The sequence below is a fragment of the Acinetobacter sp. 789_lipA genome, assembly GCF_058242845.1.
Genome location: NZ_JBZAYS010000001.1, coordinates 3,683,952 through 3,725,315, shown reverse-complemented (window position 1 = coordinate 3,725,315; position 41,364 = coordinate 3,683,952). Strand labels below are relative to the sequence as shown.

Below are 41,364 nucleotides of genomic sequence, written 5' to 3'. Positions count from 1 at the left end.
TATTTTTATTGGATTGAAATACAATAGGATTGAATTTGGGCCAGTTGATTCAAATTGTTAAAATTATAGACATCACAAGCAGAAATTCGGGATGTCTGCTGGGTGTCATGAAATTGCGCTTCACCTTGAACAATCACATGATGACCCGTTTCATGAATTGCTTGAATATGGAACTCATGTGCGACGGTCGAAAAATAATGTTCGATAGACTGGCAATGCTTGAGCACTTGATCAAAACCTGACAGCTGTTGTTCACCTACAATTTCCCATGTAATGGTTTGTGAAAAATGCTGTTGGATTCGGCTAAATTGCCCCGTTGAAAAGTAGGTGGCTATGTCCGTGAGGGGCATCTCGTTTTGCCTGTTTTTTAGTCATGTTTAATAATTCTAGTTTAAAAATCATAGTCACATTCATTTCCCGATGAAGTTAAAAGTAATTTTTCATTACACTCCGTGTTTAGCTGGAGGATTGTTGCCCACAAAATACAGGAAACAAGGTAAACTAAAGCTTCCCTTTATTTTCATTGTGGATAAATTGATGCGACGTTTATCGACTCAAGATCAGAACTTTAAACAAGTCTTTGCTGATTTGTTGGCTTTTGAAACCGTGAGTGACCCAGAACTTTTAAAAACCGTAGATCAAATCATCGCTGATGTTCGTCAGCATGGTAATGCTCATGTTCTTAAACTCACTCAACAGTTCGATCGACATCCCGCGCATCAATTCTCAGATTTAGAACTGACCCAAGAACAATTAAAAACCGCTTTTGATGGTTTGAGTACCGAAGTCCGCGAGGCGTTAGAGCTCGCTGCAAACCGTATTCGTGAGTTTCACCAAGCGCAAAAACAAGAAGGCTGGACCTATGTGGATGCCTTGGGGAACACACTTGGGCAAAAAGTAACGCCTTTAGATCGCGTTGGTATTTATGTGCCGGGTGGTTTGGCATCTTATCCGTCGTCTGTACTGATGAATGCTGTGCCTGCGCATGTGGCGGGTGTGCCTGAAATTATTATGGTGGTGCCTGCACCAAATGGTGAGTTGAATCCATTGGTATTAGCATCCGCTTATTTGGCTGGTGTCAGCCGTGTCTTTACCATTGGTGGGGCACAAGCGGTTGCGGCTTTAGCCTATGGTACAGAAACGATTCCAGCGGTGGATAAGATTACGGGGCCGGGCAACCGTTTTGTCGCGGCTGCGAAACGTGCAGTATTCGGACAAGTCGGTATCGACATGATTGCAGGGCCATCTGAAATTTTAGTTTATGCTGAAGGCGTGAATAACGCACAGTGGTTGGCAATGGATTTATTGTCCCAAGCTGAACACGATACTGTGGCGCAAGCAGTGTTTATCACATCGGATGAACAGCTGTTAAATGAAGTAGAACTGGCTATTGAAGCGCATTTGCAAGCGTTACCTAAAGCGGAGATTGCGCGTACTTCAATTGCCAATCGTGGCGCATTAGTGCTTGTGAAAGACCGCGCTGAAGCAGTTGAGCTGATTAATCAAGTGGCGCCTGAGCATTTAGAGCTTTGCCTAGACGAAGCGCAGGAAATGGCTGAACATATTCGCCATGCCGGTGCGATTTTTATGGGGAGATATACCCCTGAAGCGATTGGTGATTATTGTGCAGGCCCGAACCACGTGTTACCTACCTCGGGTACGGCACGCTTTTCTTCGCCGCTGGGTGTATACGATTTCCAAAAGCGTTCAAGTTTGATTATGTGCTCTGAGCAAGGTGTGAAAACTTTGGCGAAAACCGCAGATATATTAGCGCAACAAGAAAACTTAGATGCGCATGCGCGTTCGGCACGTTATCGTTATCAATAATATAAATTTAGATCCCTCATTTGTTCAGTAATGAATGTTCCTCTCCCTATGGGAGAGGTTAGGAGAGGGGAAAATATTTAATTCAGTTTGGGACATCATAAACCTCTCCCAAACCCTCTCCTAGAAGGAGAGGGCTTATATAAAAGTAAGTTGAGTGCATAAATGAGATAGACAATGTTTAACATTACTACAGAACAAATGCGTTTTTGGAGTCCTGAAGTACGTGCATTAGAACCGTATGTGCCAGGCGAACAACCGAAAATTCAAAATTTATTGAAGCTCAATACCAACGAAAACCCATATCCACCCTCACCAAAAGTGGTGGAAGCTGTTCAAGCAGTCTTGGCAAACTCAGCAGATGTACTGCGTTTATATCCAGATCCAGATGCTTCTGCGTTAAAGCAGGCGATTGCGAAACAACAAAATGTTGCTGTTGAAAATGTCTTTGTTGGCAATGGTTCAGATGAGGTCTTAGCGCATATTTTTAAAGCTTTTTTTGTGCAAAAGCTGCCTTTACTTTACCCTGATATTACCTATAGCTTCTATCCTGTTTATAGCCAATTCTTTGGGGTCAAAACCAAAATTTTACCACTCAATGATGACTTTGAAATTGTGGTGGATGACTATAAACAAGCCAATGGCGGCATTATTATCACCAATCCAAATGCACCAACCAGTATTGATATTGGTTTAGCTGCAATAGAAGCAGTGCTTCAGGCCAATCCAAATTCAGTGGTGGTGATTGATGAAGCTTATGTCGACTTTGGTGCTGAATCGGCAGTCAGTTTGGTGGAAAAATATGAGAACTTGGTGGTGTGCCAAACCACGTCTAAGTCTCGCTCACTGGCGGGTTTACGTGTTGGTTTTGCGATTGCTCAACCGCATTTGATTACGGCACTTGAAGCGGTGAAGAATAGTTTTAACTCTTATCCAATGGACCGTTTTGCGATAGCTGCTGCGGTCGCTTCATTTGAAGATCAAGCTTATTTCGAAGCACAAAATCAAAAAGTAATTCAAAGCCGTGAACATTTGGTTGAACAATTGACCGCACTGGGCTTTAACGTTTTGCCATCAAGTGCCAACTTTATCTTTGCATCATTCCCTAGCAAAGATGCAGGTGAATTAGCGGCTGAATTACGTGAACAAGGCATTATTGTGCGTTATTTCAATAAACCGCGTATTAACCAGTTTTTACGTATCACGGTTGGAACTGATGAACAAAATCAACGCTTAGTCGATACATTGAAAAATGATATTTTAAAATAAACTTTCAACAGTTGTGATCTTTGAAAAGTGAACCTTCACTGATGTGAAGGTTCACTTTTTTATTTTGGTGGTTATTCAGCGTCCGTTTGCACAAAAGTATTGAGTAAATTAAGCAGTGCTGAGACCTTGTCAAAGCACTCTTGGTATTCAGCTTCACACTCTGATGCAATGGTAATTCCACCGCCAGCCCAAAGTGAAACCTCATCTTGGAATTTTTGAATGGAACGAATCAGAATGTTCCAAGAACCAGTACCATCGAAATTAAAATAACCCATTGAGCCACAGTACGCTCCACGTGGTGCACCTTCGAGTTCTTCAATAATCTGCATTGCTCGAATTTTAGGTGCACCTGTAATAGACCCGCCAGGTAGAGCAGAGAGCAGCACATGAAAGGGATGAACTTCTGCTTTAAGTGTTGCTTCGACTTCGCTGACCATATGATGGACTTGCTTAAAGCTTTCAATATTAAACAGTTTAGGTGTTTTGACTGAGCCCGTTTCTGCGTAAACGCTCAAGTCATTACGCAGTAGATCGACAATCATCACATTTTCAGCTTGGTCTTTTTCCGAAGCCATTAAGCGTTGTTTAGATTGTTCATCTAAGACTGGATCTGCAAAGCGCGGCATGGTGCCTTTAATCGGCTTGGTAATGATTTTTCGATGAGCTTGAAAATCAATAAACAACTCGGGTGAACAACTTAAGAGTTCAAAATCATCGATACGGAGATACCCCGAGTAAGGTGCATCGGTCAATTGCCAAAATGCTTCGACTGCACTTAGGAGTCGACCATGTGCCTTGGCTGTGAACTCTTGTGTCAGATTGATTTGATAGCAATCCCCAGCTTTGATGTATTCCTGTACTTGCTGAAAGGCTTGTTTGTATTCGGTTTTAGTCCAGCGTGCTTGGCAGATCGATGCGAGTTGGAGTGGATGGCTTAAGGCCGATGGCTGGAATAAATACGATTCAATTTTGCGATAAATGTGTTCAGCTTGTGAATCACTACTGCAAAATAGCCAGCCTGCATCAGTCCATTGTAGATAACTGCTGTATAAACCTAAAAATAGGCTTGGCTGTGGCTTAATTTGAACAGGAACGTGTTGCTGGGCGGCATAATCATAACTGACGAATCCAATGAGTCCGCCACTAAAAGATGCTTCTTTTTGTTCTGAGTTTGGCTGAATATTACTGGAAATGTCTATTTCTTTGTCATCGTGGATGTAACAAAAATCCTGAGTGCGTTGAAAGAAAAAGTGCTGGTTTTTTTGAAAAACTTGATAACGCTCGGGTAAAAAAGCAATGACAGGTGCATCGACATTTTGTAAATAGACTAACTGTGTGAGCTCATTCAATGCCTGTAGTATATGAGATACAGAGAGGCTTGAATCACAAATTATCTTTTTAAATGATTGGCTTAGAGTCATGCTAACGCAAATAGGATTAAAAAATTCAGGCTATTTTACCTCATTGTACGTGTACGCATAGAGGAAATACCGTTTATCGGTAAGCTATGGATTGCGACCAACAGCAGTTGATCAAAAAATCACTCGCATATAACTTAGTTCAGGCAATGAAGTCACTCAAGGATAGATCTTAATACTAATGTGGTTCCGTTAATTAGACCACTCAATTCAGTTTTATAAGTGATAAATCCGCTCTAAATATTTAAATTATGCTGCCATTACTTTTAGTAAATGTTGATCATAAAATTCATTTGGTGTTGCCTTATTCAAACTTGAATGAGGACGTATCATGTTATAAAAATCCAAATATTCAGCAATTGATAGTTTCGCTTGTTTAACCGTATCGTAAGCCTTCAAATAGACTTCCTCATGCTTCACGCTGCGCCATAAACGCTCGATCATTACATTATCCATCCATCGTCCTTTCCCATCCATACTGATACGGATATTTCGCAATTTTAACTCATTCAAAAATGCCTCGCTTGTGAATTGACTGCCTTGGTCTGTATTAAACACCTCTGGACAACCATATTTCACAATTGCTTCTTGCAACGCATCTATGCAAAAGTCTGTTTCCATACTGATCGATACTCGATGAGCCAGTACTTTACGACTATGCCAATCTATAATTGCACACAGATAGACAAAGCCTTTAGCCATAGGAATGTACGTGATATCTGTACACCAGACTTGATTAGAGTGATCGATGACCATGTTTTTCAACAGATATGGGAAAATACGGTGTGCAAGATTAGGCTTACTGGTATTGGGTTTTGGATACAAGGCATGTATTCCCATCAAGCGCATTAAACGTCGGACTTTACGCCGACCTATTTGATGTCCTTGACGCTGTAGCATATCTCGTATCATTCGACTGCCCATAAATGGGTAGTCGAGATGAATTTCATCGATTAGACGCATCCAACTCAAATCAGTTGATGAAATCTCTTTGGGCTTGTAATACAACGTACTGCGATTGATTTGAATCAATTGCGATTGTTGTCGTACCGAAAGTTGATGGGTCTTATCGATCATTTTTTGCCGCTCAGCTGCCCTATTTTTCTGAGCGCACCTTCTAAAAAATCAATTTGCAATGCCTGATGTCCTATCTTGGCATGTAGAGCTTTGAGGTCAATCTCTGGTTCTTGTTGTGCTGTTGGTCGTGAAAAAATATTGACTGATTGCTCAAGCAGTTGATTTTTCCAATCGATGATTTGGTTTTGATGTAAGTCGAATTGAGTAGAAAGTTCAGCGAGTGTGTGGTCGCCTTTAATTGCTGCGAGAGCAACTTTAACTTTAGGTGGTGTATCAAAAAGTATGCTAAAAAAAAGCAGGTTGAATTTTGATAAAATAGAGAAATGCAAATAACTCTAGAAATCAAATGTCCAACCTGCCTCAGTGACAGTATAAAGAAAAATGGCATCAAAGTAGATGGGAAACAAAACTACCAATGCAAAGACTGCAAACGTCAGTTTATTGGTGACCATGCTCTGAGCTATCTAGGATGTAATTCTGGCATTACTCGTAAAATATTACAGTTAATGGTCAGAGGCAGCGGTATACGAGATATCGCTGAAGTTGAGCGCATTAGTATCGGTAAAGTCTTACGGACTTTAACTGAATCGGCCTATCAAATTCAGCCTAAACAAAGTCATTATGAATCTCTCGAAGTAGATGAATTCTGGACTTTTGTTGGAAATAAAAATAATAAACAATGGCTTATTTACGCCTACCATCGAGAAACAGGTGAGATTGTTGCTTATGTTTGGGGTAAGAGAGATTTAGCTACAGTCCAAAGGTTGAAGACAAAGCTTAAACAATTAGGTATTCACTACACCCGAATTGCAAGTGATCATTGGGACAGTTTCATCACTGCTTTTAAAAACTGCAAGCAAAGTATTGGTAAGTTTTTTACTGTAGGAATTGAAGGTAATAATTGCAAAATAAGGCATCGAATAAGGCGTGGTTTTAGAAGAAGTTGCAATTTCTCCAAAAAGCTTGAAAACCATTTTAAAGCCTTCGACTTAACCTTCTTTTACATCAATAATGGCTTCATTTAATGTCAGCATACTTTTTAAAACACCACCTAACTTTAAACTCTGCTGAATGATTACGACGTTTTCTTCGTGTCATGGTTGACTCCAAAAACAAGCATTTCCCATGCTTATTGGGGAGTAGATTATCACTTATAGGCGTGGTCTAAAATCCTATACCCACATCATGCAATTGATGAATCGGGTGATATTCGTACTGATATACAGTCCGCTAGTAATAAAACGACGGCGTGTACACCACTACTAACAACGGGTGCAACCTTAACGACAGATAACAATCAAGTACAGTACCGAATTGGAACATTGGGTGCGACAGATACTTCAAATAAAGCTGTAACCTTCCGTATCCTCTTGGCAAATCCTATCTTTGATAAAATTGATGGCGCAGTTATTGGTGCAAATACCAATATTGTGAGTGATGTGAATAGTGAAGGAAAACAGACCTCTACAGTGATTGGTGGGGCACGCGTTAATCTCGGTAATTTATTGTCTGCCAATGTTAATGAAAGTGCTTATATTTCCCTCAGTGATTTTTCTGGTGCAGGGGTAAAGTGGAGCAATATCTATAAAGCGTATTTGAATAACTATTATGAAAAAAATAGCATCGCCAATCGAGCGGCTGCGGACTTCCGTGAGGGTGAGGTTTCAATTGAAATTGCTGAATGCTATAAGGTGTTAGCAAAATAATATTGTTGTAAACACAAAAAAAGCCCATCATCGATGGGCTTTTTTTGATATTAGGCAACATTAACCTGTATGGTCTAAGCGTGTACCTAGGGTTTCGAGATGAAGATTAAATTGATTACTTTTACGGTCGGCAAAATAGTGACGTAAGGTATGTTCGACACTAGGGAAAGCCAGTTCTGACCAAGGAATTTCATCTTCTTCAAATAAACGACATTCAATGCTTTCTTCGCCAGCACCGAATTTTCCATCTACTAAGTTCGCTTTAAAGAGCACATAAATTTGACCAATACGCGGAATATTGTACATGCAATATAGCTGTTCAATTTCAACTTCCGCTTCAGCTTCTTCACGGGTTTCTCGTGCAGCACCTTGTTCCATGGTTTCAAACAACTCCATGTAACCTGCTGGTAAGGTCCATAGCCCATAACGTGGTTCAATGGCACGGCGGCATAACAATACTTTATTTTCCCAAAGTGCGAGTGCACCACAAATTACTTTAGGGTTCACATAATGAATAGAACTACAAGAGGTGCAAACACGACGCAATTGATGGTCGCCAAGAGGGATTTGTTCTGTTGTTTTTTGTCCGCAATTGCTGCAAAAGTCCATATTCATCATCAATGATAAAGTTCAGACTCAGCATAACTTAAAAATTAAATTTTGGCATCATTTCTCTTTTTTCAGTATCAAATTCAGCTATGATGAAAAAAAGAATGATGGGGACGACGTTCAATGGATGAACATTCATTAACACGCATACTGCAGCAACAGTTACGGTTTTCAAACAAAATTAAATCGGCAGATGCAGCTGTGTTAATCGCGATCACCAATGAAGACAATCCCAAAGTTTTACTGACCCGCCGCTCTGTTTACCTATCTAATCATGCTGGTGAAGTGTCTTTTCCTGGCGGAAAAAGAGATCCGCAAGATACCAGTAATATTGTGGTTGCCTTACGTGAAGCCTATGAAGAAACCGCATTGAATCCTTTTGATGTACAGCTGCTCGGTGATTTGCCGATGCAAAAGGCCCGCAATGGTATGCTGGTCAAACCTGTGGTCGGGCTGATTCCGCCTGAAGTTGAACTGGTTGCCCAGCCGACAGAAATTGATCGTATTTTCTTTGCGTCACTTAAACAGCTGATGGAAGTACCTGCGGTGCCTTATGAAGTTCGTTTTGCCCATCAATCTCTCTATTTTCCCAGTATGCGGGTGGAAAATGAAATTGTTTGGGGGCTGACAGCACGGATGTTGGTTGCATTATTTCAATATGGTTTAGGCTACCATAAAGAGTGGCCATTTTTAGTCAATTCACCGACTTTTCGGTTCCCAAAGTAAGTTGAGTATTTTAAGGAAAAAATATGTTGTACAAATTTAAAGGTCATTCCCCACAAGCAATGCATCAACCATGGAATGGTTGGATTGCGGAAAATGCCACAGTGATCGGTCAAGTCGAATTGGGGCAACAGGTTAGTATTTGGTTTGGGGTGGTCGTACGTGCAGACAATTGCAAAATTCGTTTAGGTGACTTTACCAATATTCAGGAAAATGCGGTTTTACATACAGATGCTGGGATTGAAATGAATATTGGCAATTATGTCACGATTGGGCATCAAGCCATGTTGCATGGTTGCACTGTGGGAGATAATAGTCTGATTGGGATTAATGCCGTAGTTTTAAACAATGCCGTGATTGGTAAAAATTGTATTATTGGCGCGAATGCGCTGATTCCTGAAGGGAAAGTCATTCCAGATAATTCTCTAGTTATGGGCTCACCGGGTAAAGTGGTCAAAACTTTGGATGAAACGGCTGAGGCTCGTTTGAAAATGAGTGCACTGCATTATGCAGAACACTTTAAACAATTTATCGATTTAGAGCCGGCACAGTTATAAGCTTATTTTTCCCATTCAGCCTAGATTTCTCTAGGCTTTTTTAGTTCTGTTCTGAGAACATCTCGCCTAGTGCTTTTGAGTGGAGTATCATAGCCACGTTTTTATAGATTAAATCATTAAGGTTGTGCATGAAAGTGCTGGCATTGGAATCTGCAAATGAGCAGTGTTCCGTCTCTATTGTAGATGAAAATAAAGAACTTTTTTTCCAATTGGATACGCGCGCAAAAGCACAAACGCAAACGATTCTCCCAATGATTGAACAAGGGTTTTTACAGTTGGATATAAAGACAGAAGATTTGTCTTGTATCGCTTTTAGTCGTGGTCCTGGTTCTTTTAGCGGCGTTCGTATTAATGCTGCCGTGGCTCAAGCTTTGGCATGGTCGCATGATTTGCCTGTGGTTCCTGTCTCAACCTTACAAGCGCTCGCACAAGCCGCATATCGCGTGCATGGTCTAACCACAGTCACCGCAGTTTTAGATGCTCGTATGAGTGAAGTCTATATTGCGAGTTTTCAATTAGATACGGACGGCATCATGCAAGCCGTCGATGAAGAACAGCTTTTAAGCTATGCAGCAGCTACTGAATGTGCACCGTTTACTTTAGTTGGTTCAGGTGCAACCTTAATTGATCCATCACAAATACAATACAAAGATTTAAGTGCAACTGCGCAAGATATTGCCACAATTGCGCGCAAGAATGCACAGCAACAACACTGGGTGAGTGCTGAACTTGCACTTCCAGTCTATTTACGTGATAACGCTTGGAAAAAAATCCCGGAACAGGGCAAAGCATAATTAGGGTTTTTTATGGATCTTTTACTGCTGCTCAAAGCGGCAATTATGGGTATTGTTGAAGGTATTACTGAATTCTTACCCATTTCGAGTACTGGACATTTAATTTTAGCTTCAGAACTCATGAATTTCTGGACCAAAGAAAAAAGTGATGTCTTTGTGATCGCCATTCAAATGGGGGCAATTGCAGCCGTCATTTATGAATATTGGGCACGTTTGTGGGGAGCAGCAACGGGGATTTTTAGTGGTGAACCCCAAGGTCGGCGTCTTGGGATTGGGCTAATTTTAGCGTCGATTCCTATTGTGCTGATTGGTCTGACATTTGGTCAAACGGTGAAAGAGCTTTTATTTAATGATATTGCCATTGCCATTGGTTTGATTGTAGGTGGCTTGATTATTATTTGGATTGAAAAGCATCCACCACAAGAGCGCGTCCATGAAGTTGAAGACCTGAGTATCAAAGATGCGATTTGGATTGGTCTGATTCAAGTACTGTCTTTAATTCCAGGGACATCACGTTCAGGGGCAACCATTATTGGTGCGATGTTTTTAGGTGTATCGCGCAAAGCAGCCACTGAGTTTTCATTCTTCTTGGGTATTCCAGTAATTATTGGTGCGGGTCTTTTAGATTTATACCAAAGCGCACATGTGTTTGACGGACAACAAGATTGGATCGTATTGGCAACAGGCATTATTGTTTCTTTTATCTCGGCTTTACTGTTGATTCGTGCTTTAGTCGCTTATGTGGCGAAGCGTGATTTCATGATTTTTGCATGGTATCGCATCGCTTCAGGCTTAGTGATTCTACTGTTTGCCTTTACGGGTTGGAAGTTATGGTAGGCCCAATGCGCTTATATGTGGAACAAGAGCATTTAGAAAAAGCACAGCACTATGTTGCTGTGCTTTTTTCTCGCGGTGTCGAGGTCAGCATCGAAGTCGCCGAAAAGTTAAATGCACGTTTCTTCCGTTTTCATCCTGAACTGGGTCTGTGTGCCGATGCCGATGGGCTTTGGCTTTGTGCCAATGGCATGAAAATGCAGCCGGATTGGAAAGCTGAAGTTCCACGTTTAAAGCGTGCGTCGTTAAAGTCTGAAATGATTGCTCGTGCTTGCTACTTGACTGAAAAACCTAAGCTCATTGATGCAACGGCAGGGCTTGGGCATGATTCACTGCTCATGGCATATTTGGGCGCCAATGTCACTTTGGTAGAACGCCATCCCATTTTATTCACCTTGTTAGAGTCAAGTAAGGAACAGGCTTTGCAGGATGCATTTTTAAACCCTGTGGTGACTCGAATTCACTTGGTTTTTTCAGATTCCGCACAGTATCTGCAGCAACAAGCAGAGCAGGGCAATACGGTCGATGTGGTTTATCTAGATCCGATGTTTCCGCAACGGGATCAAAATCAGCAAGCGGTGAAAAAACAGGCACAAGTGAAAAAGCAAATGCAACTTTTACATATGTTATTGCCTGAAGATGGTGAGATGGATTTGGGCGATAATCTGCTTGGCTTAGCGCAAAAAGTGGCAAAACGGGTGGTGGTCAAACGTCCTCGCTTGGCCGTATTTTTGGCAAATCAAGAAACTACTCATCAGTGGCTGGGGGATGCATGCCGTTTTGATGCCTATTTTCAGCATGAACGCTTAGACTGAAGTGGAAGACTGCTTCAAAAGTATGCAAAGATTTGTTATATAGTTAAAAACATCATTGATAAAATGCTGATCAAGCATAAACTTAGTGTGTCCCTACGCAAGTCACAATTTAATTAGAATCTTATGATCGACTTCAAACCCTCCATCAACTTTTGGCATGATTTTAAAAGCAACCAAACTGCGGGGATGTGGTTGTTTCTAGGTTCACGACGCTCTTTGCAAATTGTCCATCCTTCGATTATGCAGCTCATTTTTTGGGGGATTTTAGGTGGCTCAGCCAATACTTTATTTAGCTGGTTGAGCGCAGGAGAGATCGGTGACTTTAACCCACAAGGTTTGGTTAGTTACGCACTTTGGCCTTTCATTGCCCTGATTGTCGGGATTTTTCTGTCTCAACGGGTGAATAATCCGCGTTTGATGTTGGTACCAGCACTGCTCTGGTTGGTGTTGGATACGCATATCGCGTTATTACAAAGTTTTATCCAATATTTAGGCATGGTTGATGTCCTGCCGTATTTCTTCTACGACTACCTGCCGAATGTATTCATGGTATTGTTTGTCTGGCAGAGTTTGGCTGTGGTGTGGGTGTTTTCGCGTGAGCTGAAATGGCCTTGGTGGGAGCGTGCCCTGATTGTCTTGGCCACGCTGTTTACCCTTGTGGTTTGGCAAATGTCAGTGACCAGTCAGCCGATTTGGAAAGTAGAAGAAACGCCACCAACCTTTGCAGAAGATGCCTTCTATGCACAAAGTCGCTTACTCAATAAAGCACTAGAGTCCGTGCAATATGGCGAATTTGCCCAGTCACATTGGTATTTCCTTGGGGTGGCGGGAGCGAGTTATCAAGATGTATTCCGTTCGGAAGTCGAGCGAATAAAAGAACAGTTCGATACGCGTTTTGGTACGTTGGGCCGTTCGATGATGTTGGTGAATAACCCTGCTACACGAACAGAAATTCCGATTGCCTCTAAACACAGTATTGAAATGGCGCTGCGTCGTATGGGACAGCAGATGAACCGTGAAAGCGATGTGTTATTTTTATATATGACTTCGCATGGTTTACCGAACCAATTCGAAATGGAAAATGCACCTTTAGACTTAACTCAGGTCGACCCGAAATGGTTACGCGAAACCTTAGATGCATCGGGTATTCGCTGGCGTGTGATTGTTATTTCATCGTGCTTCTCTGGAAGCTTTGTACCAGCACTGCAAAATGACAATACTTTGATCATTACCGCTTCGGCAGCAGACCGTCAGTCTTTTGGTTGTACCAATGAAGCAGATTATACTTATTTTGGTCGGGCGTTTTTTGATCAAGCAATGCGTGAACAAAACAGTATAGAAACGGCGTTTAGCCAAGCACAAAAGACTGTGAGCCAATGGGAAACAGCACAAGGTTTTGAACCGTCTGAACCACAGTGGTCGATGGGTAAAAATATGGAGCTGATGCTTCCTCAACTTGAACAGCGCTTGTTTCCACCTAAAGCTGTTGCAAACCCTTAATTTGGATCTAAAAAGGAACCCTGATGGAATTAGTACAATCTAACCGTAGTTTTGATGGTGAACAGCGTATTTACCGATTTAATTCCATCAGCCTTCAAGGCGAGAGTAAGTTCGGCATTTATTTGCCGGCTCAAGCGCTAGCAGGGCAAGCGTGCCCAACATTATTTTATTTGGCAGGTTTAACCTGTACCGAAGAAACCTTTGCTATTAAAGCGCATGCGCAGCGTTTAGCAGCACAGCTAGGTCTGATTTTGGTAACGCCTGATACTTCTCCTCGTGGTGAACAGGTTGCGCAAGGTGATCATTGGGATATTGGGCAAGGGGCAGGTTTTTATATTAATGCCACCCAAGCGCCGTGGGCTGAGCATTTCCAGATGGAAAGCTATGTTGTTGAAGAGTTGTATGATTTAGTGATTCAGCAATTTGCTGTACAAGCAGAGCGTATTGGTATTTTCGGGCACAGCATGGGCGGTCATGGCGCTTTAACCTTGGCCTTGAAATATCCTGAGAAGTTTAAGTCGGTGTCTGCATTTGCTCCGATTTGCGCACCCAGCCAATGTCCTTGGGGCGAAAAAGCGTTTTCAAACTATTTAGGTTCAGATCAAGCTGAGTGGCTGAAACATGATGCAACCGCTTTGGTCCAAACAAAAACAGCTCATTTTGCCGATATTTTAATTGATCAGGGTTTGAGTGATCAGTTTTATAGCCAGCTCAGTCCTGCATTATTTCAGCAAGCCTGTCAGGCTGCGGGCCAGCCACTGACGCTTCGCGAACATGCAGGCTATGACCATGGTTATTATTTTATTCAAAGTTTTATTGATGATCACCTGCAGTTTCATGCCGTACAGCTCGAAGCTTAAATCTTGATTTGTCGTATTTATTCTTAATTTTTGACTAGAAATCATCCAGCACTGGCATTAACATGGTTGGGTGATTGATTTTTTGTTCTTGAAAAATAAAACAGTAAAATAATAGATAGGGTATACATGCAAAATTCAGAGGCATCTTTGCCACCTGTAGAGGCTTCTTTTGAAGCAAGCTGGCCACCTCCACCAGCCGTTCCCACGGATGAGCCAAACGCCTATTTGGGACAGACCTTTCGTTTCCAATTCCGTGGTAATGCCCGTGAGTACTTTGGCATTTGGATTGTGAATATCTTATTGACCATTGTTACCTTCAGTTTATATGCGCCTTGGGCGAAGGTTAGACGCTTACGCTATTTTTATGGCAACACGGTGTTTTATCGCCGCAAGTTTGATTTTACGGGTGTACCTACACGTATCCTGATTGGTCGAATTATTGCTTTGGGCGTGTACTTTGGCGCTTCAGCTTTGGCTCAGGTATCTTGGCAAGCTTCTTTAATTGGTTTCCTCATCATCTTTTTATTGGTTCCGTGGTTGGTGCGTTCAACCATTCGTTTCCGAGCGCGGAACAGTAAATTTGGCAATAGCCGCTTTTATTTTACAGGCACAACCAAAGAAGCCTATATCTTGGCGCTGAAAGGCATTTTGATTTACATCTTTACCCTCGGGATCTTTTTCCCAGTGCTGTTTTGGTATTTTAAAAAATACACGCTGGATAATTTACAACTCGGGCAATTACGTTTTGAGTTACATGCCGATTGGCCTGACTATATGCGTGCTATGTACGTCCCTGTGTTTTTGTTTATTGGAATTGTCTTTGTTTTAGGATTATTCGTTGCCTTCACTCTTCAAGTTGGGAGCAGTTCTCCAACCCAGTTTGGGATCATCGTGGCGGTGATTTATATGATTGCTGCTTTTATGATTTGGCCGTTGATGATGGCGCGTATTTTTATTACCACATGGAATAAAGCCACGCTGGGGCGTAGTCCTTTCCAAACGGACTGCGGTCAGATGCATTATGCATGGATCGTGATGACCAACTGGATTTTAAAAATCCTCTCGCTCGGTTTGTTATCTGCATGGGCTGCGGTGCGTTTGTATCAGTATCAAATTGAGTCATTAACTTTAACCCTAAAAAATGATCCAGATCGTATGTACAATTTGGCTCAAGATGACCCGAATGCTATTGCTGAAGAGCTGAGTGATATTTTTGACATCGATATTTCGCTGTAACGAGGCTTAAATGCAGGAACAAAACATCACCTTTTACGATGGGCAGATTTCTAAGCCTTATCCAGCCACGATTGCACCGATAGACCGAGAAACGGTGTTGATCTGTTATAACCAGCAGCAGCGTCGTTATTACTATGCCGATATGCAGTTGATTGGGGCATTGGGGCAGATTCAACCTGTGATTGAGTTGAAAGATGATGCACGGATTGAATTTCCACAAGCATTGCCTGACTGGTTTGAGCTGAACAAAAAGCATGTACAGCATTCGATTTGGAAATTAGAACGCTCACCAAGTCTCATCTTATTTAGTGTGGTGTTTGTTGCCGCTTTTATCTTTGCCATTTTAAGATGGGGTATTCCAAGCGCAGCACATTATGTCGCGATGCAACTACCTGCCGATACCATCTATAAACTCGGCGATGAAGCGCAAGAACAAGTGTTTAAGCTGACGGGACCTTCGACTGTCCCTCTTGCACGTCAAAAACAAATCATGCAAAGCTATCAAGACCTTGTTGCCAATGGGCAACCTGCCAAAGTATTGTTTCGTGCAGGTGGACAAATTGGAACGAATGCTTTAGCGCTGCCAAACAACACCATTATTCTGACCGATGAACTGGTTAATTTAGCTAAAGATGATCATGAAATTATTGGGGTTTTAGCACATGAGCAAGGGCACTTGGTCGAGCGACATAGCTTACAGCAAGCCTTATCCAGTTTAGGTTTTAGTGTGCTATTGATTGCGGTGACGGGGGACAGTTCGGCCTTATTTACAACTTTGCCCGTGGCTTTGGTTGGTGCCAGTTATTCACGCAATTTTGAAAGTGATGCGGACTTGTATGCCATGCAAGTGCTGGATAAAAACCATATCTCCAGCTTACATTTGGCAAACTTTTTAGCACGTATGGAAGATGATGCACGTGCCGAAGAGGAAGAAAAGCAGCCGCAAGGGAAGTCCGAAGAAGAGGAGGACGGTGGCATTGGTTCATTTTTCCAAAGTCACCCTGCGACCCAAGAGCGTATTGCAGCTATTCGCCAATTTAACCAACAGCAACGGTTATCAAACTAATTCATTCAGCCGTTGACTTAAACTTGTGTCCATGTTGCTGTGAGTGGCGTTTGTCCCATACGGATCAGGTGGTCTAAGACCACGTGTTCTAAGTGACTCAATTTTTCTTCACTCGCCTCAATGCTGACATGTAAATGTTCGGCTTGAGGGCTTAACAGTACCCGTGCTTCAGGCATGATAATGGTAAAACTACTGGGTTCTTGTTCGATTTCAAACTTATGTTTCCAGTGATTCACCAGTCGTTTTGCAATTCGAGCCGCATCTGTCGTGACAATATCCGCAGTACTTTTCATATTTACCTCGTCGATTGATCATTTACCATAGCAGTTTCAAGCCAAATGAAAAGTTGAATGTTGCAACGCTACGTTGCAAATTTAGAAAGCTTAGCGCTTTCTTTTTTCACAAGTCCCAGTTCAAAAGCTGAATTTGCTATAATGCGTTCATTCCCTTTTGTATAAGCCAGGTACACGCATGTCCAAGCCTTATTTAATTGCACCATCTATTCTCTCTGCTGACTTTGCTCGTTTAGGTGAAGACGTTGAACATGTACTTGCAGCAGGTGCAGACGTGGTTCACTTTGATGTGATGGATAACCACTATGTGCCAAATCTGACTTTTGGTGCGGGTATTTGTAAGGCTCTCAAGAACTATGGCATCAAAGCCCCAATTGATGTGCATTTGATGGTCAAGCCTGTCGATCGCATGATTGGTGACTTCTTAGAAGCAGGCGCGGACATTATTACCTTTCATCCAGAAGCCTCTGACCATATTGACCGTTCTTTACAGTTGATTAAATCAGGCGGTGCAAAAGCGGGTTTGGTCTTTAACCCAGCAACGCCGTTATATTATTTAGATTATGTGCTCGATAAAGTCGATCAAATTTTGTTGATGAGTGTGAACCCTGGTTTCGGCGGTCAAAAGTTTATTCCGATGACTTTAGACAAACTACGTGAAGCACGCAAAATTATTGATGCTTCAGGGCGTGATATTCGTTTAGAAGTGGATGGTGGTGTGTCACCTGCAAATATTCGCGAGATTGCAGAAGCGGGTGCAGATATGTTTGTTGCTGGTTCAGCTATTTTTGGAAAACCAGATTATAAAGCTGTGATTGATGATATGCGTGCAGAGCTTGCAAAAGTCGGTGCGGTAAAGGTTTAAGCTCATAGGTATAAATACTATGCGTTCTGTGGATAACTTTATGGATAAACTGGTGGATATCTATGTTGATAACGATATGGATAACTTGATTAATATTCAAACGTTTACACAGCAATGGTTTAGTATTTAGACGTTAAATGTATAAAAAGGACTCATTTGAGTCCTTTTTTATGGTGTGAAAGCCTGATTCTTACTGATGCTTTATTCATCTTTACTTAAAAATAGCACTGTTTAAAAAATAACTTTATTGTTTAAGTGTGCGTAGTGGCTAAACCGTCGCAGTAATTGAATTTAAATTTATAAACTTGTGTATAAACTATTCTTTGCTTATCCTGTAGATTGGGATCAGCAACAAAAGCTTAGGCATTTACATGCACAGAACGTTTTGTTGCGTTGAAATATCATTCTTCACTGACTAAATAGGATTGATTGTGCGTTCACTGCTCAAGACACATTCTTGGTTTGTCTTACTCATTACCTTGGTAATGGGGTGGAGTGGTATTGCCCAAGCTTCGGCAGCGCCGATGCATCAAATGATGCAGCTGAGTATGCAGGCTGCAACCAGTGAGCAAAGTTCTGCGCATGCAACAGGTATGCAAAGCATGCCCGACTGTCATCAAACGAAATCATCGAGTCCAGTCTCTGGACATCAAATGCATATGGCTCAGACCGACATAACAGCGAAGAGCAATTGTCATGCCTCGGATATGCTGCAAAATAAGCAAGTTCAGTGTCAGGAGTGTGCACAGTATCACTGCCAAACGACGCTGACGCTTTTAGACGTTGAACCGCTTGCAGTGGTTCAGCTTGAAGCCGCTTTAGTACAATCATCCCCCCATTTTCGTTATCAAGCTCAACATTTAGTGGGCTATTGGCAAGAAATTCTACGTCCTCCTAAAGCCTAATCCTGATTTTTAAAACTTTATTTTTAAAATTATTAGGATTTAGTCATGTCTATTCAATTTAAACAAAGCCTCATCCTTGGGGCGTGTCTGATGTCATCTTCTTGGAGCTTTGGCGCAGTCAAAGAATACCAATTAGTCATTGATGAAAGTCCCGTCAATTTAACGGGAAAGTCGTTAAAACGCATTAGCGTTAATGGGCAGTTTCCTGCACCTCTGCTTGAATTTGAGGAGGGCGATGATGCGGTCATTCGGGTTAAAAACAACTTAAAAAAACAGGATTCATCGATCCACTGGCATGGTTTGCTTTTGCCCGGGCTAATGGATGGTGTGCCAGGTTTTAACGGGTTTAATGGTATTCAGCCGAAGAGCGAATTTGTCTATAAGTTCAAAGTGCGCCAAAGTGGAACCTATTGGTATCACGCACACTCGAAAGGACAAGAGCAAGATGGGCTGTATGGCGCATTGGTCATTTATCCCAAAGACAAAAAGCCTTTAGCTCAGCATGAAAAAACTGAGCGTGACTATGTGGTGATGCTGTCGGACTTCCATGAGCAGAGTAGTGAACAAATTCAGAAGAATCTGAAAATTTCTGCCGAATATTATCAAAATCAGCGTGAAACCGTTGCTGATGTGTGGAAACAAGTACAGCGCGAGGGCTTAAAAGCCGCGTGGCAAGACCGTTCCATCTGGAACCAAATGCGCATGCTAAAAACGGATCTGTCCGATGTCACGGGTTATACCTTCCTGATCAATGGTAAAACGCCTGAGCAGAACTGGACAGGTATGTTTAAGCCGAATGAGAAGGTTCGGTTGCGTTTTATCAATGCTTCAGCCATGTCATTTTTTGATATCCGTATTCCTCACTTAAAAATGACCGTGGTCAGTGCAGATGGTCAACCCGTCAAACCCGTTCCTGTGGATGAGTTTCGGATTGGAACTGCTGAAACTTATGATGTGATTGTGGAACCGAAAGCAGGGCATTATCAAATTGAAGCAGAGTCGATTGACCGTTCAGGCTACGCCATTGGAACTTTACACAATGAGTTGACTCCAATGGCACAGAGCATACATATGCCTGCGCCACGTCCACGCTCATTGTTGACCATGGAAGATATGGGGCACGGCTCAGAACATTCAGGTATGGATCATTCACAGATAAACCATGAAACAATGCCTGAAATGGATCACTCCAAAATGAACCCTGAAGCGATGGCTGGTATGGATCATTCAAAGATGAATCATAAGACCATATCTGAGATGGATCATACACAGATGGGTCATGCGCAACAGAATACGACAGCAAGTTCGGTACAGGAAGCTGTTACACCAGTGTATGGGTGGGCGAATGCCTCTACGCCTAAAGGTGATAAGGCATTGCAATATAGCGATCTGAAATCCTTAGAGCCTCAAAAAGATACCCGTGAGGCGACGAGCGAGTTAGTGATTCGTTTGGGTGGAACTATGGAACGCTATTTGTGGACCATCAACGGGAAAAAATTTAGCGACGCTGAACCGTTGAAAGTGAAGTATGGCGAGCGTATTCGGATCAAATTTATCAATGACAGCATGATGGCGCATCCGATGCATTTGCACGGTATGTTTATGCAACTGGAAAATGGACAAGCCGCCGTTGATATGCCGAATAAGCACACTTTGATTGTACCACCGGGCAAAACAGTGACTGCTTTACTGACCGCAGATGAGTTAGGCGAATGGGCGATTCACTGTCATCTGCTGTATCACATGAGCTCAGGCATGATGAATAAACTGATTGTGGCCAATGTGAGTGATAGTCAAGTGTCCACCACCCCAATTCAAGAGCAAAAAACAGCAGCTCAAGCTGAACCAAAAGGAGATGAACATGCGCATCACTAATCTTTTTTCAGGTTTTGCCCTAGCTGTTAGTGTCTTATTGAGTTCGTTTGCTATGGCTGCCGAATCTCATGCACATCATGAAAAACAAAAAGCCAAATCTACAAGCCAAGATCAGTCCAAAGAAATGGCACATGAGCATCATCAGCATAGTGCCGATGAGCATACTCAGATGCTGAAACAGAAAAATGCGGTTGGTCTGCCTTCATCGGAGAAGCAAGCTCAGACTCAACCAAGCAAACAGTCGAAGGCTCAGAAAGGAGATCATCATGTACACCATTAATCTTTTTTCTAAAAGCATAGTGAGCAGTTCTTTCGTGTTGATGAGTGCTGCGGCTATGGCGCATGAAGGGCATCATATGCCTGCTGAAGCAAATGCAAATATGTCCATGACAACTGAGTCCGTGATGTCACAACATGCACAGCATCAGGCGATGACCACTCCAACTCAAGCTGTTCCACAGACTAGCGCACAACATGTACAGCAGATGAATCATGATTCAACAGCACATACGCATGATCACCGCAAAGAGCACGGCGCGCAAATTTATGCGGTCACCACCGTCGATAACAAGTGGTTGCTGAATGAAGATGGCGATGGTGGTTTAAAGTCTGAGTTTGAAACCCGTATCGGGACAGATGAAAATAAGCTGTTTATCAAGGTACATGCGGATAAGCAGGAAGCGCATAAGGCTGAATATGATGCCAAAGTGCTGTATAGCCGTATGATTTCAGACTTTTGGGATATACAGGCAGGTGCACGATACCGAGCTGAAAAAGTAGAGTATGAACAGCAGGGATGGGATACGGAAGAAAAAGTGGATGGGGTGCTTGGCTTACATGGTTTAGCGCCGTATTTCTTTGAAACTGATGCTTACGTATATGCTGGTGCAGACAACTATGCTGCGTTTAGTTTAGAAACCGAGCGGGACTTGTTACTGACCCAAAAGCTGATTTTTAAACCTTATTTAGATATGAATATTATTTTCAGTGATGACTCTAAATATGCCAAAAAATCGGGTCTCAGTAGTGCAGCCGTTGGTCTTGAGACACGTTATGAGATCAGCAAAAAAGTCATGCCTTATGTGGACATTGCCTATGAATATAGCAAAGGCAATGAAGCGACGGCTTGGCAGGCTGAAAGTGACGAAGAGAAAGGTTGGCAGTATGGAATGGGTATTCGCTTTAAGTTTTAAGTCGGACGTTTAGGTTTAAAGTAAATATTTGAGATTGCACCAATGTTGTGCTGAAAGAGTGATCTGCTGGTTCGGATCACTCTTTTTTGCGCTTTAATGATTTCTAAGTATGAAAATAATTCATTTTGGTGCGCTCTTTGCTATAATTTGAGGCATATTTAGGATGAACGACCTCCCTCATATTGAGAAAATTCGTCAGGACGGCCTGACTCTAGTGAAGAGGAGTCAGTAGCATGGCTTGGGTTTTTCTTATCTTTGCGGGTCTGTTTGAAATCGTTTGGGCATATTCAATGAAACTGTCCGAAGGGTTTAGCAAACTCACACCCAGCATCATTACCATTGTGTTCATGATTTTAAGTTTTGGTTTACTGGCCTATGCAATGCGAACATTGCCGCTAGGAACCGCGTATACCATTTGGACTGGGATTGGTGCGATTGGATCTTTCTTGGTGGGGATTTTTATTTTAGGTGAGCCAGCAACTGCTATGCGGATGTTTGCTGCGGTGCTGATTGTATCGGGCCTGATTTTGATGAAACTCTCATCCAGCTAAATTCATTTAAATATGTAGAGCTTCAAGCGATCCTTCGTTTGAAGCTTTGTTGTTTCTGCTCGGAATAAAAGGTGTTTTGCGTATGGCGTGGGTGATTTTAATTGTTGCAGGTTTGCTCGAAGTGGTTTGGGCCTATGCAATGAAAGTATCGGATGGTTTTACTAAACTGACACCGAGTATTTTAACCCTCGTATTTATGGTGGCCAGTTTTGCGTTGCTGTCTTATGCCATGAAGACCTTACCTTTGGGCACTGCCTATACGGTTTGGACAGGGATTGGCGCGATTGGTTCATTTTTGGTGGGTATCTTGATTTTAGGTGAACCTGCCAATGCCATGCGGATGCTCGCAGCGGTTTTAATTATTTCTGGGCTTGTACTGATGAAACTTTCATCGTCATAATGTTACATACATAGACAATTTTTGTGGTGAACCATGCGCTTATTTTTTAAATATATGCCATCTCCTGTCGGGGTACTGAGACTGGTGGCACATGATCAAGCCTTGGTTGCCGTATTGTGGGAAAATGAAAATCCCAAACGGGTACGTTTAGCTGAACTGGTCGAACACAATCAGCATCCGATTTTGCTGGAAACAGAGAAACAGTTGAGCGAATATTTTGCGACAAAACGTCAAAGTTTTGATTTGCCTTTGGATTTTTGGGGGACAGATTTCCAGAAGCAAGTTTGGCAGGCTTTATTGCAAATTCCTTTTGGTGAAACCCGAAGCTATAAAGATATTGCGCTACAGATTGGTAATGTCAAAGCCGTTCGTGCAGTGGGTGCGGCTAATGGCAAAAATCCAATTTCAATCATTGCGCCGTGTCATCGGGTTGTGGGGGCGAATGGAAAATTGGTCGGCTTTGCAGGCGGTCTGGACAATAAAGATATTTTATTGACGCTTGAGAAAATTGCGAATTAAGCGTGTGTTTCGGAGTTTTTACGTTCGTATTTTAGTTTAATAATTTAAAAGTAAGTACTTTGTTTTTTAATCTGTATTCTTTTGAAGAATCGTGTCTCTAACTCAAATAACGATGAATAATATGATGAGTCAAATTGTGGGGAATGTGTTTTCAGAGCTGTGGTGGATGCTACTGATCTTGTTCGGGATCGGCCTTTTAAAAGCGTTTAAGCCCTATCTGAAAGGGAGGTTTGGCGAGTTCGCAGTTCAAGCGCATGTGAAATTGTATTTGGATGAGCGTTATACTCTAATTAACGATGTGACTTTGCCTGATGAGCAGGGCGGAACGACTCAAATTGACCATATTGTATTGAGCCCCTTTGGTGTTTTTGTGATTGAAACCAAAAACTATAAGGGCTGGATTTTTGGTGGTGAGCGTCAAAAGATGTGGACGCAGAAAATTTATAAAAAGAGCTTTAAATTTCAAAATCCGCTGCATCAAAATTATAAACACGTCAAAGTGCTGCAAAGTGTGTTGCAAGATATTGTTGATGTAGATTATATCCATTCTGCTGTGGTGTTTATGCCTGAATGTGAGTTTAAAACTGCAATGCCCAGTACAGTATTTAAAGGTAAAACATGGGTCGATTATATTAAGACCTTTAACACAGAAGTGATTCCAGCGATGAAACTGAAACGGATTCAGCTTCGGATTGAAAAAGAAGTGTTAGAAAAGTCATGGAAAACCAACCGTGAGCATGTCGCACATTTAAAACAACGCCATCAAGACCGTTAAACAAAACCCTGCATACGCAGGGTTTTCTACTTAAAAACGCTTGGGAATTTTTTGACCGCCTTCAACAGGTGTTTCTGCCTGTTTTAATACACCAAAGAGCCATGTTTCGGCATGATGTACTGCGACTTTAACACTGTCACCTTGCGCCAAACGACCCGCAATAAAACTTGCCAGCGAACAACCTGAACCGTGATATTCACCAGCTAAACGCGGGCAGCGAGTTTCAGAAATGAGCTCGCCATTCACAAACAGGGCATTACGAATATAGTCCGGTGTGTCTTCATGACCACCTTTGACCAGTACCGCTTTGGCACCCATTTCAAATAGTTTTTGCGTTGCGGTAGCTAAGTCATCGAGACCTGTTAACGCTCGTAGTTCAACTGTATTTGGGGTAATAATGTCCGCCAATGGGATCAGCTCAACAAAAGCTTTGACTAAGGTTGCTTGATCACCCAGTGAACCGCCACTGTTCGCCACTAAAACAGGGTCGAGTACATATTTGTACTCAGGATGTTCACGTAGAAACTCAGCCAGTGCTGCAATATTATCAGTGGTGCCTAACATGCCAGATTTGACGGCTTTAATCGGTAAATCACCGACAACAGCGTTCGCCTGAGCTAACAGCAATTCTTTTGACGTCGCTTCAAAGCCAAACACTTGTTGCGAGTTTTGAACAGTGAGTGCTGTACACGCAATGGCTGCATGCGCACCACTTTGACCAATCGCTTCGATATCGGCCTGTAAACCAGCACCACCTGAAGGGTCTAAACCAGAAAAGCACAGTACGGTTGCGCGCACAGAAATATCCTTGTTGCGAAAATTTGCGATAGTATAGGCAACTTTGGCAGAACTCTCGATAGTATTTTATTTAAAGCCCAAGAAGGATCAGCTGTGATTAAACATATTTTGCTAGATTTAGATGGAACATTAACAGATCCGAAAGTTGGCATTACCACAAGTGCGCGTTATGGCTTAAACAAAGTCGGACACCCCATTGCTGAAGATCTAAACATTGACTGGATTATTGGGCCACCCCTAAAAGCGTCTTTGGCAAAACTCTTAAATGTTGCAGTGGACGATGTTTTGGCAGAGCAAGCTTTATTGGGCTATCGTGAGCGCTTTGCGGTGAAAGGTTTATATGAAAACCATTTATTTGCCGATGTTGAACCGACCTTAAAAAAACTGACCGAGCAGGGCTATCACTTGTATTTGGCGACAGCAAAACCTGAAATTTATGCACGTCAAATCTTAGAGCATTTCAATTTACTGCAATACTTTATCCATCCCTATGGCAGTGAACTGAACGGTGAGCGCACCAATAAGGGAGAGTTGATTGCTTATATTTTAGAAAAAGAGCAGTTAAAAGCGGAAGAGTGTCTGATGGTTGGTGATCGTGAGCATGACATTTTGGGTGCACGTCGTAACGGCATTGAAACCATTGCGGTGGAATACGGTTATGGTTCTGATCAAGAGTTGACGGAAGCCGCACCTAAAGCACGAATTAAAACCTTTGCCGATGTCTTGGACTTGATTTAACGCAGATAGGATTTAATTCGGACAGGATTTAAAGAACGTCTTTTTCGACTGCGCACGACTTTTCTATATTGAAACAGTCGTGCGCAGGGATTAAAAATTAAATGCCTAACATACGTCTAATTTCATTTGCTAACAGTGCAGGATTGGCCTGTTGATGCGGAATGCTAAGGCTGTTGAAGCTATCACCACGAAATTTACGATCCACTTCCAAAAGTACATGGGTTTGATGTTGCTCTGCCACAAAGGACACTTCAACTTCATTGATGCTGTTGAACAATTGCGTAGGTTTAAATTCAAGTTCTTGATAACAACCAATGCTCGAGTGGAAGCCGTTGCCACATAGTTGACCTTTTTCAACATCGACGGTCATTAACTGAAAACCGCATTGCTGCATGGCTTGAATAAACGCCTGCATAGCCGGTGTCGGGAAAATCTGTAAATAGTCTTTGTCAGTGGCATCGAGTCCCCAGCCCACATCTAAATGCGTATGTAACCACACTCGGGTTTTATTGATGCGGCAAGGCACATCTGTAACTGGCGTTTCAAAGGGCAGTTGAATCGAAAAAGGAAATGCATGTGACTGATGGGCTTGTAACTCAAAAGTCCCGCTAATGTGCCATTCGGCAATACTTAACGCACTATTGTACTCAGCATCATCCGATTCAACCTCGGCTGTGGTCATGAGCTTTAAATAAATACCGTTGATAATTTTATTAGACGCGGCACCTTTAAAAATAACCTCACCTTGAATGGCTTGACCCGCTTGTGGTGCGGTGGTGTGTAGACGAGTATCGACTTGAATGCCTTGTAAGCCAAGACTAGACATAAGTTTGTTAAACAAGGTGCAGAACTTCCAATAGGGAATCGATAGATTTTAAACATTTAAAGTGAATGCATTTTTAAAATGCATATTTTTAATAAGCTGTTAGCGAATATCCAAATAAAAACTTTCTTTGACTTCTTCCATCACAATATAACTGTGCGATGACGCTGAAGAGGGCAGTTTTTTTAGTAAATCACCCAATAGGCGTCGGTAGGCACTCATTTCTTTTAAACGGGCTTTGACCAAATAATCGAATTCACCTGAAATCAGATGGCATTCTAAAACTTCAGGGATTTCGACCAAGTCACGTGCCACTTGATCAAACACATCGCCAGACTTGGCCGATAGCTTAATTTCTAAAAATACCAATAAGTTTCGATCGACCAGTTGTGGATTGAGGCGTGCGTAGTAACCCATGATAATACCATCGCGCTCTAAGCGTTTGACACGTTCTGAACAGGGTGTGGTTGAGAGGTTGACGCGAGAGGCCAATTCACTAATCGCAATTCGTCCATCACGCTGTAAAATGTCTAAAATCTGCTGATCAATCCGATCTAATTTACGCATTATAAATTTCCTATGTTTAGAATTTTAGCGCGACAAAAATGGCGATTTACCTAGATTATAATATTAAAAACAGTGAAAAAAACTATTAACCTAAAAATATACTAGTGAAATAAACTAGTGTGTGTAAGGGATCAGTCATGCGTGTAATTGTCTTAGGTAGTGGTGTCATCGGTGTTGCAAGTGCATATTACCTTGCACAACAAGGCGCAAGCGTTACGGTTTTAGACCGTCAAGCTGGTCCTGCTGAAGAAACTAGCTTTGGTAACGCAGGGCAAATCTCTCCAGGTTATTCTACACCGTGGGCTGCACCCGGTATTCCGTTTAAAGCCGTAAAGTGGATGTTCCAACACCATGCACCTTTAGCGATTAACATCGATGGTAGCATGTGGCAGTTGAACTGGATGGCGCAAATGTTGAAAAACTGCAATCCACAAAGCTATGCTATTAACAAAGAACGTATGACGCGTGTTGCTGAATACAGCCGTGACTGCTTACGTGAACTGCGTAAAGAAACAGGCATTCACTATGAAAACCGCGCGAAAGGAACTTTGCAGGTTTTCCGTAATGAAGCACAACTAGATGCAGTACAACGTGACATCCAAGTATTAAAAGAATGTGGCGTCGACTACGAATTATTATTAAAAGATGACTTAGCCAAAGTCGAGCCAGCTTTAGCCTATGCCAAAGACAAACTGGTTGGTGGTTTACATCTACCGAATGATGAAACAGGTGACTGTTACCTATTTACCAATGCTTTGGCAAATCTTGCGAAAGACATGGGCGTAGAATTTAAATTTAACCAAAATGTTGAAAAATTAGTGGTTGAAGGGGATGAAATCAAAGGCGTGGTGGTTGATGGTCAAGTGCTTACAGCAGACCGTTATGTGCTTGCTTTTGGTAGTTATTCACGTGATTTCTTAAAACCATTGAATTTGAATTTGCCTGTGTACCCTGTCAAAGGCTACTCATTGACCATTCCAATTATAGATCCTGCATTTGCACCGCAGTCTACGGTTCTTGATGAAACTTATAAAATTGCCATTACGCGTTTTGACCAACGTATCCGTGTGGGTGGTATGGCTGAACTGAGTGGTTTCAACCACGGTTTAAACCAAGACCGCCGTGCGACCTTGGAAATGGTGACTCAAGACTTATTCCCAGGTGGAAATTTAGCTGAAGCAAGTTTCTGGACGGGTTTACGTCCAATGACACCAGACTCTACGCCGATTATTGGTGCGACTCGTTTTAAAAACTTATTCTTGAATACAGGACATGGCACCTTGGGTTGGACCATGGCATGTGGTTCAGGCAAGCTTATTAGTGACTTGGTGATGAACCATCAACCAGACATCAGTACTGAAGGCCTATCGATTCAACGTTATCCTTCAGCAGCCTAATTCGTTTTAGGTCATATTGATTCAAGGAAGAAGAAAATGCCACGTCCAATTACTGCAGTGATTCATAGTCAATCACTGCAGCATAATTTAAATGTTGCTCGCACGAAAATGCCGAATAGCCAAGTCTATGCGGTGGTCAAAGCCAATGCCTATGGTCATGGGATTGAACGCGTCTATCAAGCGTTCAAATCTGCCGATGGTTTTGCGCTGCTCGATTTGGCAGAGGCGAAACGCATCCGCGCTTTAGGCTGGATAGGTCCGGTTCTGTTACTCGAAGGTATTTTTTCAGAGCAAGACCTATTTGACTGCCATGAGCTGGGCCTAAGTTTCAGTATTCATAGTGAATATCAACTCGAATGGTTAGCGCGTTTTCCTTTAGAGGCGCAGTTCGATGTTTATTTAAAAATGAACAGCGGCATGAATCGTTTAGGTTTCCGTCCTGAACAATACCGTCAAGTGTGGCAGCAGCTTTCCAGTTTGCCTCAAGTTCAACGCTTGACCCATATGATGCATTTTTCGGATGCCGATGGTGAGCGTTTCGGACGTGAAGGCATTGCGCATCAATGCCAGTTATTTGATGCCATTACCCATGATCTGCCGGGTGCACGTTCTGTTAGCAACAGTGCAGCCATCTTACGCCATGAACAGTTGCAGTCGGATGTGATCCGTAGCGGCATCATGCTCTATGGCAGTTCTCCAGATTATCCAAGCCATTCGATTCAGGACTGGGACTTGCAACCTGCCATGAGTTTGCGCAGCGAGTTGATTGCCATTCAGCAATTAAAAGCAGGCGATAGCGTCGGTTATGGCTCAAAGTTCATTGCTGAAAGCGACATGCGTGTGGGTATTGTGGCTTGTGGTTATGCCGATGGTTATCAACGGATTACCGCAACAGGTACGCCTATTTTAGTTGATGGACAACGCAGCAGCTTGGTCGGGCGTGTCAGCATGGACATGTTGGCGGTCGATTTATCTCACCTTCCAAATGCCCAAGTCGGCAGTGAAGTGGTGCTGTGGGGTACATCGAAACAGGGTGCTGTACTCAGCATTGATGAAGTCGCAGCAGGTTCAGGCACGATTGGCTATGAGCTGATGTGTGCTGTCACTGCACGTGTCAATTTTATCCAAGATTAAATTTTATTTTTATACAGTTTCATACAAGGAAAGACCTATGTCACATTCAGACATTCAAAAATTCAACACCAACGAAGTCATGAGTGCAGTCACTGTGTTTAATCAAGTGGTGTATTTGTCAGGGCAAGTGCCAAAAAATACCGACAATGATGTCGCAGGTCAGACCCGTGAAATTTTAGCAACAATTGATGAGCTTTTAGCTTTGGCAAATACAGATAAATCACGTTTGTTATCTGCTCAGCTTTACATCAAAAATCTCTCTGATTTTTCTACAGTCAATGCGATTTGGATTGACTGGATGAATGGTTGTGTAGCACCTTCACGTGCCACGATTCAGGCTGATTTGGTTAATCCAAACTGGTTGATCGAAATTGCAGTGACGGCTGCACAAAACTAATTTTTAAACTCTCCCCGTGTATATCAGCGCTTGGGTTTCAACCGAAGTGCTGATGAGCGTATAAATGCCGCCCGTTAGGATAACGAGCACTGTATGAACATGGTTTATACGCAAAAAAGGACTTTAACAGGATGTTAAATTATGACGACTACCCCACAAGCTGACGGTGCAAATGCATCATCGCATGAATTACAACGGAAATTATCCAACCGCCACCTGCAATTGATTGCCATTGGTGGCGCGATTGGTACGGGCCTGTTCATGGGTTCGGGCAAAACCATCTCTCTTGCTGGTCCTTCTATCTTAATCATTTATATGATTATCGGGACCATGTTCTTCTTCCTGATGCGTGCATTGGGCGAAATTTTATTGTCAAATTTGCACTATAAGTCGTTTATCGATATGGCTCATGATCTGATTGGGCCAGGTGCGGGTTACTATATCGGTTGGTCCTATTGGCTCGGTTGGGTCTTGGTCGGTATTGCGGACTTGGCAGCCATTATTAACTATCTTGGCTTTTGGCTCCCACCAGACATGGCCTTTACTCCTATGGGACAGGCTTTAATCAGTGTCGGCTGTGTGCTGTTTGTCCTTGGGTTAAATTTGCTGACCGTGAAACTCTTTGGTGAAATTGAATTTTGGTTTGCTTTAATCAAAATTTTAGCCATTTTAGGGCTGATCGTGATTGGTGGCTTTATGGTGTTTAGCCATTTCCAAGCACCGGGCGGTTCAGTTGCAAGCTTTAGTCATGTTTGGTCGCATGGCGGGATGTTCCCTCAAGGTGGCAGTGGCTTTTTAGCAGGCTTCCAAATTGCACTCTTTGCCTTTGTCGGTGTAGAGCTGATTGGAACCATGGCTGCTGAAACCAAAGACCCTGAAAAGAACTTACCGAAAGCAGTGAATGCGATTCCAACCCGTATCATTTTGTTCTATGTCTTGTCGCTATTTGTGGTGATGTCGGTGACGCCGTGGAATCAAATTCCTGCGGATCAAAGCCCGTTCGTTTCACTATTTTTACATGCAGGTATCCCAACTTCAGCCATCATTATGAACTTGGTGGTACTGTCTTCAGTGATGTCTTCAATGAATAGTGGTGTGTTCTCTACATCACGTATGCTGTTTGGTTTGGCAAGAGAAGGGCAAGCACCACAGAGCCTAGCGCGTCTGTCAAAACGTGCGGTGCCAGCAAAAGGCTTATTCTTCTCATGTGCTTTTATCATGGCAGGTGCTGCGCTGCAGTACTTTGTACCAAACACGGTTGAAGCCTTTACATTAGCCAGCTCATTGTGTGTGATTCTGTTCATCAGTATCTGGAGCATTATTATGGTGTGCTATATCCGCTACCGTAAATTGCGTCCTGAGCTACATGCAAAATCGACTTTTAAAATGCCGGGCGGTGTTTGGATGTCTTATGTGGTCTTAATCTTCTTGTTCTTTACGTTGATTATTTTGAGTTTAGAGGCGGATACTCTTCGTGCACTCATGATCAGTCCACTATGGGTGATTGTTCTAGCCGTGACGTATCAACTGCTGTACAAGCCTCGTATGAAAAAACGTCTGTTAGGGCAGCAACTGGATAACTAAAATTCATTCTGTACTCGTGATGTTTGAAAGAAAGCCCTGCATAAGTAGGGCTTTCTTTTTGCTTGAGCTGAATTAATGGGTTCTAATTCAGTGTTAGATAATTGTATGATTTTATATATAAAAGCTGTCTAAATCAGGTGATTTCACTTTTAATGAGGCACTTTAAAATTTTAATAATGATTTATGCGTAATTATAAAATAGACATCCTGCGTGGCGTGTCCATCCTGTTGGTGCTGATTCACCATTTCAATATTCCTTATAAATTACACGATACCTTTCTCGGCATCTCAATTGGGGGCGAGAGCTTAAGTACTTTGATTGCAAGAAATGGCAACTATGGTGTGACCATGTTTTTTGTCATTTCAGGTTTTTTGATTACTCAGCATACCTTGCAGCGCAGTGGATCTTTGGCGCAGATTAAGCTGAAAGATTTTTATATCCGTCGTCTTGCTCGAATCATGCCGTGTCTGGTGTTATTGGTCACGATGGTCAGTGTGCTCGGAAGCTTAGGATTACAACCCTTTATCAATCAGTCGCCCAATGGCGTAGAAGTGTCCTATGCTGTCACCGTCCTTTCAGCTTTGAGCTTCTGGATGAATCTACTGATTATTGAATACGGCTGGGTGAACTATGCTTTGGGCGTATTGTGGTCTTTATCGGTTGAAGAAGTCTTCTATTTAGCGTTTCCTGTCCTGTGTTTAGCACTGGGTCGGGGCAAAGGCTTTATTATTTTTCTGCTCGTTGTCATTGCGTATGCACCGTATTTTCGTGCCCTCCATTTTGGCGAGGGAAGCGGCGCTTATCTGTATCATTATTTTTCTAGTTTCGATGGAATTGCCATTGGCTGCCTCACCGCAATATATGCGCAACATATTAAAGGTGTAATTTACAATCAAAAAATGATTGTTGCAGTAACAGCGTTTCTAATGACCGCTTTATATTTTTATGCACCCATCAAAGAGGTGAGTAGTTGGGGCATCAGCGTATTTGCTTTACTTACAGCGTTACTCATATTGTGTTTTACCCAAGACCTGAAAGTTAAACCTATCTCATACACGGCACGGAGTTTGGTCTGGATTGGACAGCGTAGCTATGAAATGTATCTGTTTCATTTGATTGTTCTCGGCTTAATGAAAGTGGTGTATTTCCCAAAAGAAACTTTAGCGGCTGAAAAGTTGATGTTGTTGCCTGTTTATTTTATCGCAGTGTTTATTTTGAGTTGGGTGATTGAGAAATATTATTCAACCCCGCTCAATTTAAAAATTCGTCAATCTTGGATACGCTCGTAATACTGATCTTGAACTGTGCTGTTGATTTTGTACAGACATTAAAAAGCCCCGAATCAATCGGGGCTTTTTAAGTGTGGGATTTTAAAATGTCGGTTTAACCACGACTAAAATCACCACAGCAAATAAAATGAGGGTCGGCATTTCATTAAAGAAGCGCCAGAACTTGTGTGACTTGTAATGCGCATGACCAATCAATTTCTTACGGTAATAACCGCAAACAAAGTGATAAATCACCAATAGTCCAACCAAACCGACTTTGAGGTAGAACCAAAGGGCTTCATGGTAGTGGCGCGTTGCATCACCCCAATCGACCAAGAAATGTGCCGTGATCAGTGTTGCAATCATCGACGGCCACATAATACCACGGTACAACTTACGCTCCATGACCTCAAAACGTTGATGACTGACGGCATCATCACTCATGGCATGGTAAACATAGAGCCGTGGTAAGTAGAACAATGCAGCGAACCAACACACCACGGCAATAATATGTAATGCTTTTACCCACAAGAAAGCATCAGAAGGAGCATCCATCAAGTCACCCTAAAATGAGCGGCTTAGCCTTCCCACTTTTTGAAAATGAGACATGCATTTACGCCGCCAAAACCGAAACTGTTACTCATCACAGTATTCAATTTTGCGTCACGTTTTTCAAGCACGATATCAAATGGTTTTGCGCCTTCATCCAGTTCAGTCACGTTGATGTTGGGTGCAATAAAATCATTTTGCATCATTAGGACAGAGTAGATTGCTTCTTGTACGCCCGCTGCACCTAAGCTATGACCTGTCATTGACTTGGTTGAGCTGAGTGGAGGAACTTGACCTTCGCCAAATGCACGTTCCATTGCTTTTAATTCAGTGATGTCACCGGCAGGCGTCGACGTACCATGCGTATTCACATAGTCAATTTTGTCTACGCCGTGTTGTTTTGCTTCTTCAAGTGCCATCAGTACACAACGTGTCGCACCTTCACCCGATGGCGCAACCATGTCTGCACCATCACTGTTTGCCGCATAGCCCACAACTTCAGCCAAAATGTTGGCACCACGTGCTTGCGCATGTTCTAAAGACTCAAGCACTACAAAACCGCCACCGCCAGCAATCACGAAACCGTCACGGTCAGCAGAGTAAGGACGAGACGCTGTTTCTGGTGTGTCATTGTATTTTGAGCACAGTGCACCCATCGCATCAAATAACAAGCTTTGAGACCAGTGATCTTCTTCACCGCCACCTGCAAGCATGAGGTCTTGCTTGCCCAATTGAATCAGGTTATAAGCATAACCAATTGCATCAGCAGACGTTGCGCATGCGCTGGTAATGGTGTGTGCAACACCTTGCATTTTAAAAGCAACGCCAACGTTTGCCGTAATTGTGTTCGACATATTACGAGGTACGAAGAACGGACCAACTTTACGTGCGCCTTTGGTGTCTAACAATTCTTTCATTTCAACTACAGATGCAGTTGAACCACCACCTGAACCACCCGCGATACCATAGCGTGGATTGCCACCAATTTGCTCTGCTGTTAAGCCTGCATTTTCAACCGCAGCAACCGCAGCATTGTATGCATACATGGCACAAACACCCATAAAGCGTTTTAGCTTACGGTCGATGCCATCAAAGTCTTGTTCAGCAGCAGCGCTGATATGGCTTTTAAAATTGAGTTCAGCATAGGTTGGGTTAAAACGTGTCCCAGAAATCCCGTTTTGTAATGCATGAGTAACTTCTTCCAAAGTATTACCGATACATGAGTTGATACCCATGCCAGTGATTACTACACGTTTCATTTAAAGATCCCTTATATGGTGGTTTTGCAGAGTTGCGCTTAAAGATGAATCAACAATTTATTTCTAAGCCAATTGCAACTCTTATGTTTTCAATGCAGATCATAATAGCAGAAAGAATTTTTAATTCTTATGGCAAATCCTATGCCAATTTGACTTGTCTTAAAATCAGGAGCAGGGCATTTCAACTTTACTAAAAGACACATATTCTTATTGAGATAAATGCGTACTACACCTAGTATTTAGCTAGAAATGAAAGATTATAAAGTACGGGGTACGGAATGGCGGATTCAAACAATAAACAGCGCAGTGGTTTCTTTTCAAATGCCTTCGGAGTGGCTAAAAAGCTCAGTCATACAGGTTTAAACATATTAAACCAAGTGAGCCCAGATACGGCCTCAGCACTGACCAATGCTACAACTGGTGATAGTGCGAGTACAAAAACAAAATCGAAAAATAAGCGTTATGAACACCCGCAGCAAGTCTTAAGAGACCATCTGCCGACAGTATCGCGTCATTTATTGGGACGTCATTATGTCAACGCAAATCGAGTGGCACATTTTGTGTCGCCACAACTTTCCGATAAAGCCGCAGATTATTTTTTTAGCCAGCTCAATCAATTTAGCTCAAGTATGAGCTCGGTCGATGCCGTTTTAGATGAAGCAGGCGTGCGTGATTTAGAAATGCTGACCCAAGATGTCGACCGTTCAAAACGGATTAGTCAGGCATTGTCCGAACAAAATAAAATTATTGCTATCTTGCAAGGCGCACTGACTGGAGCAACGGGCTTTGTGGGCTCAACCGTAGATGTCCCTGCTTCCTTGGTGATGTCGTTACGTATGATCTACCAAGTGGGACGTTCTTATGGTTTTGACTTAACTAAAGAGTCCGATCAAGACATCGTCCAGTTTATTTTTAAACAGATTGATCTTGGGCTGATTGCGGAAAAACAAACTTTGTTGATGGCGATAAAAGCCATTTCAAATACCTTGCAAACCCATGATGTCTCTCAGTTACAACAGCTTTTAGGTTCAAGCAATGATATTGAAGCCTTAAAGAAATGGTTGACCAATGCCGATGGTCAGCTGAAATGGGGGCAGTCGATTGCTAACCTATCGCTACTGAATAAGTTAGCAAAACTCACACCAATTGCCAGTGCAGGGGTGAGTGCAGCTTATAGTTGGCGCCTTGTTGATGATGTACACCAAAAAGCACAACTGGTTTTTTCAGAAGCCCGTCAATATATCATCCAACAAAAAGATACCAGCCTTAGTGCTTTAACAGCATATGAACGCTCACTTGAGCTTTTGGTGAAAGCCTCACCAAGACTATTGTCACAGCGCAGTACATCAGAGACCGATGGTTCAGATTTGAAACTTGGGGCTGAAGTGGAGTTAAATGGTCATCAAAGCATTACCAAGGTTAAAATCCAGAAAAAGTCTGACAAAGTTACAGAGCCTGTCGCAACCGAAGAACGTGTTCAACAAGGGCTGGAACAACTCGCAGATCAAATGATTGAACCCCATGATGCTGTTGCACCGCAGCAACCAGCCCTACAAATGGAAGAGGATCTTGCAGATTTATATCCAGTGGATGAGGTTGAGGAGACCACACAGAACAATAATGAGTCTTTTACGGAAAATGAACCCAATATGGCTTCAAAAGTCACAGCAAAACCCGCTGTAGAGCCGACTGAAAAAAAGGTTACAAAAAGACGAAATGCGCCAAGTAAAAAATAAACCCTTTAAAATAGATAGAAATTTGTAAAAGCCCTGATTTGGTCAACATTACATGTAGTTTGAAATGTTGACCATTTTTACGTCTTAGCTTACAATTGCATGCCCTCAAAAAGTCGTCTTTTTTTGGGTTTTTTATTAACGGGAGAATTGCCAAATGGCAACAACAAATCAGTTGATCCGTAAGGGTCGTACGACTTTAGTTGAAAAATCTAAAGTTCCTGCGTTGAAGGCTTGTCCACAACGTCGTGGTGTTTGTACACGTGTTTACACAACTACACCTAAAAAACCTAACTCAGCAATGCGTAAAGTTTGCCGTGTGCGTTTAACTTCTGGCTTTGAAGTTTCTAGCTACATCGGTGGTGAAGGCCACAACCTACAAGAGCACAGTGTTGTTCTTATCCGTGGTGGTCGTGTTAAAGACTTACCAGGTGTACGTTACCATACCGTTCGTGGTTCTTTAGACTGTGCTGGTGTGAAAGATCGTAACCAGTCTCGTTCTAAATACGGTACTAAACGTCCTAAGAAATAATCTTTCGAGATTAACCTCTTAGTTCGCTAGAACTGCAATCCTTTATCGTCTCGCTTGTCTGATTTCTGCATTAATTTTGTGAAATTCAAGCGACGTGTAGTAAGGCCAGCGAAAGCACATGACACTTTGTGCTACGGCTGGATTAACCTGAAGTGTCATATATATAGGTAGTTTAAAATGCCAAGACGTCGCGTAGTTGCTGCTCGTGAAATCCTTCCGGATCCTAAGTTCAGCAGCCAAACAATCGCTAAATTCATGAACCACGTAATGCAAGATGGTAAAAAATCTATTGCTGAAAGTATCGTTTACGGTGCTTTAGACCGCGTTCAAGAAAAAAACAAAGTAGACCCAGTTGAATTTTTCGAGACTACTCTTGAAAAAGTTCGTCCTATGGTTGAAGTAAAAGCACGCCGTGTTGGTGGTGCTACTTATCAAGTACCTATGGAAGTACGCCCATCCCGTCGTACTGCTCTAGCTATGCGTTGGTTAGTAGATGCTGCTGCTAAGCGTTCTGAAAAAACTATGGCTTTACGTCTTGCTGGTGAGTTGCTTGATGCAGCTGAAGGTAAAGGCGCAGCGGTTAAAAAACGTGATGACGTGCATCGTATGGCTGAAGCCAACAAAGCATTCTCTCACTACCGCTTCTAAGCGACTAAAACAGCCCCTATTCAGGAGGGTGACAGCTTGGCTTACGCCAAACTGTCATCGAATCGCTTTAAGCTGTTCGTCAGCTTAAAGCGCCTGTTTTAAACAACAAAATTTAGGAATGCAAGAAATCATGGCTCGTCAAACCCCAATTTCTCGTTATCGTAACATTGGTATTTCTGCGCACATTGATGCGGGTAAAACCACAACTACAGAACGTATTTTGTTCTACACAGGTGTATCTCACAAAATTGGTGAAGTACACGATGGTGCAGCAACAATGGACTGGATGGAGCAAGAGCAAGAACGTGGTATTACCATTACTTCTGCTGCTACGACTACATTCTGGTCAGGTATGTCTAAACAGTTCCCTGAACACCGTATCAACGTAATTGATACACCGGGACACGTTGACTTCACAATTGAAGTTGAACGTTCTATGCGTGTTCTTGATGGTGCGTGTATGGTTTACTGTGCTGTAGGTGGTGTACAACCTCAGTCTGAAACTGTATGGCGTCAAGCGAACAAATACCAAGTGCCTCGTTTAGCATTCGTGAACAAGATGGACCGTACAGGTGCAAACTTCTTCCGTGTTGTTGAACAAATGAAGACACGTTTAGGTGCAGCTCCTGTACCTGTAGTAATCCCTGTTGGCGCTGAAGAAAACTTCCAAGGCGTAATCGACTTGATCGAAATGAAAGCGATCATTTGGGATGAAGCTTCACAAGGTATGCAGTTCGAATACGGTGAAATCCCGGCTGAACTTCAAGCTACTGCTGAAGAATGGCGTGTAAACATGGTTGAAGCTGCTGCTGAAGCTTCTGAAGAGCTAATGGACAAATACCTAGAAGAAGGCGAACTATCTAAAGAAGATATCGTTGCTGGTCTACGTGTTCAAACTTTGGCTTGTCAAATTCAACCAATGCTTTGTGGTACAGCGTTCAAAAACAAAGGTGTTCAACGTATGTTGGACGCAGTAATTGAATTCTTACCGTCGCCTACAGAAGTTAAAGCGATTGAAGGTGTTCTTGACGATAAGGCTGAAACTAAAGCGATTCGTGAAGCATCTGACGAAGCTCCGTTCTCTGCGCTTGCGTTCAAAATCATGAACGACAAATTCGTAGGTAACTTAACTTTCGTACGTGTTTACTCTGGTGTTCTTAAACAAGGTGATTCTGTTTATAACCCAGTTAAATCTAAACGTGAACGTATCGGCCGTATCGTGCAAATGCACGCGAACGATCGTCAAGACGTTGAAGAAATTCGTGCGGGTGATATCGCTGCGTGTGTAGGTCTTAAAGACGTAACTACGGGTGATACACTTTGTGATGAGAAAAATGTCATCACACTTGAGCGTATGGAATTCCCAGAGCCAGTAATTGCATTGGCTGTTGAACCAAAAACTAAAGCTGACCAAGAAAAAATGTCAATTGCTTTAGGTCGTTTGGCTAAGGAAGATCCATCATTCCGCGTTCGTACTGACGAAGAGTCAGGTCAAACAATTATTGCTGGTATGGGTGAACTTCACCTTGACATCATTGTTGATCGTATGAAGCGTGAATTCGGTGTTGAAGCAAACATTGGTAAACCAATGGTTTCTTACCGTGAAACGATCAAGAAAACAGTTGAACAAGAAGGTAAATTCGTACGTCAAACTGGTGGTAAAGGTAAATTTGGTCACGTATACGTACGTTTAGAGCCAATGGATCCTGAATCAGAAAAAGATTACGAATTCGTTGAAGAAGTTGTTGGTGGTGTAGTTCCTAAAGAATTCTTCGGTGCTGTGGATAAAGGTATCCAAGAGCGTATGAAGAATGGTGTCCTTGCTGGTTACCCAGTTGTTGGCATCAAAGCTACATTGTTTGACGGTTCTTACCACGATGTCGATTCGGACGAATTATCGTTCAAAATGGCAGGTTCTTACGCATTCCGTGACGGTTTCATGAAAGCAGATCCTATCTTGCTTGAACCGATCATGAAAGTTGAAGTAGAAACTCCAGAAGACTACATGGGCGATATCATGGGTGACTTAAACCGTCGTCGTGGTATGGTTCAAGGTATGGACGACTTGCCTGGCGGTACTAAAGCAATTAAAGCTGAAGTTCCACTTGCAGAGATGTTTGGTTACGCGACTCAAATGCGTTCTATGTCTCAAGGCCGTGCAACATACTCTATGGAATTTGCTAAATATGCTGAAACTCCACGTAACGTGGCTGAAGGCATCATTTCTAAATTCCAGTCTGGCGGTAAAAAAGGTGACGACGAGTAATCTTTCGATTACTATAAGCCCAAACTAATTCATAGTTAAAAACCAAGTGCTCATGCAGTGATCCTGCATGAGTAGTTTAAAAAGGAAGATCTCATGGCTAAGGCTAAGTTTGAACGTAATAAGCCACACGTTAACGTGGGCACAATCGGTCACGTTGACCATGGTAAAACAACTTTAACAGCTGCAATTGCAACTGTATGTGCGAAGAAATTCGGTGGCGAAGCGAAAGACTACGCTGCAATTGACTCTGCACCAGAAGAAAAAGCACGTGGTATTACAATTAATACTTCACACGTAGAATACGATTCTCCAACTCGTCACTACGCACACGTAGACTGCCCGGGCCACGCCGATTATGTTAAAAACATGATTACTGGTGCTGCTCAGATGGACGGCGCGATCCTTGTATGTGCTGCGACTGATGGTCCAATGCCACAGACTCGTGAACACATCCTTCTTTCTCGTCAGGTTGGTGTACCTTACATTCTTGTATTCCTTAACAAGTGTGACCTTGTTGATGATGAAGAACTTCTTGAATTAGTAGAAATGGAAGTTCGTGAACTTCTTTCTACTTATGACTTCCCAGGTGATGACACTCCAGTTATCCGTGGTTCAGCTCTTCTTGCACTTAACGGTGACGCTGGTCAGTATGGCGAAGAAGCAGTTGTTGCGCTTGTTGACGCACTTGACACTTACATTCCAGAGCCAGTACGTGCAATCGACCAAGCATTCTTAATGCCAATCGAAGACGTATTCTCTATTTCTGGTCGTGGTACAGTAGTAACTGGCCGTGTAGAAACTGGTATTGTGAAAGTAGGCGAATCAGTTGAAATCGTTGGTATCCGTGATACTCAAGTAACTACAGTTACTGGCGTAGAAATGTTCCGTAAATTGCTTGACGAAGGTCGTGCGGGCGAGAACTGTGGTGTTCTTCTACGTGGTACTAAGCGTGAAGACGTACAACGTGGTCAAGTACTTGCTAAACCAGGTGCAATCAAGCCGCACACTAAATTCGATGCAGAAGTATACGTGCTTTCTAAAGAAGAAGGTGGTCGTCACACTCCATTCCTTAACGGTTACCGTCCACAGTTCTACTTCCGTACAACTGACGTAACTGGCGCGATCAAATTACAAGATGGCGTTGAAATGGTTATGCCTGGTGACAACGTAGAAATGTCAGTAGAATTAATCCACCCAATCGCAATGGACCCAGGTCTACGTTTTGCGATCCGTGAAGGTGGCCGTACAGTTGGTGCTGGTGTAGTTGCTAAAGTAACTGCATAATCATCTGATTGTGTAAAAAAAGCGCTCCTTCGGGGCGCTTTTTTTATTTATTCATTTTTACTGCGAAAGTGATTATTTTAGGCAAGATACGGCATGCTTTAGTGTTCATCCTAAAAATAGCGTAGAACTTTACGCACACTAAATTGTCTAACAATCCACCCTGAAAACTGTCCTAAACTGATATTTTGCTGACCCTAACTGCACTTATGGGCGGAGCCTAATCACGTAAGATAAAAAGACGAAAACAACTATAAGCAGTGGATGTCTTCAGGATATTCATAGGAGCAAAAATATGAATGCGAAGGTAAAAATCACAAACCGTGCGGGCGCGAGTTTCCCTGTACGTCGGATGAACTTTGAGTTTGAAAGCGTACCTGAATATTGGATGAATGGTTCAGCTGGACTGACCCATTTTATGACCGCACTGTCAGCACTCTTTCCAGCAGGTGAAATGTTTTTTATCGACAGTGTTCGTGCCGTTAGACAGCATCCCTCAATCAAAGATAATGCCGAATTACAAAAAGAAATTTCAGCCTTTATTGGTCAAGAAGCGATGCATACGCAAGAACATGAAGGTTTTAATGCGTCTGCGCAAAAGTATGGGCACGATGTTGCAACACTTGACCGCTATACCGACCGTGCAATTCAAACCACACGTAAAGTGTTTGCTTTTCTAGGCAAGCCTGTGGGTATTACACAAGAGATGGTGGATTTAACAGCAA

At 42.6% G+C, this 41,364-nt stretch carries 44 protein-coding genes (1 of these 44 cut by a window edge); 34 read left to right on the top strand and 10 right to left on the bottom strand.

Features of this window, described 5'->3' with window-relative positions:
* Nucleotides 1-5 precede the first annotated feature (5 nt).
* Entirely contained in the window at nucleotides 6-350 is a 345-nt protein-coding gene (locus tag AC4CUZ_RS18545; protein WP_005400212.1) for a nuclear transport factor 2 family protein, read from the bottom strand.
* A gap of 175 nt (nucleotides 351-525) precedes the next feature.
* Here AC4CUZ_RS18545 and hisD point away from each other — a divergent pair, with 175 nt between their 5' ends.
* Nucleotides 526-1,827 (top strand): histidinol dehydrogenase, encoded by a 1,302-nt coding sequence (hisD, locus tag AC4CUZ_RS18540; protein ID WP_171054223.1) that lies wholly within the window; start codon nucleotides 526-528, stop codon nucleotides 1,825-1,827.
* Between the two features lie 174 nt (nucleotides 1,828-2,001).
* Nucleotides 2,002-3,093: a histidinol-phosphate transaminase gene (gene hisC / locus AC4CUZ_RS18535; protein ID WP_490748034.1), complete on the top strand. Its 1,092-nt coding sequence runs from the start codon at nucleotides 2,002-2,004 to the stop codon at nucleotides 3,091-3,093.
* 71 nt (nucleotides 3,094-3,164) lie between these two features.
* On the opposite strand, the gene AC4CUZ_RS18530 is transcribed toward hisC, so the two are convergent.
* Both AC4CUZ_RS18530 and AC4CUZ_RS18525 read right to left on the bottom strand, forming a co-directional pair.
* Entirely contained in the window at nucleotides 3,165-4,514 is a 1,350-nt protein-coding gene (locus AC4CUZ_RS18530) for an anthranilate synthase component I family protein (protein ID WP_005400209.1), read from the bottom strand.
* A 246-nt stretch (nucleotides 4,515-4,760) separates the two neighbouring features.
* A protein-coding gene (locus AC4CUZ_RS18525; RefSeq protein WP_490748084.1) for an IS3-like element ISAcsp5 family transposase occupies nucleotides 4,761-5,887 on the bottom strand; the annotation gives its coding sequence in 2 pieces (ribosomal slippage) (nucleotides 4,761-5,629 and nucleotides 5,629-5,887; 1,128 coding nt in all).
* Between the two features lie 24 nt (nucleotides 5,888-5,911).
* Here AC4CUZ_RS18525 and AC4CUZ_RS18520 point away from each other — a divergent pair.
* Nucleotides 5,912-6,613: an IS1 family transposase gene (locus AC4CUZ_RS18520; protein ID WP_004282344.1), complete on the top strand. Its 702-nt coding sequence runs from the start codon at nucleotides 5,912-5,914 to the stop codon at nucleotides 6,611-6,613.
* 297 nt (nucleotides 6,614-6,910) lie between these two features.
* Nucleotides 6,911-7,294: a hypothetical protein gene (locus AC4CUZ_RS18515; RefSeq protein WP_279042882.1), complete on the top strand. Its 384-nt coding sequence runs from the start codon at nucleotides 6,911-6,913 to the stop codon at nucleotides 7,292-7,294.
* A 60-nt stretch (nucleotides 7,295-7,354) separates the two neighbouring features.
* Here the strand turns inward: AC4CUZ_RS18515 and AC4CUZ_RS18510 are convergent, their stop codons facing one another.
* Entirely contained in the window at nucleotides 7,355-7,903 is a 549-nt protein-coding gene (locus tag AC4CUZ_RS18510) for an NUDIX hydrolase (protein ID WP_010325974.1), read from the bottom strand.
* 123 nt (nucleotides 7,904-8,026) lie between these two features.
* Here AC4CUZ_RS18510 and AC4CUZ_RS18505 point away from each other — a divergent pair, with 123 nt between their 5' ends.
* From AC4CUZ_RS18505 to AC4CUZ_RS18465, 9 genes are all read left to right on the top strand, one after another.
* Nucleotides 8,027-8,629: an NUDIX hydrolase gene (locus tag AC4CUZ_RS18505; protein WP_005400206.1), complete on the top strand. Its 603-nt coding sequence runs from the start codon at nucleotides 8,027-8,029 to the stop codon at nucleotides 8,627-8,629.
* Nucleotides 8,630-8,652: 23 nt separating this feature from the next.
* Entirely contained in the window at nucleotides 8,653-9,183 is a 531-nt protein-coding gene (locus AC4CUZ_RS18500; protein WP_005400205.1) for a gamma carbonic anhydrase family protein, read from the top strand.
* A gap of 128 nt (nucleotides 9,184-9,311) precedes the next feature.
* Nucleotides 9,312-9,977, top strand: a complete 666-nt coding sequence (tsaB, locus tag AC4CUZ_RS18495; RefSeq protein WP_005400204.1) for a tRNA (adenosine(37)-N6)-threonylcarbamoyltransferase complex dimerization subunit type 1 TsaB — start codon at nucleotides 9,312-9,314, stop codon at nucleotides 9,975-9,977.
* Between the two features lie 12 nt (nucleotides 9,978-9,989).
* Nucleotides 9,990-10,814: an undecaprenyl-diphosphate phosphatase gene (locus tag AC4CUZ_RS18490; RefSeq protein ID WP_005400203.1), complete on the top strand. Its 825-nt coding sequence runs from the start codon at nucleotides 9,990-9,992 to the stop codon at nucleotides 10,812-10,814.
* Complete coding sequence (locus AC4CUZ_RS18485) at nucleotides 10,808-11,626, top strand: class I SAM-dependent methyltransferase (protein ID WP_419381117.1); 819 nt, start codon at nucleotides 10,808-10,810, stop codon at nucleotides 11,624-11,626. Before AC4CUZ_RS18490 ends, AC4CUZ_RS18485 begins: the two co-directional genes overlap by 7 nt.
* A gap of 123 nt (nucleotides 11,627-11,749) precedes the next feature.
* Complete coding sequence (locus AC4CUZ_RS18480) at nucleotides 11,750-13,126, top strand: C13 family peptidase (protein ID WP_201950125.1); 1,377 nt, start codon at nucleotides 11,750-11,752, stop codon at nucleotides 13,124-13,126.
* A gap of 23 nt (nucleotides 13,127-13,149) precedes the next feature.
* A complete protein-coding gene (fghA, locus tag AC4CUZ_RS18475) occupies nucleotides 13,150-13,986 on the top strand; it encodes an S-formylglutathione hydrolase (RefSeq protein WP_279042872.1) in 837 nt (278 codons plus the stop codon).
* Nucleotides 13,987-14,112: 126 nt separating this feature from the next.
* Nucleotides 14,113-15,222: a YjgN family protein gene (locus AC4CUZ_RS18470; RefSeq protein WP_004694984.1), complete on the top strand. Its 1,110-nt coding sequence runs from the start codon at nucleotides 14,113-14,115 to the stop codon at nucleotides 15,220-15,222.
* A 10-nt stretch (nucleotides 15,223-15,232) separates the two neighbouring features.
* A complete protein-coding gene (locus AC4CUZ_RS18465) occupies nucleotides 15,233-16,288 on the top strand; it encodes a M48 family metallopeptidase (RefSeq protein WP_201950127.1) in 1,056 nt (351 codons plus the stop codon).
* 17 nt (nucleotides 16,289-16,305) lie between these two features.
* On the opposite strand, the gene AC4CUZ_RS18460 is transcribed toward AC4CUZ_RS18465, so the two are convergent.
* Complete coding sequence (locus AC4CUZ_RS18460; protein WP_004984216.1) at nucleotides 16,306-16,581, bottom strand: DUF2218 domain-containing protein; 276 nt, start codon at nucleotides 16,579-16,581, stop codon at nucleotides 16,306-16,308.
* Nucleotides 16,582-16,759: 178 nt separating this feature from the next.
* Here AC4CUZ_RS18460 and rpe point away from each other — a divergent pair, with 178 nt between their 5' ends.
* The 9 genes from rpe (at nucleotide 16,760) to AC4CUZ_RS18415 (ending at nucleotide 23,664) form a co-directional block, all read left to right on the top strand.
* The gene (gene rpe, locus AC4CUZ_RS18455) at nucleotides 16,760-17,446 is read left to right on the top strand and encodes a ribulose-phosphate 3-epimerase (protein ID WP_201950130.1); all 687 of its coding nucleotides are present in this window, start codon (nucleotides 16,760-16,762) and stop codon (nucleotides 17,444-17,446) included.
* Nucleotides 17,447-17,877: 431 nt separating this feature from the next.
* Entirely contained in the window at nucleotides 17,878-18,351 is a 474-nt protein-coding gene (locus tag AC4CUZ_RS18450; RefSeq protein WP_201950135.1) for a hypothetical protein, read from the top strand.
* A 45-nt stretch (nucleotides 18,352-18,396) separates the two neighbouring features.
* Nucleotides 18,397-20,226, top strand: a complete 1,830-nt coding sequence (locus AC4CUZ_RS18445) for a copper resistance system multicopper oxidase (protein WP_201950145.1) — start codon at nucleotides 18,397-18,399, stop codon at nucleotides 20,224-20,226.
* On the top strand, nucleotides 20,213-20,506 hold the full coding sequence (locus AC4CUZ_RS18440) for a hypothetical protein (protein ID WP_201950148.1): 294 nt from the start codon (nucleotides 20,213-20,215) through the stop codon (nucleotides 20,504-20,506). Before AC4CUZ_RS18445 ends, AC4CUZ_RS18440 begins: the two co-directional genes overlap by 14 nt.
* Entirely contained in the window at nucleotides 20,493-21,419 is a 927-nt protein-coding gene (locus AC4CUZ_RS18435; RefSeq protein ID WP_201950151.1) for a copper resistance protein B, read from the top strand. Before AC4CUZ_RS18440 ends, AC4CUZ_RS18435 begins: the two co-directional genes overlap by 14 nt.
* 233 nt (nucleotides 21,420-21,652) lie before the next feature.
* The gene (sugE, locus tag AC4CUZ_RS18430) at nucleotides 21,653-21,970 is read left to right on the top strand and encodes a quaternary ammonium compound efflux SMR transporter SugE (RefSeq protein WP_005400191.1); all 318 of its coding nucleotides are present in this window, start codon (nucleotides 21,653-21,655) and stop codon (nucleotides 21,968-21,970) included.
* Nucleotides 21,971-22,052: 82 nt separating this feature from the next.
* Entirely contained in the window at nucleotides 22,053-22,370 is a 318-nt protein-coding gene (gene sugE / locus AC4CUZ_RS18425; RefSeq protein WP_010325989.1) for a quaternary ammonium compound efflux SMR transporter SugE, read from the top strand.
* A gap of 33 nt (nucleotides 22,371-22,403) precedes the next feature.
* Nucleotides 22,404-22,889, top strand: a complete 486-nt coding sequence (locus tag AC4CUZ_RS18420; RefSeq protein ID WP_279042859.1) for a methylated-DNA--[protein]-cysteine S-methyltransferase — start codon at nucleotides 22,404-22,406, stop codon at nucleotides 22,887-22,889.
* A 121-nt stretch (nucleotides 22,890-23,010) separates the two neighbouring features.
* Nucleotides 23,011-23,664, top strand: coding sequence for a nuclease-related domain-containing protein (locus AC4CUZ_RS18415; RefSeq protein WP_419381116.1), 654 nt, complete (start codon nucleotides 23,011-23,013; stop codon nucleotides 23,662-23,664).
* 30 nt (nucleotides 23,665-23,694) lie between these two features.
* Here the strand turns inward: AC4CUZ_RS18415 and AC4CUZ_RS18410 are convergent, their stop codons facing one another.
* The gene (locus AC4CUZ_RS18410; RefSeq protein ID WP_183174418.1) at nucleotides 23,695-24,462 is read right to left on the bottom strand and encodes a hydroxymethylpyrimidine/phosphomethylpyrimidine kinase; all 768 of its coding nucleotides are present in this window, start codon (nucleotides 24,460-24,462) and stop codon (nucleotides 23,695-23,697) included.
* 93 nt (nucleotides 24,463-24,555) lie between these two features.
* Here AC4CUZ_RS18410 and AC4CUZ_RS18405 point away from each other — a divergent pair, with 93 nt between their 5' ends.
* Complete coding sequence (locus AC4CUZ_RS18405; protein WP_201950162.1) at nucleotides 24,556-25,200, top strand: HAD-IA family hydrolase; 645 nt, start codon at nucleotides 24,556-24,558, stop codon at nucleotides 25,198-25,200.
* 97 nt (nucleotides 25,201-25,297) lie between these two features.
* Here the strand turns inward: AC4CUZ_RS18405 and AC4CUZ_RS18400 are convergent, their stop codons facing one another.
* Nucleotides 25,298-26,041, bottom strand: coding sequence for a sporulation protein (locus AC4CUZ_RS18400; RefSeq protein WP_201950164.1), 744 nt, complete (start codon nucleotides 26,039-26,041; stop codon nucleotides 25,298-25,300).
* Nucleotides 26,042-26,125: 84 nt separating this feature from the next.
* Nucleotides 26,126-26,590, bottom strand: coding sequence for an Lrp/AsnC ligand binding domain-containing protein (locus tag AC4CUZ_RS18395; protein WP_004694947.1), 465 nt, complete (start codon nucleotides 26,588-26,590; stop codon nucleotides 26,126-26,128).
* 137 nt (nucleotides 26,591-26,727) lie between these two features.
* Here AC4CUZ_RS18395 and AC4CUZ_RS18390 point away from each other — a divergent pair, with 137 nt between their 5' ends.
* The 5 genes from AC4CUZ_RS18390 (at nucleotide 26,728) to AC4CUZ_RS18370 (ending at nucleotide 32,392) form a co-directional block, all read left to right on the top strand.
* Nucleotides 26,728-27,987: a D-amino acid dehydrogenase gene (locus AC4CUZ_RS18390; RefSeq protein WP_218645688.1), complete on the top strand. Its 1,260-nt coding sequence runs from the start codon at nucleotides 26,728-26,730 to the stop codon at nucleotides 27,985-27,987.
* A 36-nt stretch (nucleotides 27,988-28,023) separates the two neighbouring features.
* Nucleotides 28,024-29,121, top strand: coding sequence for an alanine racemase (gene alr / locus AC4CUZ_RS18385; protein ID WP_201950171.1), 1,098 nt, complete (start codon nucleotides 28,024-28,026; stop codon nucleotides 29,119-29,121).
* Between the two features lie 37 nt (nucleotides 29,122-29,158).
* Nucleotides 29,159-29,518, top strand: coding sequence for a RidA family protein (locus tag AC4CUZ_RS18380; RefSeq protein ID WP_004694941.1), 360 nt, complete (start codon nucleotides 29,159-29,161; stop codon nucleotides 29,516-29,518).
* A gap of 141 nt (nucleotides 29,519-29,659) precedes the next feature.
* A complete protein-coding gene (locus AC4CUZ_RS18375) occupies nucleotides 29,660-31,102 on the top strand; it encodes an amino acid permease (protein ID WP_176537218.1) in 1,443 nt (480 codons plus the stop codon).
* Between the two features lie 183 nt (nucleotides 31,103-31,285).
* The gene (locus AC4CUZ_RS18370) at nucleotides 31,286-32,392 is read left to right on the top strand and encodes an acyltransferase family protein (RefSeq protein ID WP_279042848.1); all 1,107 of its coding nucleotides are present in this window, start codon (nucleotides 31,286-31,288) and stop codon (nucleotides 32,390-32,392) included.
* Between the two features lie 81 nt (nucleotides 32,393-32,473).
* Here AC4CUZ_RS18370 and AC4CUZ_RS18365 read toward each other — a convergent pair whose 3' ends face one another.
* The gene (locus tag AC4CUZ_RS18365; RefSeq protein ID WP_005011820.1) at nucleotides 32,474-32,926 is read right to left on the bottom strand and encodes a CopD family protein; all 453 of its coding nucleotides are present in this window, start codon (nucleotides 32,924-32,926) and stop codon (nucleotides 32,474-32,476) included.
* Between the two features lie 23 nt (nucleotides 32,927-32,949).
* Complete coding sequence (locus tag AC4CUZ_RS18360) at nucleotides 32,950-34,179, bottom strand: beta-ketoacyl synthase N-terminal-like domain-containing protein (RefSeq protein WP_004694933.1); 1,230 nt, start codon at nucleotides 34,177-34,179, stop codon at nucleotides 32,950-32,952.
* Nucleotides 34,180-34,457: 278 nt separating this feature from the next.
* Here AC4CUZ_RS18360 and AC4CUZ_RS18355 point away from each other — a divergent pair, with 278 nt between their 5' ends.
* From AC4CUZ_RS18355 to AC4CUZ_RS18330, 6 genes are all read left to right on the top strand, one after another.
* Nucleotides 34,458-35,915 carry an EcsC family protein gene (locus tag AC4CUZ_RS18355; protein WP_419381114.1) on the top strand — a complete coding sequence of 486 codons (1,458 nt, stop codon included), beginning with the start codon at nucleotides 34,458-34,460 and terminating at the stop codon, nucleotides 35,913-35,915.
* A 154-nt stretch (nucleotides 35,916-36,069) separates the two neighbouring features.
* The gene (gene rpsL / locus AC4CUZ_RS18350; RefSeq protein ID WP_002050319.1) at nucleotides 36,070-36,444 is read left to right on the top strand and encodes a 30S ribosomal protein S12; all 375 of its coding nucleotides are present in this window, start codon (nucleotides 36,070-36,072) and stop codon (nucleotides 36,442-36,444) included.
* Between the two features lie 177 nt (nucleotides 36,445-36,621).
* Nucleotides 36,622-37,092 carry a 30S ribosomal protein S7 gene (gene rpsG / locus AC4CUZ_RS18345; RefSeq protein WP_004694929.1) on the top strand — a complete coding sequence of 157 codons (471 nt, stop codon included), beginning with the start codon at nucleotides 36,622-36,624 and terminating at the stop codon, nucleotides 37,090-37,092.
* 130 nt (nucleotides 37,093-37,222) lie between these two features.
* Entirely contained in the window at nucleotides 37,223-39,358 is a 2,136-nt protein-coding gene (gene fusA / locus AC4CUZ_RS18340) for an elongation factor G (protein ID WP_004694927.1), read from the top strand.
* Between the two features lie 93 nt (nucleotides 39,359-39,451).
* Nucleotides 39,452-40,642 (top strand): elongation factor Tu, encoded by a 1,191-nt coding sequence (gene tuf / locus AC4CUZ_RS18335; RefSeq protein WP_004692776.1) that lies wholly within the window; start codon nucleotides 39,452-39,454, stop codon nucleotides 40,640-40,642.
* A 292-nt stretch (nucleotides 40,643-40,934) separates the two neighbouring features.
* Nucleotides 40,935-41,364, top strand: partial view of a metal-dependent hydrolase gene (locus tag AC4CUZ_RS18330; RefSeq protein WP_087014336.1) — the 5' end (the start) only. The gene runs 452 nt beyond the window's last position; only the first 430 of its 882 coding nucleotides appear in the window; its start codon is at nucleotides 40,935-40,937; its stop codon lies off the right edge, out of view.

Bases quoted from the DNA above. Each gene is read 5' to 3' on its own strand.
- AC4CUZ_RS18545 (WP_005400212.1), bottom strand. From the start codon at position 350: ATGCCCCTCACGGACATAGCCACCTACTTTTCAACGGGGCAATTTAGC.
- hisC (WP_490748034.1), top strand. From the start codon at position 2,002: ATGTTTAACATTACTACAGAACAAATGCGTTTTTGGAGTCCTGAAGTA.
- AC4CUZ_RS18530 (WP_005400209.1), bottom strand. From the start codon at position 4,514: ATGACTCTAAGCCAATCATTTAAAAAGATAATTTGTGATTCAAGCCTC.
- AC4CUZ_RS18520 (WP_004282344.1), top strand. From the start codon at position 5,912: ATGCAAATAACTCTAGAAATCAAATGTCCAACCTGCCTCAGTGACAGT.
- AC4CUZ_RS18510 (WP_010325974.1), bottom strand. From the start codon at position 7,903: ATGGACTTTTGCAGCAATTGCGGACAAAAAACAACAGAACAAATCCCT.
- AC4CUZ_RS18505 (WP_005400206.1), top strand. From the start codon at position 8,027: ATGGATGAACATTCATTAACACGCATACTGCAGCAACAGTTACGGTTT.
- AC4CUZ_RS18500 (WP_005400205.1), top strand. From the start codon at position 8,653: ATGTTGTACAAATTTAAAGGTCATTCCCCACAAGCAATGCATCAACCA.
- tsaB (WP_005400204.1), top strand. From the start codon at position 9,312: ATGAAAGTGCTGGCATTGGAATCTGCAAATGAGCAGTGTTCCGTCTCT.
- AC4CUZ_RS18490 (WP_005400203.1), top strand. From the start codon at position 9,990: ATGGATCTTTTACTGCTGCTCAAAGCGGCAATTATGGGTATTGTTGAA.
- AC4CUZ_RS18485 (WP_419381117.1), top strand. From the start codon at position 10,808: ATGGTAGGCCCAATGCGCTTATATGTGGAACAAGAGCATTTAGAAAAA.
- AC4CUZ_RS18480 (WP_201950125.1), top strand. From the start codon at position 11,750: ATGATCGACTTCAAACCCTCCATCAACTTTTGGCATGATTTTAAAAGC.
- fghA (WP_279042872.1), top strand. From the start codon at position 13,150: ATGGAATTAGTACAATCTAACCGTAGTTTTGATGGTGAACAGCGTATT.
- AC4CUZ_RS18470 (WP_004694984.1), top strand. From the start codon at position 14,113: ATGCAAAATTCAGAGGCATCTTTGCCACCTGTAGAGGCTTCTTTTGAA.
- AC4CUZ_RS18465 (WP_201950127.1), top strand. From the start codon at position 15,233: ATGCAGGAACAAAACATCACCTTTTACGATGGGCAGATTTCTAAGCCT.
- AC4CUZ_RS18460 (WP_004984216.1), bottom strand. From the start codon at position 16,581: ATGAAAAGTACTGCGGATATTGTCACGACAGATGCGGCTCGAATTGCA.
- rpe (WP_201950130.1), top strand. From the start codon at position 16,760: ATGTCCAAGCCTTATTTAATTGCACCATCTATTCTCTCTGCTGACTTT.
- AC4CUZ_RS18445 (WP_201950145.1), top strand. From the start codon at position 18,397: ATGTCTATTCAATTTAAACAAAGCCTCATCCTTGGGGCGTGTCTGATG.
- AC4CUZ_RS18440 (WP_201950148.1), top strand. From the start codon at position 20,213: ATGCGCATCACTAATCTTTTTTCAGGTTTTGCCCTAGCTGTTAGTGTC.
- AC4CUZ_RS18435 (WP_201950151.1), top strand. From the start codon at position 20,493: ATGTACACCATTAATCTTTTTTCTAAAAGCATAGTGAGCAGTTCTTTC.
- sugE (WP_005400191.1), top strand. From the start codon at position 21,653: ATGGCTTGGGTTTTTCTTATCTTTGCGGGTCTGTTTGAAATCGTTTGG.
- sugE (WP_010325989.1), top strand. From the start codon at position 22,053: ATGGCGTGGGTGATTTTAATTGTTGCAGGTTTGCTCGAAGTGGTTTGG.
- AC4CUZ_RS18420 (WP_279042859.1), top strand. From the start codon at position 22,404: ATGCGCTTATTTTTTAAATATATGCCATCTCCTGTCGGGGTACTGAGA.
- AC4CUZ_RS18415 (WP_419381116.1), top strand. From the start codon at position 23,011: ATGATGAGTCAAATTGTGGGGAATGTGTTTTCAGAGCTGTGGTGGATG.
- AC4CUZ_RS18395 (WP_004694947.1), bottom strand. From the start codon at position 26,590: ATGCGTAAATTAGATCGGATTGATCAGCAGATTTTAGACATTTTACAG.
- AC4CUZ_RS18390 (WP_218645688.1), top strand. From the start codon at position 26,728: ATGCGTGTAATTGTCTTAGGTAGTGGTGTCATCGGTGTTGCAAGTGCA.
- alr (WP_201950171.1), top strand. From the start codon at position 28,024: ATGCCACGTCCAATTACTGCAGTGATTCATAGTCAATCACTGCAGCAT.
- AC4CUZ_RS18380 (WP_004694941.1), top strand. From the start codon at position 29,159: ATGTCACATTCAGACATTCAAAAATTCAACACCAACGAAGTCATGAGT.
- AC4CUZ_RS18375 (WP_176537218.1), top strand. From the start codon at position 29,660: ATGACGACTACCCCACAAGCTGACGGTGCAAATGCATCATCGCATGAA.
- AC4CUZ_RS18370 (WP_279042848.1), top strand. From the start codon at position 31,286: ATGCGTAATTATAAAATAGACATCCTGCGTGGCGTGTCCATCCTGTTG.
- AC4CUZ_RS18365 (WP_005011820.1), bottom strand. From the start codon at position 32,926: ATGGATGCTCCTTCTGATGCTTTCTTGTGGGTAAAAGCATTACATATT.
- AC4CUZ_RS18360 (WP_004694933.1), bottom strand. From the start codon at position 34,179: ATGAAACGTGTAGTAATCACTGGCATGGGTATCAACTCATGTATCGGT.
- AC4CUZ_RS18355 (WP_419381114.1), top strand. From the start codon at position 34,458: ATGGCGGATTCAAACAATAAACAGCGCAGTGGTTTCTTTTCAAATGCC.
- rpsL (WP_002050319.1), top strand. From the start codon at position 36,070: ATGGCAACAACAAATCAGTTGATCCGTAAGGGTCGTACGACTTTAGTT.
- rpsG (WP_004694929.1), top strand. From the start codon at position 36,622: ATGCCAAGACGTCGCGTAGTTGCTGCTCGTGAAATCCTTCCGGATCCT.
- fusA (WP_004694927.1), top strand. From the start codon at position 37,223: ATGGCTCGTCAAACCCCAATTTCTCGTTATCGTAACATTGGTATTTCT.
- tuf (WP_004692776.1), top strand. From the start codon at position 39,452: ATGGCTAAGGCTAAGTTTGAACGTAATAAGCCACACGTTAACGTGGGC.